Below are 45,354 nucleotides of genomic sequence, written 5' to 3' on the forward strand. Positions count from 1 at the left end.
AGCCCGCCTGCGTCCCGACGCTTCGGGAGTACTTACAGTTATGTGGGAGTCCCGATAGCTATCGGGAGTCGTCGCCTTTCTTTATGAAACTCCAACTTGAAAAAGTTGGAGTTTTTTTGTTTATAGGTACGACGTGTTCGCACTAAAGGGCTCGGTTCGTCGCCTCTGCCTGTCGGCAGACAGGTTTGCTTCGCCTATTCGGCTAAAGCCTCGGGTCTTTTTAAAAACCCTGTTTCTAACGAAACAGGGTTTTTTGTTTTATACCTGATTTCTATTACTATAAGTATTCAATAGCTAATCTACTTATCAGTATAATTAAACTTAATTCAATTTAATCAAAAAGCTAAATTAGTTTAATTATTGTTTTTGATTTGAATCTCTTAAAGTCGGAAGACTTTGTTTAGCATGGATTTATGTTTTGTAGTTAATTAAACTATTTGTATTCAATTAGTTCTAAAAGCTCCTTTTAAAAATGATTTTTTTAATGTTATCTTGAATCAAATTAATTATTTTTTAAATCCAATTGTTTTTCGTTGATTATTATTTGATACTTCACCATCCATTTTTGCTTTTATTTCAATATAACTATTTAGTTCAGAAAGAGAAATTGATGGTTTGTTTTTTTTGATAGTTTCTATTACTATTATTTTTGTAATTCTTATATTGTCTTTTAATGCTTTTCTTGAGGCTTCGTCACATAAAAATTTAATATCACTTGAAACGTAGTTTTCTGTTGCTTTAGCAAACTCGTCATAATTCATCCCTATTTCTGTCGGGCGTTTCTTTAGGTATAATTCAAACATTAATTTTCTAGCTTCAAAGTCTGGTGGGGGTAAATAAATATGTTTATCTAATCTTCCCGAACGTAATATTGCTGGATCAATAGCGTTTGGTCTGTTTGTTGCACCAACAATAAAAATACCATTTTCACCACAATTATTCATTTGAGCTAAAAATTCATTAACAGCACTTGTGTTCATGTGATTAACAGATGAATTATCTCTATTGGGGACAAGTGCGTCCAACTCATCAATAAAAATGATACTTGGTGCATTTTGTCTTGCTTCATCAAACAAGTTTTTGATATTTTCTTGTGATGCATTGACAAATTTACTTTGTATATCAGAAGGTTTTATTTGATAAAAATTAAAGCCAATTTCTTCTGCCATTTTCTCTGCAAAAAATGTTTTACCACAACCTGGAGGACCATATAGCAACATTCCATTTGGAATTGTTAAACCATATTCTGCATAGCGTTCTTTTTGATTTAAGGCATCAATTACATCTAATTGAATGGCGTTTTTCAATTCTTGCATTCCAGCTATAGCTGAAAAACCTTTCCCGTTTTTATTTTCTTTTGGTTGAATTTTAGTAGTTTTTTCTTCTGGAATTGAAAGTTCAACTTCTAATTCTTCGTTCAATGTTTGGATAAATTCTTTTACAGATTTAAAACGGTTTTCTACTTTTGGCTGTATTGCTTTGCGGATTATATTTTGTGTTTGCTCATCAATCTTGTCAGAAAATTTTAAAGTTTTTTTTCTTTCTTCTAAAATGACGTCTTCTAATTTTATTTTATCGGATTTGTATTTAGAAATTTCAATAAAATGAGGTGGTAATCCAGTTAGTAAATGATAATACAAGGCGCCAACAGAATAAATATCGCTTTGGAATGAGAAAACTTTATTAAAAGTTTCATTAGCGGTATAGAATAAATTTAAACCATCTTTTAAAAAATCTTTGTTGGTTTGTTGTAAAAACCGAGCATACCCAAAATCAATAATTTTCGGAATGGTAACCTTTCCTGATAAATCTAATATTACATTTTGGTTAGTAATGTCGTTGTGAATGATTTGTTTGTTGTGTAAATAATTTAACCCATTTAAAACGCTCAAAAGGATACTTTTTGCTTCATATAAGTTCAACGTGTTTTCTCGTTTCATTTTATCTGCTAAAGTTTCGCCGCTTACAAAATCCAATACCACATAAGCCAATTTTTGATTATCAATAATAATGTTTCCATTATCATTGTACTTTACTAAATTGGAATGTTTGATTTGCTTTAGTATTTCAATTTCTAAAACATCTCCACTTTCTGTAAACTGTGTACGATGTAATTTGGCGAAGTCAAATAGTTTTAAAATTTTCGTTTCTTTCGCTTCATTTTGTACACGATATGTTTCGGCATAGCTTCCTTTTTTTAGAAAAAAGCTAACCGAATATTTGTTGTCAATGGTTTGACCTTTTGATAAAATTGGGTTTGTATTACTCATAAGACTTTAATTCTTTGAACACATCATTAATTTCATTTTGTTTTAATTCTGTTTGTATGATTTCATAAATAGTTTTGAACTTTTCTGAAGTGATTTTTGAATCCGTTCCCAAATCAAAAAGTAAATCTTCGACTTGTTTAAGAGAATAGTTTTCTTTTTTTTCTATAGAGTAAATTTCAATTAATTCGTCAATGATTTTAAGCGTTTTTCTAAGATTGGTCAAAACTTCTTGTTTGCTATCCACGTCATTTTTATTATTTTCAAATTTTCTTTCCAACTCTGCTATTTCGGTTTCTGCCTTTTGAACTTTATCATTATTTATTCCATTGTCTTTCAAATCTTCAATGCTTCCTTTCGCCTTGCGAATTTCATTAGAAAGCCAATAGGTTTCGATTGAATGATTAACTGTAATAAATGTAGTTTCACAAGAATAATCCAAATATGGAAAATAGGCTACAACTGATATTCGTTGAGATAAATCAACTCTAATCGTTAAATCTACATCACTATTTTCGGGCAATAAGGCTGGTAAATCTGCACCACTAATTATAATATCATTAATGTGATTATTATAAATTGCTCGTGTTCCGTCTGCTCCGTGTTCGCCTTCATAAATTGAAATTTTAATAAAATCAGAATCCATTCCTAGGCGAAGTGGTTTATCTGTCTTTATGCCATTATAACTACCAACAGCTGGTAATGATTTATTTTTTTCAAGACCTGAAATAGTTCTGAAAACAATTTTGCCTGTTCTTTTATCTTGAAATTCCATACCGATATTGTATGAAAGTGTGGCACTTTTAGAAATTTTACCTTGTTCTATTTGAAATGCAGATGGTTCACATTCTAATTTATTTCCATTTCCATCATATAAATCTATTTCAAAAACACATTTTTTCTTTTCAATCAACACTACTTCAATTACTTCACCTACTTCATTGATTTCTATTTTTCCACTTGACCAAGCTCTGTCACATCTTGTGATTTCGGCAAATACTTTTTTAGGAATTGTTCCTTCTGTTTTATCTTTTAATATTTTAAGCGTTACAAATTCCTCTAATTCTACTGTCGCCTCTTCATAACCTATTTCGATTTGAATTTTCGATTTATCTCTTGTTTGCTCTTTTATTTCTTCCGAAATATCAATAGTAGAAGCATACAAAGCCGCACCTTTAACGATAGCATTTTCAGAATCAATAGTTGTGTCTGGTTTGCAAATTTGTTGTTCTAACATTTTTTGTAATAAAGGCGAATACGTTTCTTTACCAACTAATACAAGTTCGTTAATTGTATTGGGTTTTAAATTGTTACGTTCTAATAGTTTTTTGGAAATATCAATCGCTTTTTGGAAGACAGGCGACAATGCTCTTTCCATATCGCTTTGTGTAACTGTAATATCTAATTCAAATTCTTCACCATTGTCATCTTCTCCAGGTATATCTCCTAAATCAGAAAGTATGTTGTGCGTATCATTAAACGATAATTTAATTCTTGTTTCTTTTGCAAAATATCTTAAAGTCTCTCTATATTTTGATTTTCTATTGTAATCATTTAAAATATTATCTATTAAATAATTTTTCTGAATATATGGAATGATAATTTCATCAACAATGGCTAAATCTAAATTTTTACCTCCAAGATAATTATCGCTTTCTGTATCTGTAACTTTAAAAATGCCATCTTCTACTTTAAGCAAAGCAGCATCAAAAGTTCCACCACCAAAATCAAACACCAACCAGAAACCATCCTTTTTCTTGTTGTCCAAACCATAAGCCATTACAGCAGCAACAGGTTCTTGTATAATCTCAACTTGTTTTAATCCTGCTAAATTTGCAGATTTTCTTAAAGCCTCTATTTGATTAAGTTTATAAGTGTTTGGTATTGTAAAAACAGCTGCTTTAATATTTGTGCTTTTTTCAAAAGAAAGCAAAGATTTTATTACTTCTGCTAATAATTCTTCCGTTGAAAATGAACGATTTGCATTTGAACTGAAATATTTTTTATCCGTTCCTAAGGTTCGGGTAATTTCTATAAAACTATTTTGTGTAGTTTCAAATTGAGAAACTTCTTCCTGTCTATAAATAGAATAAGCCTTATCTCCCACAAAAATATTGCCTTTCTTGTTAATTGCTACACAAATCGGTATTTCATCTTTTAAAGTATCGGACTTTAATACGCAGATTTCTCCTGCCTCTATTTTTGTAATAGATGCAGAAGAAGTGCCTATATATATACCGTAATTAATTTTCATTTCTTAGTTTGAAAGAACTTACCATCAATCCAATCCCCACAATTACATCAACAATATTCCATAATTCTCTGCCCAAAGCGATTTTGAAAAAGGGTTGAAAAAGCAATGCTAAAACGCCGTAAACTATTGTTTCTGTTTGTTTTTCTTGTTGATTAGCTTGATAGGCAAGAAAGCCAAATCCAATCAAAGCGGCAAATCTCACGAATTGATAATAACTATAAGGCAAATCCAAAAGGCAACCAAATAGTAAAGTCGCTAAACTTATTTTGATGATTTTTTCCATATTTAATTATCCTACTAAAACAGTATCGTCTCCGCTTGGTCTTTCTGTATCTGGTAATAAATTTATTAAGTCAATAACAATCGGATGCAAATCTTCTGTAGTTGGATTTTCTCCGATTTGCTGTAACCCCTTATTTAGTAATTGTCTAGCTCTATGACTATCTTTCCAATGGTAAGAATCAAAATTTTGATTATGTCTTCGTACAAAATTTATCAGTTGGTATACCAATGTCATTTGAAAAAAGACAGAATGAATTTCTTCTACTAATGCTTTACCTAGTTTAATATCTTGAGTTTTTAAAACTTCCTCCAACTGGTTTCGTAACTGATTTACAACCTGTGTTGAACGGTCATTTCCTAAGTCTTTATTCGCTTTTTCTAATCTGTAAAATTCTTCTTTTAATTCTTCTTCTAATTTAGGCCATTCTGTAGTTTCGTTTAGTTCATCAATCGTTTTTAGTGTTTTTCTCAAATTAGTAAGAACTTCTTGTTTACCATCCACATCATTTTTACTATTGTCAAATTTTCTCTCTAATTCAGCGATGTCATTTTCTATTTTCTGAACTTTATCATTGTCTACTCCTTCATCTTTTAGTTCTTCAATACTTCCTTTTGCTTTGCGAATTTCATTAGAAAGCCATTTTGTTTCAATTGACTGAACGGTTCTCTCAACTGTTGCATCATATGAAAAATCTAAATAAGGAAAATAGGCGGTTACTCTTATTTGTTCTGATCTATCAATATTAACGGTTAAATCTACATCACTGTTTTCAGGTAATAAGGCAGGCAAATCAGCACCACTAATGATAATATCAGTAACGTGATTATTGTAAATTGCACGTGTTCCGTCTGCTTCGTGATCTCCTTCATATATTGGAATTTTTATAAAATCTGAATCCATTCCTGGACGAATTTGCTTTTGAGTTTTTAAACTGTTTCTTGTTCCAACAGCAGGAATTGATTTGTTTTTTTCAAGACCGTTTACAGTTTCAAAAACTATTTTCCCTGATTCTCGTTTCTTAATTTCAATTCCAATGTTGTAAGCTAATGTTGCATTTCCAATTTTCGAACCTTGAATAACAAAAAATTCTTTTGGCTCACTTTCTAAAATATTTCCTTTGTCGTCAAATAACAAAACTTCAAACCCATTGGTTTTGCCTTCTATTAATTGAGTTTCAATGACTTCTCCAATTTCGTTGATTTCTACTTTTCCGCTTGACCATGCTTTGTCGCTTCTGGTAATTTCAGCAAATACTTTTGATGGAATTGTACCTTCTGTTTTGTCTGTTAATATTTTAAGCGTTACAAACTCTTCTAATTCTACGGTTGATGCTTCGTGTCCGATTTCGAGTTGAATTTTCGATTTATCTCTTGTTTGTTCTTTTATTTCTTCCGAAATATCAATTGTAGAAGCATACAAAGCCGCACCTTTTGAAACAACCGTCATAGGATCAACACTTGTGTCAGGTTTGCAAATTTGTTTCTCCAACATCTTTCTAACTACTGGCGAAAAAGTAGGACCGCCAACTAAAATCAAGGAATCTAAAGACGATCCTTTTAAATTGTTACGCTCTAAAAGCTTTTTAGAAATATCAATTGCTTTTTGAAACACTGGCGACAAGGCTCTTTCCATATCGCTTTGCGTAACTGTAATATCTAATTCAAACTCTTCTCCGTTATCGTCCTCACCTGGTATATCTCCTAAATCTGATAAAATATTATGCGTATCATTAAACGATAATTTTATTTTGGTTTCCTCTGCATAAAACTTCATTGCATTACGCAAAATTTGTTTTTTGTTGTCGTCTTCTAAGATTGAATCTATAGCATAATTTTGTTCGATGTAAGGCATAATAATTTCATCAACAATGGCTAAATCTAAATTTTTACCACCTAAATAATTATCTCCTTCGGTGTCTTTAACAGTCATAATACCATCTTCAACTTTTAGTAATGCGGCATCAAAAGTTCCTCCACCAAAATCAAAAACCAACCAAAAACCGTCTTTCTTTTTACTATCTACACCATAAGCCATTGCCGCAGCTACTGGCTCTTGTAATAATTCTATATGATTAAACCCTGCTAATTTTGCAGCTTCTCGGGTGGCTTCTTTTTGATTGTTTCCAAAGGCTGCTGGAACGGTAATAACAACAGCATTAATATTTTCATCTTTAACAAATGACTTCAAAGTTTTTAGAACTTCTGCTGATAACTCTTCCGAACTTAGATCTTTACCCAAATTAGAACTAGAATATTTTTTATCCGTTCCCATTGTTCTTTTGAACTCGATATATGCGTTTGAAGATTTATCATCTCCTTTCATTGAAGATAATTTATCCCTTTTTAATCCGTTGTATGCACTATCGCCAACTTGTATTGCCTTTTTCTTGTTGATATAAACACAAGAAGGCATTGTGTCTTTTAATGTATCTGTTTTCTTTATTATTGCTTCACCATTTTCAATTCTTGAAATAGCGGAATTTGTAGTTCCTAAATCAATACCGTAATCAATTTTTGTTCTTGCCATAATTATTATTTTTTATTCTCCAACACTTACTTCAATTTGTGCAGATTGAATCATTTCGTTTTTATAATTAACTTGTGGTTTAATAATTCTTGTGATAATTTGTTTTCCCGTTTCTATTTCTTCACTTGAAATAAAACTTGGAGCTGCTTTCATTCCTTCGTTATAATCTTTGCCTAACATTTCTACCAATTCATAACCGTTTGAAGCGAAATTATCTTGTATCCTTTTTACAGATGCAGAAAGTTGTTTTAATCCTTTGGTACTAGCATCCATTTGTAGCAAATTTTTATGAATTCGAACTATTTCATCAGCCACTTTTAAAGCTAAAGAATGATCGATTTCAGTATTTGAACTTGTTGAAACTATAAGTTTTTCTTCTTGTTTCAGTTTCAATTGAGTGTCCAAAACTTCAACCAATTTGCTATCTAATTTGATACTCTCCTCTTCCAAAGTTTTTTTAGTGTTTCTAATTTGAGTTTCCACATCTGTTTTGCTTGTTGCAATACGTTTGCCTAACAACCAATATAAAACGCCACCTAAAAGCAAGGTTGCTAATGTTGCAATTATCCAATACAAACGGTTGTTAGTTACATCTTTATCTAACTTGGAAATACTGTTGGTTGCAGTAGTTTCTGTTTGCTGAATTTTTATTCCAAGTTGACTTGCTGTATTAGAAATTACAATGCTATCTTTTTTATTTTGGTTTTGTAAATTGGTAATGTTATTATTAATTGTTGAAAGTCTTGAATTTATTGTTCCTATTTCGGATTTTAGATTACTGTTCTCTGCATGAAGCGTTTTAACTTTTTCAGTCAAAGGTTTTAATTCATTTTCTATATCTACAATGGATTTATTTTGGGAGAATGCTCCCAAACAAGTAAATAGAACTATTGCTAATGTTATTTGTTTTTTCATTTAGTATTCTGCTTTTTTTATTTTGGATTTAATTTCTTTTATAGTTGACTGTTGTTTAATTAAGTGGGCTGTTTTTTCATCCTCTGATTTTTTTATAAGCGAATTAATTTGTTCTTGTTTTTCATTTATTTGCGACTCTCTATCTGACTGACTTCTTAAAAATTGCCATTGTTTAATTTTGTTCATCTGAGAATTTAAATTATCAAATTGAGTTTGGAAATATTTAAAATTCTTAATTTCATTTAATCTATCTTCAGCTTTTTTTAATTCTATTTCTAGTTTTTCAGAAGGTGTTAAATCAACAACAAAATCTTTACTATGAATCATGTACTCGTCTAAATACACTTCTATTCGGTGTTTGCCGATCTTGTACGTACATTTATCTGCATTACCCCAACCAGATATATTAATTGACTTTTTGTTTATAGTTATTTTTTGAATTTCTGAGCGAGAATAACCAACAGGAGAGGTTTCAGAGTTGCGTATTACACTTCCATCTGGACCAATATATTTAAAATATAAGGTAACAGATTTTTCTTCAATTACTTTTATATTCATGTTTAATCCAATATAGCGTATGAATTTGGTATATAATGGTTTATTATCAGTGTTTGTTACTTCTGAAGAAATTATTTTGAATGGTAACTTTGGGGGTAAAATTTTATATTTGTTAATAATTGTTGTTATTGTTGCATTTTTTAGAGAATTTTCTTTTAACCAATTAGCTAAATCTAAAAACTTCCTTTTTTGTTCGTCATTATTTGATTCTTTGATCTTCTTTAAATTATTGTCAGATAATAGATCAACGATCATTTCATTTACCTTCTGCCATTCTATTGAATTTTTTATACTTTCTTCAACAGCTCTACGATTAATAGTTTTACGACCACTTCTTATTTCATAATCCGATTGTTCTAATTGTTTAATTTGGTTTCTAATATCTCTCTCATTTTCTAAATAAAGATCTTTAATAGATTGTAAAACTGTTATTGCTTCTGAAAGCACTTGGTCTTTCATTTCTTGCAGCGTACTAATGTTTTCTTTTACCTTGTTTTTGGTTGCATCATTTACTGCTATGCTTTCGGCTAATTTTGCCAGTTTCATAGTTTCTTCAAGATAATTATTACTTTTTTCTTGCTCCTGACTTTCATTGAAATAGTCAACAGAACATTGTAATATTTCTTTCGCAATATTATCTGCTAACATTTTGTATTGTAGATTGGTGTTTCCTAAAATAGATTTTAAAAGTTTTAACTCGCTACTGGATTTATTGTATAAATCTGTTCCATAATTATATGCATTACTTTTGTCCTTTACACGTTTTTTAGTGCATTTTTCAATTTGAGTTTCAATTATATGAATAGGTTCTTCGGTAAACTTTTTTGAAAGGTATTTTTGTGTAGTTCCGTTGCATTTGCTGAACAATTTTATTGTTTCAGAAGTTGGATATTTGTTTTTGAATTGCGTTAATAATTCATCAACCAATATTTCAATTTGTTTGGTTTTATCAAAGGAAAACGTTTCATCCGCTACCGTTTGAACAAATTCTTGAAAACTTCCCGATTCTATCAGTTTTATTTTAGTTGAAATTCCTTTTTTAATTTTTTCTTTGGATTCTTCCAATAAATAAAGCGTTCCAATATTGTTGAAAGCTGAAAAATTTTTAGAGGTAACTTCTTTTTCGTCCGTTAATTTATCCCAAATTTCAATAGCTTTTTCTTTATTTCCAGTTACTAGATGTTGTATCGCTGTATTATCAATAGAATTCAAATTTGTAAACCAAAATAAAGAATTTATTACTTTATTCTGATTTTGTTCGATATCTGAAAACGATTTGTCAATGATACTATTTGTTCGTTGTATTGAATTAAAAAAAGGGAAGTCAAAATCAGAATCAATTTGCTTTCCTACATTAGTAAAAGCAGTTATTTTATTTTTCCTGCTTTGAATTTCTCTAGCAGTAGCATTAGAAAGTATGCCGATTATACGATATGGGTTTTCGTGTATTATTTTCATTTTCAACTTAAATTAATTGCTCTGATAGTATGTTAGCAAAATGCCTAATTCAATTTTAAAGTTTTCACTTGTGAATAATTACAAGCAAATATTTCAAATTAGATAGGAGGTATTTTTCTATCATTTTCTTTTTGATATATATTTCATTAGTAATGATTATGAATCATATAAAAACATGTTGTAGCGCAAGCACTTACAACTAGTTATACTAATTTGTATATTAATAAGTCTATAAGGGAAAACGATTTGGGGTCGATTGCAGTTATAGGGTTTTCAAATGTAGGAAAATTTGTTTGTAATCCAAATATATGTTTTGAAAAATAAATGGGTATCCTAGCCCCGATAGTAGTGGCATCCTTTTTTAGCAATCGTGACTTCGAGTTAGATCGAATTGTTCAATGCAAGACCTCTGTCAACGATTTCTAAAAAAGATAAAGCGGATAGCGGGACAAGTCTTGATTAGAAAGTGAAATTAGTGCTGCTAAAAAAATAATTGTATACGATATGTATAGTGGGAATCTTTCGTAACTTTAGTGTTTTACTATCCTATGTTATGAACTATACTACTATTGATCATCAAGAAATATTGCAACGCTATCGTCCTGTTGTGGCAACTACTCATAAAGGGATTCAAGGTCATGCTTTGTTAGTAGGAGGGAGTTATGGTAAGATGGGATCGGTTTGTTTGTCGTCTAAAGCTGCGATTAAATCGGGTTGTGGGTTAGTGACTACTTTTGTACCCCAATGTGGTTATGACATTGCACAAATTGCTATTCCTGAAGTCATGGTGCTGACGGATGTTCAAGTCCATTGTATTTCGGCAATTCATTTTGATATTGTACCTGATGCCATTGGAATTGGTCCTGGGTTAGGTCAAGATCCTAGTACGCAGCAAGGGTTGTATAACTTTTTGAAGTCGAATAGGATTCCGTTAGTTGTTGATGCAGACGCGTTGAATATTTTGTCTTTGTATCCAGATTGGTTGGCTTTATTGCCTCCCAAAACGATTATAACGCCTCATTGGAAAGAATTGGAACGTTTGATTGGCAGATGGGATTCTGAAGAGGAGCATTTGGAAAAAACAATGGCGTTTTCCAAACAACACCAACTGATCGTAGTGATGAAAGGGGCTCCCACTCGAATTATTGATGGCGATTTGGTTTACCAAAACACAACGGGCAATGCAGCTTTAGCCACGGCAGGTAGTGGTGATGTGTTGACGGGAATGATTACCAGTTTATTGGCTCAGTCGTATGAACCAATAAACGCGGCACTATTAGGGGTGTATCTTCACGGATTGACAGCTGATATAGCTTTGCCTGAAACAGGCTATCAATCGTTTATTGCTTCGGATATTATTTCGTATCTCGGAAAAGCCTTTTTAACTTTAGAATAATTTAGCCTAAAAACGCTTTTAATTCTTCGTAGGTTTTGATTTTGGTGCTTACTTTTTCCTTTCCTAACACACTTTCGATTTGTGTTGGGATAGGTAGTTTTACGTTCAACGCCGGTTCTACCACATCTAAAAACTTGATTGGATGTGCAGTTTCTAGGAATATCCCGATAGCATTAGGGTAATTTTCTAATTCTTTTTTCAATCCTAAGTAACCCACAGCTCCATGAGGTTCAGCAATATATCCATCGGTTTTGTAAATGGTTTTCATGGCTTCCAAAGTCGCTTCGTCTGAAAAAGTATAGGAAGAGAAATCCTTTTTGAATTGCTCTAAATCGTTTTGATACATTTCTTGGATTCGGATGAAATTACTAGGATTACCGACATCCATAGCGTTAGAAATGGTTGCTATAGAAGGTTTTGGATCGTAAATTCCATTTTCTAAAAATCTTGGAACGGTATCGTTTACATTCGTAGATGCTACAAAATGGGTTATTGGTAATCCCATTTTTTTGGCAATAATACCCGCACAAATATTTCCGAAATTACCACTTGGGCAAGAAAAAACTAAAGGTTTGTTTTGGCTTTTCAATGCTTTGTAAGCAAAAAAGAAGTATAACATTTGGGGTAACCAACGGGCAATATTAATCGAATTGGCAGAGGTTAAATTTTTATGTTTCAGACTGTCATCTAAAAATGCTTTTTTGACCATATCCTGACAATCGTCAAAAACACCATCAATTTCTAGTGCTTTGATATTTTGTCCCAAAGTAGTTAATTGTCTTTCTTGAATGTCGCTTACTTTTCCAGAAGGATATAAAATAACCACATCAACTCCGTCAACCCCAAGGAAACCACTAGCAACAGCTCCTCCGGTATCTCCCGAAGTAGCTACTAAAACCGTGTTTTTTGAGTTCTTGTCATTTCGATTGAAATACCCCAAACAACGAGACATGAAACGCGCTCCCACATCTTTGAACGCCATAGTGGGACCATGAAATAATTCTAGAGAATAAATTCCCTTTTCTACTTCGACCACAGGGAAATCAAAACACAAGGTTTCTTTGATAATTGCGCGAAGTTCAGTTTCTGGAATTTCATCTCCAACAAATTGTTGGATAGCTTGAAAAGCAATTTCTTCGTTGCTTGCATTTTCAATAGTATCAAAAAATTCGGTTGACAGTGGTGTAATATTTTCTGGAAAATACAATCCTCTATCGGATGCCAATCCTTGTATAACAGCTTCTTCAAAAGAAACTTTAGGTGCGTTATGGTTTAAACTGTAATATTTCATTGTGATGTATTGCTTAGGTAAGCAATTGGTTTTATTGTTGATTTAAAATTTTAACTCCTTCAGAATTCACTTTGGAAACGTGAATTTCGTATGGCAAATTAATAGCTTCATATACCGCACTCATCGCTTTAGCAATTTTTTCGGCGGTTTCCTTTCCTTTGCTTAACGCAAAAATAGAAGGGCCTGAACCTGATATGCCTGAACCTAAAGCGCCATTTTCTAAAGCGGCTTGTTTGATTAAATCAAATCCTGGGATTAGGACACTTCGTAAAGGTTCTACAATTTCATCGTGTAAGGAACGACCAATTAAGTCGTAATCTTTAGTATATAGTCCAGCGATTAAACCGCCCACGTTGCCCCATTGCATAATAGCGCTTTTTAAAGAAACCGTTTGTTTTAATACTGAACGAGCATCTGAAGTTTTTAGTTCGATTTGTGGATGTACCACAGTCGCATACAATTCAGATGGACTTTCTATTTTGATAATATCCAAAGGACTGTAGCTTCTTACCAAGGTAAAACCACCCAAAAGGGCAGGAGCTACATTATCAGCATGTGCATTGCCACAAGCTAGTTTTTCGCCTTGCATAGCAAACTGCACTAAATCTTTGGTTTGGTACGGATAGCCTAGTAACGCATTGATTCCAAAAACAGCTCCAGCCGAACTCGCAGCACTACTACCAATTCCGCTACCTGCTTTGATATTTTTATAAATCTCGATTTCAAAACCAAAGTCAGCTTTTACTGTTTCTAATAAAGCTAATCCAGCCACACCAGAAACATTGTTTTCGGTTTCTAGAGGTAAGTCGGCTCCAATAATTTTAGTAATTCGGATGCCTTTTTGAGCTGATTTTCGAATCACCATTTCATCTCCCACATTGTCAAGACAAAGTCCTAAAACGTCAAATCCACAAGAAAGGTTAGCGATGGTGGCTGGGCAAAATATTTTTATTTCATTCATAATTCATTGCGAGGCACGAAGCAATCTCATTTTATGTTTTACATTTTTTTGCCACGAAGGCACAAAGACACTAAGTTTTATACGTTTCCAATTCGGATGACATCAGCAAAAATTCCTGAAGCAGTTACTGCTGCACCCGCACCTGCACCTTTAATTAACAAAGGCTGATCTACATAACGATCAGTGTAAAATAATACGATATTATCTTTTCCTTCTAAATTGTAAAAAGGATGGTCTTTCGGAATGAATTGTAAACCAACGCTTGCTTTGCCATTTTCAAATTGAGCCACATATTTCAAACGCGATTCTTTGATTTTCGCGTCGTTGTACAATGCGTCAAAATGAGCTGCATGTTTTTGTAATGACGCAAAAAAGGCTTCATTCGATGTTGTTTCTAAACATTCTGCTGGCATAAACGATTCGTTAGCAATAGCTTCAATGTCCATTTGATAACCGCTTTCGCGAATTAAGATTAGTATTTTTCTAGCTACATCTATTCCGCTTAAATCAATTTTTGGATCAGGCTCGGTAAATCCTTGTACTCCCGCTTCTTTCACTACATCGTGAAACGAATTATTCTCATCAAAATTATTGAAGATAAAATTCAAACTTCCGGATAAAACGGCTTGAATCTTATTTACTTTATCACCCGAAGCAATAAGATTTTTTACGGTATCTATAATAGGTAATCCCGCTCCAACATTCGTTTCAAATAAGAAAGGCGCATTGTATTGACGCGATAGATTTTTTAAATTCTTGTAATTGTCATAAGCCGATGAACAAGCTATCTTATTACAAGTTACTACACCAACGCTTTGTTTTAAGTACTGTTCGTAGGTTTTTGAAACACTTTCGTTGGCAGTGATGTCAACAAATATGCTGTTTCGTAAATTCAATTCTTTTACTTTAGCGATGAATAACTCTTGGTTAGCCGTTTCTCCATTGTTTAAAACAGTTTGCCAATCTTTTAATGAAATACCATCTTCGTCAAAGTGCATTTTTCTAGAATTAGATAAGGCTACGACTCTTAAGTTGATTTTTAAGTTTTCTTTTAAGAACTTTTTCTGTTGGTGAATTTGTTCAATGAATTTCTCTCCAACATTTCCAACCCCCATTACAAACAAGTTCAATTGTTTGGTATTTTCTTCAAAGAAGTTTTCGTGTAATGTATTTAATGCTTTTTTAACGTCTCGCTCATTGATTACAGCAGAAATATTTCTTTCTGAAGCTCCTTGTGCAATAGCGCGAATGTTGACATTGTTTTTACCTAAAGTACTGAACATTCTTCCACTCAAACCTTGGTGGTTTTTCATGTTTTCGCCCACTAAGGCTATAATGCACAAGTTGTTCTCTACGATACAAGGATCAATTTTATTTTGAGCGATTTCAATTTCGAAAGCTTTGTTAATAGCTATTTCGGCCAACTCAGCATCTGAATTTAAAATCCCAATACAAATCGAATGTTCTGAAGAGGCTTGTGTAATAAAGATTACGTTGATGTTTTCATGCGAAAGAACTTCAAACAATCGTTTTGACGAACCTGAAACACCTACCATTCCTGGACCTTCTAATGTCAATAATGCAATATTGTCAATGTGACTAATTCCCTTTACAGGATTCGTTTGTGACACCACATCATTTGAAATATAAGTACCAACAGCTTCTGGTTCAAAAGTGTTTTTGATAAGAATAGGAATGTTTTTTCGTAATACCGGCTGAATTGTAGGCGGGTACAATACTTTGGCACCAAAATGCGATAACTCCATCGCTTCTTGGTACGAAATAGTAGCAATAGGTTGGGCTTGTTTTACAATTTTTGGATTGGCAGTAAACATACCGTTGACGTCAGTCCAAATTTCCAAATCAGTCGCATTCACAGCAGCTGCAATGATAGCTGCAGTATAATCAGAGCCACCACGACCTAATGTAGTTGGAATGTTATCAGTAGTAGACGCAATAAAACCAGGCATTACAACTACTTGATTTGAGTTAGAACCAAAAAAATCAGCTAACAATTGATTTGTACTTTCAAAGTTAACTACTGCTTTTCCAAAGTTCGCATTGGTTTTAATCAATTCACGGCTATCAGCATAACCACTATTTTTATCTTTTTGTTTTAACGCTTCGGCAATAATGTAGGACGACATTAATTCGCCAAAGCCTAAAATAGTATCTTCAGTTCGAGGAGAAAGTTCTCCCAACAAGAAACATCCGTCTAAAAGTGTTTCAAGATGATTTACAATTCTTTTTAAATGACTTAATAAACTACTTTGTTCGCTTACAGGAATCAATTCCTTTAGGGTGTCTAAATGTTTTTTTTCTATTTCGGCAACAATTTCTTTATAACTTTCGTCGTTTGAAGCTGCTTTTTGTGAAGCCAATTGTAGCAAGTCAGTTACTTTACTTAATGCAGAAACGACTACAACTAATTTTTCGTTTTTTGCTTTGTCTATAACTATATTTAGAACGCGTTTTATATTTTCTGCATTGGCTACTGAAGTGCCGCCAAATTTTAATACTTTCATTGTGTGTGTTTTATTTAAAAATGCCAATCTTTTCTATACATCCAAGAACGTTTCCTTTCAAGGAAAAGTAAAATATATTAGGATTATATGTAAAATGTATACCCCTAAGGGGTAGTAGTTGTTGTAGCAGTAATTGTAACAGAAAATGCAACCTCAGTTGAAGTTGTTATCGAAGATGGATATGTGTTTCTGTTGCTTTTCATTTGATTCTTCAAAAGTACATTTTTTTATAAAAAAGAAAACCTAAAATATGTTTTTTACGAATATTTTAAAAATGACCTCTTAATTTTATTGATATTCATTAATTTATAAAATATAGGTCGCTTTTATTGATTGGTTTTGTGGTTTTGAGCCTTATTTTTTGCTCAAGATGTATTGGTGTTTTCAATTTAAATATTCTATAAACCTATAAATTTAGTTCGATCTCCAGTTTTGTGTTGCTTGTTTTGTATTAATTGATGCGCTTCTTACGCTAATTGAATCGTGCAAATAACTCAAGGTTAATATGAAGAATGGAAAGGGATTGTATTATTATTTAAAGTTTATAAAAAAGTTATTTTTATTGTGTAATTTTAAGGTTAAACAGAATTGTTAACATTGGCTTAACATTAACATTAAATAATCAACTAATTTTGCAGTTCTAAAATCTAAATAAAATGTCACTAAACAGTATTTTTCAATTTCTAGTACCAAAAGACAAAAAGTTTTTTCCTCTATTTGAAGAAGCTTCGTCAAATTTAGTTCAATTGGCTTCTCATTTGCATGAGGCGGTTAATTTACCATTAAAAGAAAGAGAAGTTCTTTTTCAAAAAATAGATGAATTAGAACAAAAAGGCGAAGATATTACGCGTCAAACTAATTTAGAATTGAGTAGAAATTTCATTACTCCATTTGATAGAGAAGATATTCACTCTTTGATTACTTCAATTGATAATGTGGCTGGAAATCTTCAAGGTGCAGCAAGCAGAATGCGTTTGTATCACGTAGATAAAATTACAAAGTCAATCCGTAAATTAACAGAAATTAATTTAGAAGCTTGTCAGAATATCGAGTCGGCGGTTAAAGAATTAAAAGATTTAAAAAAGGTAAAAAATATAGCTACTGCTTGTTCTAAAATTAACAAATTAGAAAATAAATCAGATAGCGTATATAACAAAGCAGTTTTCGAAATTTTTGAAAACGAAACGGATGCAAAAAATATCATTAAATATAAAGAGGTATTGTCTGTTTTAGAGTCGGCTACTGATAAATGTAAAAGCGTAGCGAGTGTCTTAGAAGCTATTGCAGTAAAACACTCTTAATTTAATCAGTTTACTGAACACTTATGGACTTTACTTTACTTATAACTATTATAATTTTAGCTTTAATCTTTGATTATATCAATGGGTTTCACGATGCAGCCAATTCGATAGCTACGATTGTAGCCACTAAAGTTTTAACTCCTTTTCAGGCGGTACTTTGGGCGGCATTTTTTAACTTTTTAGCGTATTGGGTTTTTGGTTTTGGAGTTGCTGATACCGTTGCAAAAACGGCACACACCAGTAGCATTAACTTGATTGTAATATTAGCGGGAGTTATTGTGGCAATTATTTGGAATCTTTTTACTTGGTGGAAAGGAATACCTTCTTCCTCTTCGCACACTTTAATTGGGGGATTTGCAGGAGCTGCTATAGCGCACGGATTTTCAGGGGTTGTTCAAGATCCAGAGCATTATGGTTTAAAAATCGTGAGCTGGTTTAAAGCTGCAAAAGAAGGAGAGTTATTGCCTTCAGGGGTTTTAATCGTTATTCTATTTATTGTTTTTGCACCTTTATTAGGGATGATTATTTCTTATTTTATCTCTTTATGGTTGATGTATTCTTCTAAGAAAAATATTTACCCTAAAATACTTACTGTAACATTAATGGCTTTGGTTATTTGGTTTTTATCATCGGTTTTAGTGCCTTACGATAAAATTGAAAAACCTCGATTTGATAGTCCTTTTTGGAGCGTGATTACTGAACCTCATAATATTAAGTGGTTCTTGGTAGGATTTATTTTCTTCAGTCTAGCCATATTCAATTTGTTTTTTAGTTCTTTTTCGACAGCTAAGTCTGAAGCAGTATTAAAAAAGATGCAATTGTTGTCTTCTGCGGCTTTTAGTTTAGGACATGGTGGTAATGACTCTCAAAAAGTTATGGGTATTATTGCAGCAGCAGTTGCTGTGTATGTTAGAATGAATCCACACGCAGATTTATCCGCAGGATGGTTAGATTTAAATGTTGTTTTACCAGATGAAGAAAAAGGTATTTCTTCTCATATGCCAGGTTGGATTCCGTTAACGTGTTATACTGTTATTGCTTTAGGAACTTTAAGTGGTGGATGGAAGATCGTGAAAACTATGGGTTCTAAAATCACCAAAGTAAATGCATTTGAAGGAGTAGTAGCAGAATCTGCAGGTGCTATCACTTTATTTTTGACAGAACATTTTAAAATTCCAGTATCAACTACACATACCATTACAGGTTCGATTATTGGAGTAGGAGTAACTAAAAGAGTTTCTGCAGTTCGTTGGGGTGTGACTGTTAATTTATTATGGGCATGGGTTTTAACCATACCGGTTTCAGCTCTTCTAGCAGCAACTACCTATTATGTTCTAAATTTATTTTTATAAAAAATGATAATTTTAAAAAAAAGGCTGACCAATTGGTCAGCCTTTTTTTTATCGAATTGTTTTTTTGGATTTTTTCAATCTTCTATAATGGGTTTGACGAAGCGTTTCTTTTCCCGATATAGATATGATACTGATGTTTCCATCAATTTCAAGCATGGCTAATTTTACATCTTTATAAAATTCTACTCCATGTTCTCTCATCGCCTCTTTTAATTCTTCTGATGTAATATTTAATTTACTTAGTTTTTTAAAATCTAAATTACCGTCATGAATTAAAATTTCAGGTTTTTCGAGCATAAAATCACTAAACGGCTTGTAGGTATATAGTAATTTTTTTAAGATAAAATTGAATGCAAAAAGTACCGCTGCGGCTGTCAGTCCACCCCATAAACTAGTGTCACTACCCACCATTGCATTTTGAACAGAATTACTGATTAACAATATCAAAATAATGTCAGCAGTATTTAACTGAGATAATTCTTTTTTGCCAAAAATCCGTAATGCAATTATCATGAAAAAATAAACGGCAATGCTTCGGAGTACTATGTCTAAATAGGGGTTCATGCTAAATAAGTTTTGTAAATTAAAAACAGAATTAATGTCAAATGTAAACAATAAACCCGTTAAGTAGAATACATAACGGGTTTGTAATTAGTATATGAAAGAATGATTTATTGATTTGTCGGTTCTTCCGCTTTATGGACCTTAACCGTCAATTCTTGAGCACCTTCTTCAATATCCATAAAAATTTCATCACCAGATCCTATTTTAGAAGTAATAATTTCTTCAGCTAATGAATCTTCCACATATTTTTGGATAGCTCTTTTTAAAGGTCTAGCGCCAAATTGTTTGTCAAATCCTTTTTCAGCAATGAATGCTTTGGCTTTGTCAGATAAACTTAAGGTGTAGCCTAAATCAGCGATACGAGCATATAATTTTTTCAATTCAATTTCGATAATCAAATCAATATCGTGTTTTTCTAAAGCATTGAACACAATCACATCATCAATTCGGTTTAAGAATTCAGGTGCGAATGTTTTCTTTAATGCGTTTTCAATAATGCTTTTCGAATTATCGTCTACCTGAGCAGTTCTAGCTGCAGTTCCAAAACCAACACCTTGCCCAAAATCTTTTAATTGTCTTGCGCCAACATTTGACGTCATGATAATTATCGTGTTTTTGAAATCAATTTTACGACCTAAACTATCCGTTAAAAATCCGTCATCCAACACTTGAAGTAACATGTTGAATACATCAGGGTGTGCTTTTTCGATCTCATCTAATAAGACTACACAATACGGTTTTCTACGTACTTTTTCAGTTAATTGTCCACCTTCTTCATAACCTACATATCCCGGAGGTGCTCCAACTAATCTAGAAATGGCAAATTTTTCCATGTATTCGCTCATATCAATACGAACTAAAGCATCTTCAGAATCGAATAATTCTTTGGCAATTACTTTTGCTAACTGTGTTTTACCCACTCCTGTTTGTCCCAAGAAAATGAAAGAACCAATAGGTCGGTTAGGATCTTTTAACCCAGCACGATTTCTTTGGATAGAACGAGCGATTTTCATCACTGCTTCTTTTTGACCAATTACCTTTCCTTCAATAAGTTCAGGTAAGTTGGCTAATTTATTACTTTCAGTTTGAGCAATTCGGTTTACAGGAATTCCTGTCATCATGGAAACTACATCAGCTACATTGTCTTCTGTTACTTCGATGCGATTGTTTTTAGCTTCTTCTTCCCATTGTTCTTGAGCAATGGCTAAGTCTTTTTCAATTCGTTTTTCGTCATCGCGAAGTTTAGCAGCCTCTTCGTATTTTTGTTTTTTAACTACTTCGTTTTTCAAAACACGAACATCTTCTAATTGACGTTCTAAATCTAAAATTTGTTTTGGCACTTCGATATTCGTAATGTGAACTCTTGATCCTGCTTCATCTAAAGCGTCGATAGCTTTGTCTGGCAAGAATCGCTCCGACATATAACGATCAGTCAATTTAACACACGCTTCAATAGCTTCAGCGGTGTAGGTTACATTATGATGGTCTTCGTATTTGTTTTTGATGTTGTTCAAAATGGTAATTGTTTCAGGAACCGATGTTGGTTCTACAATTATTTTTTGAAAACGTCTTTCTAAGGCGCCGTCTTTTTCTATATATTGACGGTATTCGTCTAATGTGGTAGCGCCAATACATTGAATTTCCCCACGTGCCAAAGCGGGTTTGAACATATTAGAGGCGTCTAAAGAACCTGTTGCACCTCCTGCACCTACAATAGTGTGGATTTCGTCAATGAAAAGAATGATATCATCATTTTTTTCCAACTCATTCATGACCGCTTTCATACGTTCTTCAAACTGTCCGCGGTATTTCGTTCCGGCAACTAAGCTTGCTAAATCTAAGGTAACTACACGTTTGTTGAACAAAATACGAGATACTTTCTTTTGTATAATTCGCAAAGCCAAACCTTCGGCAATGGCAGATTTCCCCACACCAGGTTCACCAATTAAAAGCGGATTATTCTTTTTTCTACGGCTTAGGATTTGTGAAACACGTTCAATTTCTTTTTCGCGACCTACTACAGGGTCTAATTTTCCTTCTTCAGCCATTTCAGTTAAATCCCTTCCGAAATTATCTAAAACAGGTGTTTTTGACTTTTTATTCGATTTGTTGGTCGGATTGTTAAAAGTACTTTCTCTAAGGCTGTCATCTTGTCCTGAATCGTCATTGTACGACTCGTTTTTTGGCAAGTTTTCCATGAAATCATCTTCTGCTGGAGTCATATTTACATATTGTTCTTTAACTACATCATAGTCTATTTTCAACTTGTTGAGTAGTTTGGTTGTTGGATCATTTTCGTTTCGCAAAATGCATAATAGCAAATGTGCAGTACTGATAGAAGGGCTTTGAAAAACTTTGGCTTCTAAAAAAGTAGTTTTCAAAGCACGTTCTGCTTGACGGGTAAGGTGTAAGTTTTTCTTTTCTACATTTACTTCAATACTAGGATTAGCAGGGCTTAATATCTCTACTTTTCTGCGTAAGTGATCTAAATCTACAGATAAATTATTCAAAATTTGAATTGCTTTTCCGTTTCCATCTCTAAGAATTCCTAACATCAAATGCTCTGTCCCAATGAAATCATGACCTAATCGTAAAGCTTCTTCTTTGCTATACGTAATCACATCTTTTACTCTTGGTGAAAAATTATCATCCATAAATTTATTTTTGATATTGTAAATTTAGTTAATTGAGGATTCAAAAACAAATATCATACCCTTAACCACTATTGTCAGCTAATTGACAAAAAAAATCACAAAATAAAGGCAAAACAAAAGGGATTTTATTAACTAAAACACCCTAAAAAGTTGTTAATAAATCATTGAAATAAGTGGGTAAAAAAAGCTTTAAAAATTTCAAATATCCGTATATTGGCACGTTTTGAAACTAATATAATTTTTTAATATAATAACTTATGTCTGAAGGAGAAAAGTTAATTCCTATTAACATAGAAGATGAAATGAAATCAGCTTACATCGATTATTCGATGTCAGTAATTGTATCAAGAGCGCTTCCAGATGTTAGAGATGGTTTAAAACCTGTACATCGAAGAGTACTTTATGGAATGTATGATTTAGGAGTTTTTTCAAATAAAGCCCACAAGAAATCCGCTAGAATTGTAGGGGAGGTTTTAGGTAAGTACCACCCACACGGTGATACTTCTGTTTACGATGCAATGGTGCGTATGGCTCAGGAATGGAGTATGCGTTATTTGTTAGTAGACGGACAAGGTAACTTTGGTTCTGTCGATGGGGATAGTCCTGCAGCAATGCGTTATACAGAGGCTAGAATGCGTAAAATTTCGGAAGAAATTATGGCAGATATCGAGAAAGAAACTGTTGATTTTCAATTGAACTTTGACGATACTTTGTATGAGCCTAAAGTAATGCCAACACGTGTACCTACTTTGTTAATTAATGGTGCAACGGGTATTGCAGTAGGTATGGCAACTAATATGCCGCCTCACAACTTGACTGAAGTTATTAATGGAACAATTGCTTACATTGATAATAATGATATTGAAATCGACGAATTAATTACACACGTTAAAGCACCTGATTTCCCAACAGGAGGAATTATTTACGGATATGAAGGTGTACGTGAAGCTTTCAAAACAGGTCGTGGTAGAGTAGTTATTCGTGCTAAAGTTGGTTTTGAAGAAGTAGATGGTAGAGAATCTATCATTGTAACTGAAATTCCATACCAAGTGAATAAAGCAGATATGATCAAACGTACTGCAGACTTGGTTAACGAAAAGAAAATTGAGGGTATTGCGAATATTCGTGATGAATCGGATAGAAATGGTATGCGTATCGTTTATATTTTGAAACGCGATGCTACGCCAAATGTAGTTTTGAATACCTTATATAAGTATACGCAATTACAATCTTCATTTAGTGTTAACAATATTGCCTTGGTGAACGGTCGTCCAGAGACGTTGAATCTAAAAGATATGATTCATCATTTCGTAGAACACCGTCATGATGTTGTAATTCGTAGAACACAATTTGAATTAAGAAAAGCAGAAGAAAGAGCGCATATTTTAGAAGGATTAATTATTGCTTCTGATAATATTGACGAAGTAATTGCTTTGATCAAAGCTTCTAAGAATACGGATGAAGCTAAAGAAAAATTAATCGAAAGATTCAAATTGTCAGACATTCAAGCGCGTGCTATTGTTGAAATGCGTTTGCGTCAATTAACAGGATTAGAGCAAGATAAATTGCGTGCTGAGTACGAAGAAATCATGAAGTTAATTGAGCATTTAAGAGCTTTATTAGCCGACGTGAATTTGAGAATTGCCTTAATCAAAGAAGAATTAATGGAGATTAGAGATAAATACGGCGATGAGCGTCGTTCTCAAATCGAATATTCTGGTGGAGACGTAAGTATCGAAGATTTGATTGCTGATGAAAATGTAGTAATTACAATTTCTCATGCAGGGTATATTAAACGTACCAACTTGTCTGAATACAAAACTCAAAATAGAGGTGGAGTAGGACAGAAAAGTGCAGGAACTCGTGACCAAGATTTCTTAGAACACATGTTTGTGGCTACGAATCACCAGTACATGATGTTCTTTACCCAAAAAGGAAAATGTTTCTGGATGCGTGTGTACGAAATTCCAGAAGGTAGCAAAACGGCTAAAGGTAGAGCGTTACAAAACTTAATCAATATTGAGTCGGATGATAAAGTGAAAGCATTCATTTGTACACAAGACTTGAGAGACAAGGATTATGTAACTAGCCATAATTTAGTGATGGTTACCAAACAAGGACAGGTGAAGAAAACTTCTTTAGAGAAATATTCTAAACCTCGTGTGAATGGAGTTGCCGCTATTACAATTAAAGAAGGAGATGAATTATTGGCAGCTCAATTGACCAATGGTGAAAGTCAAATTATTTTAGCTGTAAAATCAGGTAAATTAGTTCGTTTTGAAGAAACTAAAACACGTCCAATGGGAAGAACTGCTTCTGGTGTTCGTGGAATTACGTTGAAAGACGATAAAGACGAAGTGATCGGAATGGTAACTGTAAACGATATGAGCAGTGAAATTTTGGTTGTTGCTGAAAACGGATACGGTAAACGTTCTAGTTTAGATGAGTACAGAATCACGAATCGTGGAGGAAAAGGAGTTAAAACACTTAATATTACAGAGAAAACAGGCCAATTAATCTCGATTAATGCAGTTACTGATAATGATGATTTGATGATTATCAACAAATCAGGATTGACTATCAGAATGGCAGTGGAAGACCTTCGTGTAATGGGACGTGCTACTCAAGGAGTTAAATTGATCAACATTAAAGGAAACGATTCTATTGCTGCAGTAACTAAAGTAATGAAAGATGATCCTGCTGAAGTAGAATTAGACGAAGATGGAAATCCTATTGAATCAGAAGTTATTGAAAGAGTAAAACCAGTTCTAGAAGTTTTAGAAGATGATGGTACTGCTGACGATGATGATGAGGAAGAAGATGAAATTGTAGACGAAGACGATGTTGATGATGCTGACGAAGACGATTCAGACGAATAATTAAAACTAATACATTAAATAAAAATAAAATTTAGAATACTATGAAAAGTAAATATGTACTACTTGCATCAGCATTATTGATATCAGTTGCCACTTTTGCTCAAAAAGACCAAATTAAAGCGGCTGAAAAAGCTTTAAAAGCGGGTAATGCTCAAGAAGCAATCACTATTTTACAAGGAGCAGAAGCGGCTTCGGCAACTGCGCCAGATACAGAAAAAGCCCAATTTTGTTTTGTAAAAGGGAATGCATTTTTGGCTTTAGCCAATAAAAATGAAGATACTGATAAAAATCTTTCGGCTGCTGCCAAAGCGTATCAGGATTTGTTAGCTATAGAGAAAGCTTCGGGAAAGGCAAAATACTCAGCTCAAGCAAGCACTTCAATTATTGATATTAAATACAAATTAATTAATGGTGCAATTGCTGATTCAAAAGCAGAGAAACATGCTGAAGGAGCAAGTAAATTATATGATGCGTATTTGTTAGACAAAAAAGACACAATCAATTTGTATTATGCTGCTTCTACTTATGTTAATGCAAAAGAATATGACAAAGCATATAATGCGTATGATGAGTTGAAAAAATTAAACTACTCTGGTAAAGGCGTAAATTATTTTGCAGTGAACAAAGTCAATGGCGAAGAGCAACTGTTTACTACTGCAAGAGAAAGAGACCAAATGGTAAAATTAGGTACTCATGAAAAACCAAGAACAGAGGAGATTCCTTCTAAAAGAGGTGAAATCTATAAAAATATGGCTTTGATTTTAGTTCAAAACGGAAAAGTAGCTGAAGCTAAAAAAGCTGTTGCAGAAGCTAGAGCGACTAATCCAGACGATAAATCGTTAATTTTGACTGAAGCGAATTTGTATTTAGATACTAAAGATTACGATACATACAAAAAATTAATCACTGAAGTGTTGGAGCATAATCCAAATGATGCTGACTTAGTTTTTAACTTAGGTGTAATCAGTTATAATGCTAAAAATTTAGTTGATGCTGAGAAGTATTACAAAAGAGCTATCGAAATCAAGCCAGATTACGTAAATGCGTATTTGAATTTAGCGATTCTTAAATTGGATGCCGATAAAAAATTATTTGAAGAAATTCAAAAATTAGGTAATTCTGAAAAAGACAACAAACGTTATGAAGTGCTTAAAAAACAAAGAGAAGTAGTGTTTACTTCTGCATTGCCTTACTTGGAAAAAGCGTCTGAATTAGATGGTACAAACGAAGAAGTGAAGGGCACTTTGCTAAGTGTGTACAGAGCATTAGAAATGACTGAAAAAGCAAAAGCATTGAAAGCTAAAATGAAAAAATAATTTCATTTTGTCAAACATAAAAAAGCCGAATTTTTTAATTCGGCTTTTTATTTATATCACTTTTTTGATTACTCGTAACTTGTGGGTGTGCTTTTGGGTTTCGGGATTAAAAATTCCCAAGTGGTCTAAGCGGTCAATTCGTACTTTTCCACTAGCATGGATGATGTAGTTGTTTTCCATGATAATACCAACATGTATAATGTTACCTTCTTCATTGTCAAAAAAGGCTAAATCACCTGGTTCACTTTCTTCGATAAAACTCAACGCTTCACCTTGTGTAGCTTGTTGCGAAGCATCTCTAAATAAATGGTAGCCATTTAATTTGTATACCATTTGGGTAAACCCAGAACAATCAATTCCGAAAGGGGTTTTTCCTCCCCAAAGGTAAGGTGCGTTCAAATATAGGAAAGCCGTATTGATTAGTTTGCTTTTATCTTGTATTCCGTTTGCTTTAGTGCCTTCAAATTCAAATTGAGCGGTATTGATATCACTATGGTTTAAAAAAGAAAGCGAAGCTCCCAATGGTATTGGTAGTAAAGTATTATTGGGTGCTGAAATATAATCGATCAAATCCCCATTTAAAACAATAGGTTCTTTAGAAAGGGTATTGTATGCCGTTTCTGAGATAATTTGGAATTGTTTAGAGTCTACCCAACCTTCATAATTGTCATAGTGCAATTGGATTCGGCGCCATTGATTTAGTTCTTCTAGCACTTTAAAATGCTCGCCAAACAAGACTTGAGAAACAATTTCGCTTCTGTCGCTTGGCTCCGCTCGAAGGGGGATTATGGCTAGGTTACAAATTCCAAACATCTAAGACTCTTTATAGTTTATGATTGTAAATCAATGTGTGATTTAGGCTCTTTCAATTAGTATTGCTGAAGCACCACCACCACCATTACAGATAGCAGCTGCTCCAATTTTTCCGTTATTTTGTTCTAATACATTCAATAAAGTAACGATAATCCTCGCCCCCGAACAGCCTAGTGGATGTCCTAAAGAAACGGCACCACCGTTTACATTAATTTTGTTCAAATCGATATTCAATATTTTAGCATTTGCCAAACCAACTACAGAAAACGCTTCGTTAAATTCAAAATAGTCCACATCTTCAATAGTAAGATGGGCTTTTTTTAAGGCCTTTGGAAGTGCTAGTGCAGGACTTGTGGTAAACCATTTAGGTTCTTGTGCTGCATCTGCATAGGAAAGAATATAAGCTAAGGGTTTTAGACCCAATTCTATGGCTTTTTCTTCACTCATCAATACTAAAGCAGCAGCGCCATCGTTGATAGTGGATGCATTGGCAGCAGTCACCGTTCCATCTTTTGTAAAAGCGGGATTTAAGCTGCTAATTCTATCCAACTTCACATTGGTGTACTCTTCGTCTTTTGAAACGATTACAGGCTCTCCTTTTCGCTGAGGCACTGCAACAGGAACAATTTCGTTGTCAAATTTCCCAGCTTTCCAAGATGTAGCGCTTCGTTCATACGATTGTATGGCAAATTGATCTTGTTCTTCTCTGGAGATTTTATATTCGTTAGCACAAAGGTCGGCACTAACTCCCATAGCGGTATTGTCATACGCATCGGTAAGTCCGTCTTTTTGCATTCCGTCCAATAGGGTAGTAGGGCCAAATTTAGTCCCCGCTCTGAGATGTGTATAATGAGGAATCAAACTCATGTTTTCCATTCCGCCCGCAACGACAATTTCGGCATCACCAGATTGAATGGCTTGAGCGCCAAACATCACTGATTTCATTCCTGAGGCACATACTTTGTTGACTGTAGTACAGGCAACCGAGTTTGGCAAACCTGCAAAAAGTGCGGCTTGTCTTGCAGGGGCTTGTCCCACACCGGCTTGCACTACATTCCCCATGAACACTTCGTCAACTAAGTTGGGGTTAAGCTGAATCTTATCTAATGCACCTTTGATAGCAATAGAGCCTAATTGTGGAGCAGGAGTAGTAGACAATCCTCCCATAAAACTTCCGATAGGAGTTCTAGCTGCTGCAACAATAACGATTCTTTTGTTCATGGTAGTGTGAATTAGTTGATGTAGCAAATTTAATCTTTTTTATGCAAATTCAAATTTTGATTTCAGTATTCTATTTAAGGTGTTTTTATTTGTGGCTAGTGGCTTGATTGTTAAGTGATTTAATAAAAATCTCAAAATAAAAGTAAAAAAAGGGATAAAATAGTTGTGATTAATACAATGATGTGCTACATTTGCCACCGCAAAATAGGACACGTTCTTTGAGCTTGGAGAGGTGCCAGAGTGGTAATGGAGCAGATTGCTAATCTGTCGACGAGCAATCGTCGCCAGGGTTCGAGTCCCTGTCTCTCCGCTTTTTATTTTGCTTTTTCGGGGTGTAGCGTAGCCCGGTTATCGCGCCTGCTTTGGGAGCAGGAGGCCGCAGGTTCGAATCCTGCCACCCCGACTACAACAATACTGGTCGCATAGCTCAGCTGGATAGAGCACCTGCCTTCTAAGCAGGCGGTCGAAGGTTCGAATCCTTCTGCGATCACATCATAAACCCACTGGAAACAGTGGGTTTTTTTGTTTGTAATTGGGTTAAAATTAGAAGTGTTTTTGCTTTAAATCGAGGGAGGGATGGCACCTTTTGGATTAAACAATTCCCAATCGTCCCAAATGTAATTAGAGGTATCAAAACTTGAGACCCAGTCAATAAAAAGTAAACGGAAGTTTTCTATTTCGGTTCGGATATGCTTTATGTATTTTTGATCTGTCAGATTTTCAAACATAGACAAACCTCCCACTTGAACATATAAGTTTAATGCATGATATCTTATAATTGCTGCATTTTGCATTTTTATACTATATAGTTTCCCTGCTTCAGCACCGGCAATTTTAGAAGGGAGTAGTACTGCATCTTCGTTCATAACCGCTTTAATATGGAACATCAATTCATTGTCATCAGGAAATGAAGCAGTTAAACTATCAACTAATTTTACTATTAGTATTGCTTTTTTATAAATAGGGAGTTGTTGGGTTTTATCGTAGTTGGGCATAGATAAGAAGTATAATTATTTCAAACTCGCTATTATCGCTCTAAAACTTTCCAAACCTGCTTCTATGTTTTCTATAATATCCGTTGCCAACACATCAGGGTCGGGTAAATTATCTAAATCGGCTAGGGATTTATCTTTTAACCAAGTGATGTCTAAACTTGTTTTGTCTCTTGCTATAATTTCATCATAACCAAACTTTCTCCAACGACCTTCTGGATTGTTTTCTGGGTTGTAAGTTTCCGTTCTCTTATGGCGATTTTCTGGATTGTATAAAGCAATGAAGTCTTTTAAATCCGATAATTTTAAAGGATTTTTCTTCAACGTATGGTGAATGTTAGTTCTGTAATCATAGACCCAAACCTCTTTTGTCCATGGTTCTTTGCTTGAGGGTTTTCCGTCAAAGAACAACACGTTTGCTTTTACCCCATTGGCATAGAAAATGCCTGTGGGTAAACGTAAAATAGTATGCAAATCGGTGGTTTCTAATAATTTTTTACGCACGGTTTCACCTACACCACCTTCAAACAAAACGTTATCGGGTAACACTACAGCGGCTTGACCTGTAGTTTTTAGCATGGTGCGAATGTGTTGCACAAAGTTTAATTGCTTGTTACTGGTAGTAACCCAAAAGTCTTGACGGTTATAAGTCAAATCTTCTTTTTCTTGTTCGCCTTCTGCATTGGTAAACGTCATGCTACTTTTTTTACCAAACGGTGGATTGGCTAATATATAATCATAACGAGTTCCTGAATCAGTAATTAAGGAATCATTTGGCGAAATAAAATTATCCGATTCAATATCGCCAATGTTGTGCAAGAACAAATTCATTAACGCCAAACGACGGGTACTGGCTACTATTTCATTACCGAAAAACGTTTCATATTTCAAAAACTTTGCTTCTTCTTTGTCTAATTGTCTGTTATCCACAATCCAATCATAAGCAGCTAAAAAGAAACCTCCTGTTCCACAAGCTGGATCCGCTATGGTTTTCATAGGTTCTGGACGCAAACATTCGACCATGGCTTTAATCAATGGTCTTGGGGTAAAGTATTGTCCTGCGCCACTCTTGGTATCTTCGGCGTTTTTTTCTAAGATTCCTTCATAGATGTCGCCTTTGTCTTTTACACCCATCAATATCCAGTTTTCGGCATTGATGAGTGCAATGAGTTTGTATAGCTTGGCAGGGTCTTGTATTTTGTTCTGACTCTTGACAAAGATTTGCCCTAAAATACCTTTTTCTTTAGCTAACTCACGCAACATAGTGTTGTAGTGACTTTCCAACTCACTACCACTTTTACTAATTAAGGTATCCCAGGCAAACTCGCTTGGAATAGGCATTTTTCTATTATGTGGTGGTTTGCTGTATTCATCTGCCATTTTTAAAAATAACAAATACGTCAGTTGCTCTAAGTAATCGCCATAGCCTACACCATCGTCTCTAAGGGTTTGACAAAAGGCCCATACTTTTGATACTATACTGGATGCGTTTGTGTTTTCTTTGCTCATTATATTATTTTGTTAAAAACGGAATAATAGATTCTTGAAAAATTTTAATTAAGGAGGAAAATTTATCATCGATACTCATTGTCTTATCGTTGACCAAAAATTTTGAAATTTTTTCTTTAAACTTGTCAGGAATTTTGTGTTGAACATATAATTTTTCATTATCATCAAACCCTAAAGTTTCAATTTTTTCATTAATATTTTGGAATAGATTATCAACTGTAACAAATGAATTTAACTCTAACAATTCTCTTTGTTCTAACCAACCCTTAGATTTTGCTATTTCCCAAACTTTTGGAGGATACATTTCTTCCAACTCAATTGGGAAATTATTTATTTTACTTTTAATATTAATTAGATGCGATGGAACTTTGTATTGAAGAGCTTTAACTTTTTGACTGCTAACTGAAACATTGAATTGTTTTTCATCTTTAAGTTTGTTAAATTCTGAAATTCCAGAAGTATCATTATCAAATACTCCAATAGCTCTATAAGTTGTAATTCCTGAAACCCATGCCCATGCCATTATTTGATTTTTAACTCCACTGCAACCAAGCCCATCCTTACTGATTTTAATATTATCTTCAATTTTAAAATGTTTTAATATTTCAGTGAAAATTCTAACTTCATCATCTCCCTCGACAAAAATCGTATTTTTATCAATATTTGATAATTCGTTTTTGTATTTAATTATGTCTTCCTGTAAATGTTCAATTTCTTTAACTTTTTCCTTAACGTAAGGTGCAATTAAAGGCATAATACCCATATCATTATCTAATTCATTGTAAGCTAACAACTCTTTTATTTCAGCTTCTTTATTTTTCTCTTTTATTACTTTAAATAAACTAACATTTTCATTATAATTGTCTTTTAAATTATAGAAGCCAGGAGAATGAGTGGTTATTAGAATCTGAATTTCTTTAGAATAATCTATAAAATCTTTTGCTAATTTAAATGCTGCTAACATTTCAAGATTATTTTCAGGTTCTTCATAACCCCAAATCATATTTATATTTGCAGAACCTTTAGTTTTGTTAATATTTAATTGTTCTGATATAAACTTTAAAATTATTGGTATGTATCGAGTTTTGATTCCATCACCTCTATTTGAAATTGAAATTTCAAACGCACCCTCTTCTGTTGAAAAATCTAAAGCTTTGAAAAGTGATTGTAAATTTGATGGTAATTTTATTTGACTTTTTATCTTCAAACGATTATCAATTTCTTGAATCATTTGAACTGTATTTGATTTAATTTTTGTTATAAAATCATCACCTGCATTCCTAAGTTCTTGTTCAATAGTTTCAGCTAAGGAATCATGAAGTTTAGCCAATAAAAACTCAAAATAATAAATATCTCTAATTGCAGGAATATAACTATACCGGATATTATCCAACCATGAATATAATTTCGATTTTTGAGGAAATTTGGAACCATCAATAAATTTTTTATCATTCAAATGAAGCCCATTTTTTCTCCAGACTTTTCTCCAAACTATATCTTTACTCTGCTTATAGTTGGTTGGAGCATGAAGAACAATTTCAACAATTATTTCTTCAGCTTTTTTATTTCTAATTGGAGAAAATTTTGAATAATCATTCTGAAATATTAATTCGCTACCGTAATCTGTTTCGTTGTTAAAAAATAAATTTAACGCTTTTAAAATATTTGATTTACCAACATCATTAAACCCTACTATTACAGATAAATTGCTTAACGAAATATCAGCTTTAACAATAGATCTAAAATTTCTTATTCTTATTTCTTTTATAATCATAATTATTTTATTTAAACCAACTCCCCACTAAAAGCCTTTACCAATATACTCTGACGCAATGCCTCGGCTTGTTGCAAGCTTTGCACAATACTTTCCTCCATTTTATCGGCAACACTCAAACGGCTTTCTAATTCTTCAACTATTTTATTTTGTTCTTCTAATGTTAGAGGTAATGGAATTTGATAATTTTCTATAAATTGCTTTGGAACCCTTCTTAATCCAACAGCACCTGTCATTTCATTAGCTGCTTCATTTCTAAATCTATCTTGAACTAAAAAGTAAAACATAAATTTATTATTCACCTTTTCATTTGTTCTAATAACATGAAATTCAGAAGAACCAAATCCAATTCCATTTTTTAATTTTTCAACAATTGCAATTTTTCCATTTTCCATGCACGGAGTTACTTTTGCAAATATTATATCATTATCAATAAAAGGAGTATAACTTCCTTTTAATACTTCGTGTAGTTTTTTAATATCTGATAGATGTATTTTATTTACGATTTCTTCTACCAATTTCATTGGTAAAAATTGCACTTTCATTTCTCTATCCAAATTTTCTCTATTTGGCAATTTTGGATTAATGCTTGAAACAGTATTTATTGCTGTAATTTCCCAACCTTTAGGCAAGTTACCCTCTTTTAAATTCTCATTGGTTAACTTCCCTTCAAAAGCCCATTTCAATACACTTTGGCGGTAGGTTTTGAGTTGCTGTTGTGCGGTTTTTAAATCTTCAATGCCTTTGTCTAACTCGCTAAAAAGTTCTTCTATTTTGGAGACAATGGCTTGTTGGGTTTCGAGTGGTGGTAATGGTATTTCTAACTTTTTTAAAATGGTTTGGCTAATGTTTGGTTGTGCTCCACCAATTCCTTGTTTTACTAAATCTTGTTTTTTGTGGAATAAGAAATTGTATATATATTTTGAATCAATTGAATCATTTTGATAAATACCGCAAACAGCTTGATTAGTTGCAGCATCAACTCCCAAAAAAGCTAATTTACCAATAGTAGCACCATATAAAGCAATTAACAAAGTTCCTTTTGGAAAAATCTTTGCACTTGAATTTTTTATAGCTTCTTCTGTAATTTTTTCTTCAGTATCATAAATAATACCTTTATTTAATTCACCTGATTTAACCCATGGAATTGTACCATTATAATAAGATTTATTGCCTCTTGAAGGTGTTCCTCCACTTGTGGTTTCACAGACCTCTCCAAGAGTTTTTATTTGCCAGTTTTTTGGTAATTTCTTTTCCATTGTTTAAGTCAAATAGTTGATAAGTTAGGCTTTTATTTTTCTCGAGTCAAATAACCGTCAAATAAGAAATTCTTTTGTCTTTAAGGCTTACTGCGTTTTTTTCTTTGATTTTCAAGGGTTTGTAAAATAAGCCAATACAAATAAAACAGGTAATTGTTAATAACTTTGAATTTCAGTCAAATAACAGTCAAATAAGAATTATGCCCAACGTGGTATGTATTTTGCATATTTTTTAGACTTGTTATCTTGGTCTTCTTCTTTTATATATTTTGCTTCAAAAGTTTCTTTGATAATCCTAGAAACCATTGCGGCATTCTCGGGTGCAATATTAAATCTTTCTCGCAGACTTTGGTTTGTCATTTTATCATTTGTAATATATTTTAATACGCAATGCTGGTAACAGGCTCTTATTCTATCTTTCTTGTCCATGTCAGAAAATTTTTGATAGGCATATAAAACGACTTTAGTATGTTTTTCCTGAATTTGCACTTCTAAAGGTGGTAGTTGAAACAATTCAATATTAAGAATCACTTTGTCTATGCCGCTTCCTTTTTCTTCGCACATTCTAAATCTTCGCATAATAGAAGCAAGGTCTTCATTTCGGGATTGGTATTCATCAATAAATCGATCAGGTGTTATTAGTGGGAGTCCTGGATTTGAAATTTCTATCCTATCTTCATATATTTCAATCATCGGTCCTGTTCCTGTTTCTGAAAAATCTTGGTGAATCAATGCGTTAGCAACCAGTTCTCTAATAGCAATTTCGGGGTACATTAAAACTGTTTCTCGTAATGCTTGACCAATTACTTCATTACTAGGTAAAATATCATTAATGTATTTTATTAAACCCTGAAAACCGGGAGCATAGCCTTTTGTGCCAAACTGATCTTTTATAGTTGTGATTTTATTTTTTCCTTGGTATTGAATAACTCTAACAGCTTTTCTTTTTAATTTATCAAAATCATTTAGGTTTTTTGCAAAAAGCAGAGCCCCTAAATTGGTAATGCTATAGGAGCCATTTTTGGATATGATAAATTTTTCGGAAATGAATTTTTCAATAACACTTTCTCTATTTGTCGGATAAGGTAAATCTAGTAAATCATAATAGGATTGTGTGTCTAGTAGTTTTACAATTTCATCACTAGTATCTACATCTAATGAAATTATTCTTTCAAAAACTTGACGGTTTGACTTCGTCCATATTTTTTTTTCTTTTGCAGGAAAATCTTTTAAAGTTCTTGTAATGCTTCCCACTCTAACATAGTCAACGTGATTAAAAGAGACAGGTTGTCCAACAGTTGCCTCAATTTTAAAGAGAGAGATTAATTTTTCTTGATAAATAATTTCGTAAATTAAAACTTCTATTCTTGGAGAAATTCTTTGTAATACCCAATGTTCCAACTCGTCATTGCCTACTTTTTTCATCGTTGGTCTAAAACTAGTTCCTTCAACTTGTAAAGTACTGTCAGAAATACCGTAAACCAAATAACCATAAGGTTCATTTTGCAAACAAGCCCCATTGCTAAGTGCGGATACATACTTACCAATATCATCTTCGGATTTGAAATTCATTTTGAATTCAACCCATTCACATTCTTTTGGTAATTTGAGAAGTCTATCTAATAGTTTATGTAATTCTTTTTCTTTCATTTATGCCGCTAACACCTCATTTAATTCATTAATAATACTATCCGTTTCTTCCCCAAACAACTGCCACATTTTACTCAACCCGCCTTCGGCATTAAAAGGGCTTAGATCAAAGTCGTCTTTGTCTATGCTAAAACTGTTGGCTACATAATCTTTCATCATGCGTAACCATTGCATTTGGGCTTCGGTAAAAGCATTGTGTTGTCCTGCGTTTTTCTTAAAAATCCATTCTTGAAAGTTTTTGTCTACTGTTTTATCATAAGCCGTTAACGTAGTATCAATACCCGCTACTTTGCGTATCAAACCCACCAAGGCAATCAACTCGTTTTTAGCCGAGCCATTGGTTTTTTCCAATTGCTCGTAGGCTTTCCAAACTGCTAAAGGCGCTAAAACAGGTTTCTCGGTTTTTAGCTTTTCGCACAAGTCTTTAATCATTTTGTACGTAAACGTGCGGTGGCGGTAATCTTGTGCGTAGAAAATTTGTAAGGCAGTAATCTCGTCTTTGTGGTTTACTATCCAATCTTTAAAATCTCCTATGAGTGCTGAGCTTGCCGAAGCATGGTCTTTTACCCAACCCATTTTGGTGATGGTGTCTATATTCACCACATCAATAATCTGGTCGTATTTTTTACGAATATCGATAATAAAATCACGTAAATCAGGGCTGTTAAATACGGCTACCGCTTCTTCAATCAATTGTTGTTGTTCGGTAGCAATAGCTTTTTCTATTTCTATGGGTGCAAAACCACGCATATTCCCTCTAACGGCAACTTCTATTTGCTCATTCGTGTCTGGGTCATGCGCTTGCAATAGTTTTTTTACTATCTCTTTAATGGTTAAGCCATTGGCTTTTTCGCTAAATGCCGTTTTGTCTTTGTCTTTTAATTGTTGGTCTAAACGAATCAATCTATTGGCGAGCGTAGTTAGCATGTCTTCGCTTGTATTTCCCATGGCAACACTTTGCAACACATCTTTCAAAGAAACCCCAGGCGCTTTTTCTAAAGGTCGGCTATCCGTTTTCTGAGATTGCTCTACACCAATAGCATCGATAATTACAAAATGGTCTTTGCTGTATTTGGCTGTGGGTGTACCTTTAGCTTTCAATTCTTCTACCGAGCAAGTACGTGTACCTCGTCCTTTCATTTGCTCATAATAAGAACGACTTTTTACATCGCGCATAAACAACAATACTTCCAGTGGGCGTATGTCGGTTCCTGTAGCAATCATATCTACCGTAACGGCAATACGTGGGTAATAATCGTTTCGAAACTGTTGCAAGACACTTTTTGGGTCTTCCTCGCTTCGGTACGTAATCTTTTTACAAAATTTATTTTCTTCGCCAAACTCCTCACGCACGATGTCAATAATGTCTTCGGCATGACTATCGGTTTTGGCAAAAATTAAGAGTTTAGGCACTTCAAAATTTCCTTGTGCGTCCATTCGGTCGGGAAACATCGCAGGTAAATTTTCTTTTGTAGCCCTTATAATCGTTCGAATCGTACTTGGATTCACCACGTCTTTATCCAATTGCTTACCGCTATATACTTCATCTTCGTCTAAGGCTTCCCAAAACTTTTTACGGGTAAGGCGTTCGCGTTTATCTACTTTTTCACCTAAGGTAATTACGCTTCCATTTTTGGTAATTTCAGTTTCAATCGTGAATACATTGTACGGTACTAAAACGCCATCAACAACCGCTTTTTCATAGCCATAATCACACACTAAGTTTTGGTTAAAATACCCAAACGTTCTGTTGTCAGGTGTTGCGGTTAAACCAATTTGAAATACATCAAAGTAATCCAACACTTGTTTCCAAAGGTTGTAAATACTGCGGTGGCATTCGTCAATCACTACAAAATCAAAAAACTCAATCGGCACTTTTTCGTTATAACCCACAGGAATAGGCTCTTTTGCCTGAAACGCCATTTCGTTAGGATTTTCTTCTTCAGCACTTTCATCCAATTCGGTTTCTTTCAAAATCGAATACATACGTTGAATCGTACTAATATATACTTGCGAATCGTTGGGAATAAACGAACTACTCAAACGAGTTACACCATACAATTCGGTAAACAAACGGTTATCATCATTGGCGGTAAAGGCACGAAATTCGCTTTCGGCTTGTTCACCTAAGTTTTTGGTATCTACTAAAAATAAAATGCGTTTCGCTTTGGCAAATTTCAACAAACGATAAATAAAGGTAATCGCTGTAAAGGTTTTTCCAGAACCTGTAGCCATTTGAATCAAGGCTTTTGGGCGTTGGTCTTTGAAGGATTTTTCTAAATTCGTTATTGCGGTTACTTGGCAATCACGCAAACCTTCTTCTGGCAAAGCAGGCAAATCGTGCAAACGACCTCGTAAGGTTTTATCTTGACTTAACCATTGCATAAAAGTTTCAGGACGATGAAATGTAAAAACATTTCTAGAACGAGGTTTTGGGTCTCTGTAATCTGTAAAACGAGTAACTTCACCTGTACTTTCATACACAAACGGTAAAGGATCATTATTCAATAAACGAAGTTTGGCATTGGCATATTGAGAAGATTGTTCTTCAACGGTAGTCAATCGCACGCCTTCTTCTTCGCGTTTGGCTTCAATAATACCAATAGGCTTTTTATCGACAAATAACACATAATCGGCGGGACCAATATCGGTTTGGTATTCTCTGATAGCAATTCCCAAGCCAGCCGCAAGATTGAATTTCTTCTTGTCTTGTATAATCCATCCACAAGCAACTAATTGCTTGTCAATGTTATCACGTGCTATTTGTTCGGGATTTTGGTTGAGCATGGGCAAATTGATTTGGTAAAATCAAATGTAGGATTAATATGCTACAATTCAAAATATAATAATTAACGAATTTTAAAAATAATTTATTTTCGTTAGCCATAGTTATAAAATGACCTTTATAAAGTATAAATATTAGGCAAATTTTGACGGTGAAACTAAAAAAAATATAACTGATTGAATTTTAATTTTTAGATTTTTTGTTTAAGAGTTATGTCCAAACTGAATTTTAGTAGTTGTTTTGAGGTTGATTTGGTCAATGGCTTTTAAGAAGCTTTATTTTATACCGAACCGATAATCTTCAAAAAATCAATAAGTTGTTTTGATTTTAAATTTATAGTGCCACATCATAAACCCACTGGAAACAGTGGGTTTTTTTGTTTTTTGTCAGGATTATATATTATGGTGTTTTTGTGTACTTGTTTACGCAAAAAAAACCAATATTAAATTATTAAGTACTGTATATATTAATTTTTCTTCTCTAATTGCTCTATAATCTTAGAGTAATTTTCTGCTTTTTTTATTTTAGTTTTGATTTTAATTGTAGTTTAATTCTTATAAAAAGAGTTCAGTTTTAGTTAAAAACAATTTTTTAGTTCCAAATCTTCAAAACCGAACTACTCTTTTTTAAAAAAAATAAATTTCTGTTGCGTGCAAAATACCTTTGCATTGTAAATGCAACCCCCAATAAAAACTATCAATTTTTTTTAAAAGAAATGATGCTCAAAAACAATGTAAAAGTATTCTTTTTTTTGGTTGCTACTACTATTATGCAAGCTCAAAAATTGCACCATCAAATGATTGCTTCTCAAGGGAGTAATGTCAAGTTGTCTAATGGGATGTTAGTCAACCAAAGTATTGGTCAACAAAGTTCGATTGGAAACTTCATTACTTCTAAAGGAATAGTGGGGCAGGGGTACATTCAAAGTATGCTTGTGTCGGCTAAAAAACCAACAATCGTTTCGGCTATATCGGCTGTGGCCTATCCTAATCCATTTGTGGATGAACTTCATTTTAAATTTTCTTCTCCCGTAGTTGAGGTAGTTAGAGCTGCTTTATATGACATTAGGGGGCGATTGATTTTTACTCAAGAAAAAGCACCTATTCAGGATGTACTTACCCTAACGGATTTGTATTTCCCTGAAGGCACTTATTTTATCAAACTGGAAACTAACAATTTTGTCTATTCTACTCAAATAATAAAAACAAGATGAGAAAAAACTACCTACTATTATTTGTATTCGTGTTTTGTACTGCTAGTTCGGATGCGCAAACTATTTATTTTTTAACAGGAAAAAACTATTCTACCTATGATTTGAAATATCAAGGGGAGTCTGCCAATACATCTATTAAAAAAGGGGAGGGAGATAGTTATGAGATAGGGGTATCGTTTCCTATTCCTGTTGCTCGTTTGCAATTTGATAATCCGTTGAATTATTCGGTAGGACTAACTTTAAATCAATACAATGCCGAGGCGGGGAATGAAAACAACTCCTATTCCTGGAAAACGGAATATATAGGAGTGCAAAATTCTATTATTTATTCTTTTATCAAATCCAATCATTTGGATTTAGCAGTAAAAGGGGCATTTAATTTGGGAACTATGTTGTATGGAAATCAAAAAATCAATAATTCTACTTATGATTTAAAATCGTATGATGAATTTACAGGACTTGTTTTTCGACCTAGTTTTGGACTACAAGCCAAATGTAATTTGTCTGAATACGGGTATTTAAGCTTAGGGTATGATTATTCTAAGAGTTTTAATTTATCTAATGAAACGTCCAAAAAGTTATACCTCAAAACACATCAAATACTGTTTGGGATACACTTTGAATTATATTAATATTTAGTACGCATGAAAAAATATATTATTTTATTTTTAGTATTTACATCTTCAGTTATATACGGACAAGAAGGAATAAGTTATCAAGCTGTTATTTATAATCCTAAGGCAGAAATGCTTCCGGGTTATAATGCTACTAACTTACCATTAGTAAATAAACCAATATGTCTTAGATTTTCTATAATTGATGCAGCTTCAGCAGTTGAATACCAAGAAACCATTACCACAACAACAGATGAGTTTGGGATGGTCAATTTGATTATTGGAACAGGAAATCCAACGGGTGGATATGCTACGCTTTTTGATGATATTGTTTGGGATAGTAGCACAAAAAAATTGCAAGTAGAATTAGATGATACCGCTAAATGTACTAACTTTTTAGAAATTAGTAATCAGCCATTTACTGCTGTTCCATTTGCTTATGCTGCAAAAAATGCAGAGAATGTCACTGGTATTATAGCTATAGCCAATGGTGGGACAGGGGCTACTACAGTGAACGGAGCTAGGACTAATCTAGGGTTAAACAATGTAGATAATACTTCTGATTTGAATAAACCGATTTCAAATGCCACGCAATCGGCTTTGAATACCAAGGAGAATACAGCTAATAAATCGGTAGATGTAAATCTAGGTTCGAGTAATACGTTGTTTCCAACTCAAAATGCGGTCAAAACTTATGTAGACTCCAAAAGTAATGCTAATGAGGCAGCATTGAATGCCGAAATTGCAAGAGCTACTTCAGCCGAAACCACATTAACAACTAATTTAGCTACTGAAACCACTAATAGAACGGTGGCTGTAGCTACTTTAACTTCAAATCTAGACGCAGAAAAAACTAGGGCTATAGCTGCTGAAGATGCATTGACAACTAATTTAGCTACCGAAACAGCCAATAGAATTTCAGCAGTAAATACAGTAACTTCAAATTTAGACACAGAAAAAACTAGAGCTATAGCTGCTGAAGATACATTGACAAATAATTTAGCTACCGAAACAGCCAATAGAATTTCAGCAGTAAATACAGTAACTTCAAATTTAGACACAGAAAAAACTAGAGCTATAGCTGCTGAAGATACATTGACTGCTAATTTAGCTACTGAAACTGCCGATAGAATTTCAGCAGTTAATACTTTAACCTCAAATTTAGATGCTGAAAAGGCTAGGGCTATTGCTGCAGAAGATACATTGACTGCTAATTTGGCAACCGAAGTGACTGATAGGATAGCTGCAATTGACTTAGTTACGGCTAATTTAAGTGCTGAAATTTCAAGAGCTACAGGTGCTGAAGATAATTTAAGAGCAAGTCTTACTTCAGAAGTAGCAAGAGCTACTGCAGCCGAAGCCACAAAAGAAAATACCGCTAATAAATCTTCAAATGTTAATTTAGGTTCGAGTAATACATTGTTTCCAACTCAAAATGCAGTCAAAACCTATGTAGATACTCAAATAACAGCTGCCACTCCAGATGCAAGTACATCAGTTAAAGGAAAAATTAAATTAGTAGGAGATTTAACAGGTACAGCTGATTTGCCTGTGGTTACAAATAGTGCTATTACATCGGCAAAAATTGCCAATGCGACTATTGTAAATGAAGATATCGCCAATGCCACTATCACTTCGTCTAAAATAGATGGAACTATAGCATTAGTTAATGGTGGAACGGGTTCAGATATGAGTAATTCTTCAGGATATGTTAAGCAAGCTACGGCAGGAGCTAATTTTAGCACAGTCTTTCCAATTCCTGCCAATGAGGTTTTTGGGGCTATTCGCTCTGTGAATGGAGTTTATCCTAATACAACCACTGGTAATGTTACGGTTCCATTTGGAGAAGTAACTACAGGTTTATTTGTAAATCGTCCTAGTATTGCAACTACAAGCAATGGGGACATTTTTGTAATTTCAGGAGAGACTGGATCGAATGCAAGTGACAATGGACGAACATTTATTAGTACAGGATCCAATGGAACTTGGAATGAAGTAACTTCTAATCAGGCCTCTACAGATGCTCGATATGTGCAATTAGCCGGAAGTACGATGTCGGGAAATTTAGCTTTCCCTACCGCTACGAAAGTAACAGTTGTAGATGCACCTACTGCAAGTAGTGATTTAACTAATAAAGCTTATGTAGATAATCAAATTGCAAATGGCGCTCCAAATGCAACTACAACTTTAATAGGTAAAATAAAATTAGCAGGTGATTTAGCAGGTCCAGGAACTACGGCTTCGGCTCCAATTATTTCAGACAATGCAATTACGACCGTTAAAATTGCAGATAGTAATGTGACAGAATCTAAATTAGTAGATAGTGCTGTGACCACAAATAAAATTGCAGATAATGCTATAGTGAGTTCGAAAATTGCGGATGCAACTATTATTACAAATGATATTGCAAACAATGCAATCACTACCGATAAAATTTTGGATGGGGAAGTACAAACAGCTGATATTAAAGACTCTAATGTAACTTCAGCCAAAATTTTAGACGCTACAATTGTTGTAGCTGATATAGCCGATGATGCTGTGGAAACTTCAAAAATTAAGAATTTGAATGTGACCAATGCCAAGTTGGAAGCAGACGCCATCACAACCGATAAAATCAAAAATGGTGAAGTACAAACCGCCGACATTAAGGATGCCAATGTCACTCCCGCTAAAATTGCTTCTGGAGGATTTAACAAAGTATTGGTAACTGATAATTCAGGAGTTGTAGCTTGGATTGATGGAAATTCTTTTGGAGCTGTAGCGGATATGACTACTATTGAAGGTGCAGGAACTACAACAAGTCCCTTTAAGGTAAAAGACTTGGGAATTGTTACCGCAAAAATTAATAATGCTGCTGTTACAACTTCAAAAATAGCTGATTTGAATGTTACTAATGCCAAATTAGAAGCTGATGCTATTACGACAGATAAAATCAAAGATGGTGAAGTACAAACAACCGACATTAAGGATGCTAATATAACCACAAACAAATTGGCTAACTTAAACGTAACGAATGCTAAATTAGAAGCTGATGCCATTACAACCGATAAAATCAAAGATGGCGAAGTTCAAACAGCTGATATCAAGGATGCTAATGTAACCACAAACAAATTGGCCAACTTAAACGTAACGAATGCTAAATTAGGAGCTGATGCCATTACAACCGATAAAATCAAGGATGGAGAAGTTCAAACCGATGATATTAAAGATGCGAATGTTACTACAGTAAAAATAGCTGATGCTAGTGTAACATCAATAAAAATTAACGACTCGGCAGTTACAACTTCAAAAATAGCAGACTTAAACGTAACGAATGCCAAATTAGAAGCTGATGCCATCACAACCGATAAAATCAAAGATGGTGAAGTACAAACTTCAGATATTGAAGATTCCAATGTAACAACTTCGAAAATTGCAGACTTCAATGTAACGACAGCTAAGATAGCCGATGCGAATGTAACAACTTCAAAAATTGCTAACTCTAATGTAACAACTTCAAAAATAGCTGACTTAAATGTGACTAATGCTAAGTTAGAGGAAGATGCTATTACAACCAATAAAATCAAAGATGGAGAAGTACAAACAGCTGACATCAAAGATGCGAATGTTATCACGTCTAAAATTGCGGATTCAAATGTAACTAATTCAAAAATAGCAAATTCAGCAATTACCACTAACAAAATAGCAGCAGGTTCAGATAACACTGTATTGGTTACAGATGCAACAGGTGCTGTTCAATGGTTAGATAAAAATTCATTTGGATCAGTGGCAGATATGTCGACGATTGAAGGTTTAGGAACAACTTCTAGTCCTTTTAAAGTTAAAGATCTAGGAATTGTAACAGCAAAAATTAATGATGCTGCTGTAACGACACTAAAAATTGCAGACTCCAATGTAACAACTGCTAAGATAGCCGATGCGAATGTAACGACTTCAAAAATTGCTAACTCAAATGTTACAACTTCGAAAATCGCTGACTTAAATGTGACTAATGCGAAGCTAGAATCAGATGCTATTACGACCGATAAAATCAAAGATGGAGAAGTTCAAACAGATGATATTAAAGATGCGAATGTTACTACGACTAAAATTGCAGACTCCAATGTAACAACAGCTAAGATAGCCGATGCGAACGTAACGACTTCAAAAATAGCTAACTCTAATGTTACAACTTCAAAAATCGCCGACTTAAATGTGACAAATGCGAAGTTAGAGGAAGATGCTATTACAACCAATAAAATTAAAGATGGCGAAGTACAAACAGCTGATATTAAAGATTCGAATGTAACTTCAGCCAAAATTTTAGACGCTACAATTGTTGTAGCTGATATAGCCGATGATGCTGTGGAAACTTCAAAAATTAAGAATTTGAATGTGACCAATGCCAAGTTGGAAGCAGATGCCATCACAACCGATAAAATCAAAAATGGTGAAGTACAAACCGCTGACATTAAGGATGCCAATGTGACTCCCGCTAAAATTGCTTCTGGCGGAATTAACAAAGTATTGGTAACTGATAATTCAGGAGTTGTAGCTTGGATAGACACTACCGCTTTTGGGGCAGTAGCAGATCAAAACTCCATTGAAGGTTTAGGAACAGATACAAATAAATTCAAAGTAAAAGATTTGGGTATCATTACAGCTAAGTTAGCTGATAACGCTGTAACGACTATTAAAATAGCGGATGCTAATGTAACTACAGCTAAGATTGCCGATTCGAATGTTACTACATCTAAAATAGCTGATTTGAATGTTACCAATGCTAAACTAGCAGCTGATGCAGTTACTACAGCTAAGATATTAGACGGAACAATTAACGTAGATGATTTAGCAAACAACGCTGTTGAGACGGCCAAAATCAAAGATTTGAACGTTACTACAAATAAACTAGCCGATGCCGCTGTAACCACTACAAAGATTGCATCAGGAGGAAATGGTAAAGTATTAGTAACTGATAATTCAGGAGTTGTAACTTGGATAGACACTACTGCTTTTGGGGCCGTAGCAGATCAAAACTCCATTGA

At 33.7% G+C, this 45,354-nt stretch carries 27 protein-coding genes and 3 tRNA genes; 11 read left to right on the forward strand and 19 right to left on the reverse strand.

Annotated elements, in window-relative coordinates; genetic code table 11:
- Positions 1-506: 506 nt before the first annotated feature.
- The 6 genes from RMR09_RS00005 to RMR09_RS00030 are packed head-to-tail and all read right to left on the reverse strand — an operon-like array spanning position 507 to position 10,261.
- A complete protein-coding gene (locus tag RMR09_RS00005) occupies positions 507-2,270 on the reverse strand; it encodes an AAA family ATPase (protein WP_310593785.1) in 1,764 nt (587 codons plus the stop codon).
- The gene (locus RMR09_RS00010) at positions 2,263-4,521 is read right to left on the reverse strand and encodes an Hsp70 family protein (protein WP_310593786.1); all 2,259 of its coding nucleotides are present in this window, start codon (positions 4,519-4,521) and stop codon (positions 2,263-2,265) included. Before RMR09_RS00010 ends, RMR09_RS00005 begins: the two co-directional genes overlap by 8 nt.
- Positions 4,511-4,804 (reverse strand): DUF6804 family protein, encoded by a 294-nt coding sequence (locus tag RMR09_RS00015; RefSeq protein WP_310593787.1) that lies wholly within the window; start codon positions 4,802-4,804, stop codon positions 4,511-4,513. Before RMR09_RS00015 ends, RMR09_RS00010 begins: the two co-directional genes overlap by 11 nt.
- Before the next feature lie 6 nt (positions 4,805-4,810).
- Entirely contained in the window at positions 4,811-7,330 is a 2,520-nt protein-coding gene (locus RMR09_RS00020; RefSeq protein WP_310593788.1) for an Hsp70 family protein, read from the reverse strand.
- Between the two features lie 12 nt (positions 7,331-7,342).
- Entirely contained in the window at positions 7,343-8,245 is a 903-nt protein-coding gene (locus RMR09_RS00025; protein ID WP_310593789.1) for a hypothetical protein, read from the reverse strand.
- Positions 8,246-10,261, reverse strand: coding sequence for a hypothetical protein (locus RMR09_RS00030; RefSeq protein ID WP_310593790.1), 2,016 nt, complete (start codon positions 10,259-10,261; stop codon positions 8,246-8,248). It abuts the gene before it with no gap.
- Between the two features lie 553 nt (positions 10,262-10,814).
- Here RMR09_RS00030 and RMR09_RS00035 point away from each other — a divergent pair.
- Positions 10,815-11,657: an NAD(P)H-hydrate dehydratase gene (locus RMR09_RS00035; RefSeq protein WP_310593791.1), complete on the forward strand. Its 843-nt coding sequence runs from the start codon at positions 10,815-10,817 to the stop codon at positions 11,655-11,657.
- 1 nt (position 11,658) lies between these two features.
- Here the strand turns inward: RMR09_RS00035 and thrC are convergent, their stop codons facing one another.
- The 3 genes from thrC to thrA form a co-directional block, all read right to left on the reverse strand.
- On the reverse strand, positions 11,659-12,948 hold the full coding sequence (gene thrC, locus RMR09_RS00040) for a threonine synthase (protein WP_310593792.1): 1,290 nt from the start codon (positions 12,946-12,948) through the stop codon (positions 11,659-11,661).
- 31 nt (positions 12,949-12,979) lie between these two features.
- Entirely contained in the window at positions 12,980-13,909 is a 930-nt protein-coding gene (locus RMR09_RS00045) for a homoserine kinase (protein WP_310593793.1), read from the reverse strand.
- 77 nt (positions 13,910-13,986) lie between these two features.
- Positions 13,987-16,434, reverse strand: coding sequence for a bifunctional aspartate kinase/homoserine dehydrogenase I (gene thrA / locus RMR09_RS00050; RefSeq protein ID WP_310593794.1), 2,448 nt, complete (start codon positions 16,432-16,434; stop codon positions 13,987-13,989).
- 656 nt (positions 16,435-17,090) lie between these two features.
- On the opposite strand from thrA, the gene RMR09_RS00055 reads away from it, so the two are divergent.
- Positions 17,091-17,735: a DUF47 family protein gene (locus RMR09_RS00055; RefSeq protein ID WP_310593795.1), complete on the forward strand. Its 645-nt coding sequence runs from the start codon at positions 17,091-17,093 to the stop codon at positions 17,733-17,735.
- A 23-nt stretch (positions 17,736-17,758) separates the two neighbouring features.
- Positions 17,759-19,087, forward strand: coding sequence for an inorganic phosphate transporter (locus RMR09_RS00060; protein ID WP_310593796.1), 1,329 nt, complete (start codon positions 17,759-17,761; stop codon positions 19,085-19,087).
- 48 nt (positions 19,088-19,135) lie between these two features.
- Here RMR09_RS00060 and RMR09_RS00065 read toward each other — a convergent pair whose 3' ends face one another.
- Together RMR09_RS00065 and RMR09_RS00070 are read right to left on the reverse strand one after the other, a co-directional pair.
- Positions 19,136-19,651, reverse strand: a complete 516-nt coding sequence (locus RMR09_RS00065; protein ID WP_310593797.1) for a YetF domain-containing protein — start codon at positions 19,649-19,651, stop codon at positions 19,136-19,138.
- A gap of 107 nt (positions 19,652-19,758) precedes the next feature.
- Positions 19,759-22,305: an ATP-dependent Clp protease ATP-binding subunit gene (locus RMR09_RS00070; protein WP_310593798.1), complete on the reverse strand. Its 2,547-nt coding sequence runs from the start codon at positions 22,303-22,305 to the stop codon at positions 19,759-19,761.
- Positions 22,306-22,562: 257 nt separating this feature from the next.
- On the opposite strand from RMR09_RS00070, the gene gyrA reads away from it, so the two are divergent.
- Together gyrA and RMR09_RS00080 are read left to right on the forward strand one after the other, a co-directional pair.
- Positions 22,563-25,184 (forward strand): DNA gyrase subunit A, encoded by a 2,622-nt coding sequence (gene gyrA / locus RMR09_RS00075; protein ID WP_310593799.1) that lies wholly within the window; start codon positions 22,563-22,565, stop codon positions 25,182-25,184.
- Between the two features lie 41 nt (positions 25,185-25,225).
- Positions 25,226-26,500 (forward strand): tetratricopeptide repeat protein, encoded by a 1,275-nt coding sequence (locus tag RMR09_RS00080; protein WP_310593800.1) that lies wholly within the window; start codon positions 25,226-25,228, stop codon positions 26,498-26,500.
- A gap of 51 nt (positions 26,501-26,551) precedes the next feature.
- Here RMR09_RS00080 and RMR09_RS00085 read toward each other — a convergent pair whose 3' ends face one another.
- Both RMR09_RS00085 and RMR09_RS00090 read right to left on the reverse strand, forming a co-directional pair.
- Positions 26,552-27,313 carry a C40 family peptidase gene (locus RMR09_RS00085; RefSeq protein WP_310593801.1) on the reverse strand — a complete coding sequence of 254 codons (762 nt, stop codon included), beginning with the start codon at positions 27,311-27,313 and terminating at the stop codon, positions 26,552-26,554.
- Between the two features lie 42 nt (positions 27,314-27,355).
- Positions 27,356-28,534, reverse strand: coding sequence for an acetyl-CoA C-acyltransferase (locus tag RMR09_RS00090; RefSeq protein ID WP_310593802.1), 1,179 nt, complete (start codon positions 28,532-28,534; stop codon positions 27,356-27,358).
- A 226-nt stretch (positions 28,535-28,760) separates the two neighbouring features.
- Between RMR09_RS00090 and RMR09_RS00095 the strand changes: the two genes are divergently transcribed.
- The 3 genes from RMR09_RS00095 to RMR09_RS00105 all read left to right on the forward strand — a co-directional run bounded on the left by RMR09_RS00095 (position 28,761) and on the right by RMR09_RS00105 (position 29,024).
- Positions 28,761-28,844 (forward strand) — tRNA-Ser (locus RMR09_RS00095).
- 18 nt (positions 28,845-28,862) lie between these two features.
- Positions 28,863-28,937: transfer RNA gene (locus RMR09_RS00100), tRNA-Pro, on the forward strand.
- 13 nt (positions 28,938-28,950) lie between these two features.
- A tRNA-Arg gene (locus RMR09_RS00105) sits at positions 28,951-29,024 on the forward strand.
- 70 nt (positions 29,025-29,094) lie between these two features.
- Here the strand turns inward: RMR09_RS00105 and RMR09_RS00110 are convergent.
- From RMR09_RS00110 to RMR09_RS00135, 6 genes are all read right to left on the reverse strand, one after another.
- The gene (locus RMR09_RS00110; protein ID WP_310593803.1) at positions 29,095-29,529 is read right to left on the reverse strand and encodes a hypothetical protein; all 435 of its coding nucleotides are present in this window, start codon (positions 29,527-29,529) and stop codon (positions 29,095-29,097) included.
- A 15-nt stretch (positions 29,530-29,544) separates the two neighbouring features.
- Entirely contained in the window at positions 29,545-31,035 is a 1,491-nt protein-coding gene (locus RMR09_RS00115) for a class I SAM-dependent DNA methyltransferase (protein WP_310593804.1), read from the reverse strand.
- Positions 31,036-31,039: 4 nt separating this feature from the next.
- Positions 31,040-32,809 (reverse strand): AAA family ATPase, encoded by a 1,770-nt coding sequence (locus RMR09_RS00120; RefSeq protein WP_310593805.1) that lies wholly within the window; start codon positions 32,807-32,809, stop codon positions 31,040-31,042.
- Positions 32,810-32,820: 11 nt separating this feature from the next.
- Positions 32,821-34,068 (reverse strand): restriction endonuclease subunit S, encoded by a 1,248-nt coding sequence (locus RMR09_RS00125; RefSeq protein WP_310593806.1) that lies wholly within the window; start codon positions 34,066-34,068, stop codon positions 32,821-32,823.
- A 198-nt stretch (positions 34,069-34,266) separates the two neighbouring features.
- Positions 34,267-35,718: an ATP-binding protein gene (locus tag RMR09_RS00130; protein ID WP_310593807.1), complete on the reverse strand. Its 1,452-nt coding sequence runs from the start codon at positions 35,716-35,718 to the stop codon at positions 34,267-34,269.
- Positions 35,719-38,505: a DEAD/DEAH box helicase family protein gene (locus tag RMR09_RS00135; RefSeq protein WP_310593808.1), complete on the reverse strand. Its 2,787-nt coding sequence runs from the start codon at positions 38,503-38,505 to the stop codon at positions 35,719-35,721. It lies immediately after the preceding gene.
- A gap of 713 nt (positions 38,506-39,218) precedes the next feature.
- Between RMR09_RS00135 and RMR09_RS00140 the strand changes: the two genes are divergently transcribed.
- The 3 genes from RMR09_RS00140 to RMR09_RS00150 all read left to right on the forward strand — a co-directional run.
- Positions 39,219-39,716, forward strand: coding sequence for a T9SS type A sorting domain-containing protein (locus RMR09_RS00140; RefSeq protein WP_310593809.1), 498 nt, complete (start codon positions 39,219-39,221; stop codon positions 39,714-39,716).
- On the forward strand, positions 39,713-40,348 hold the full coding sequence (locus RMR09_RS00145; RefSeq protein ID WP_310593810.1) for a hypothetical protein: 636 nt from the start codon (positions 39,713-39,715) through the stop codon (positions 40,346-40,348). The genes RMR09_RS00140 and RMR09_RS00145 overlap by 4 nt, the downstream gene beginning before the upstream one ends.
- A gap of 12 nt (positions 40,349-40,360) precedes the next feature.
- A partial coding sequence (locus RMR09_RS00150; protein WP_310593811.1) for a hypothetical protein occupies positions 40,361-45,354 on the forward strand: 4,994 nt, incomplete at its 3' end.

It is taken from the genome of Flavobacterium sp., from assembly GCF_031537875.1.
Lineage (GTDB): Bacteria > Bacteroidota > Bacteroidia > Flavobacteriales > Flavobacteriaceae > Flavobacterium.

What these genes read in the sequence shown, in the direction of transcription:
- RMR09_RS00065 (WP_310593797.1), bottom strand. Translation starts at nt 19,651, where the DNA reads ATGAACCCCTATTTAGACATAGTACTCCGAAGCATTGCCGTTTATTTT.
- RMR09_RS00120 (WP_310593805.1), bottom strand. Translation starts at nt 32,809, where the DNA reads ATGATTATAAAAGAAATAAGAATAAGAAATTTTAGATCTATTGTTAAA.
- RMR09_RS00070 (WP_310593798.1), bottom strand. Translation starts at nt 22,305, where the DNA reads ATGGATGATAATTTTTCACCAAGAGTAAAAGATGTGATTACGTATAGC.
- RMR09_RS00010 (WP_310593786.1), bottom strand. Translation starts at nt 4,521, where the DNA reads ATGAAAATTAATTACGGTATATATATAGGCACTTCTTCTGCATCTATT.
- RMR09_RS00045 (WP_310593793.1), bottom strand. Translation starts at nt 13,909, where the DNA reads ATGAATGAAATAAAAATATTTTGCCCAGCCACCATCGCTAACCTTTCT.
- thrA (WP_310593794.1), bottom strand. Translation starts at nt 16,434, where the DNA reads ATGAAAGTATTAAAATTTGGCGGCACTTCAGTAGCCAATGCAGAAAAT.
- RMR09_RS00035 (WP_310593791.1), top strand. Translation starts at nt 10,815, where the DNA reads ATGAACTATACTACTATTGATCATCAAGAAATATTGCAACGCTATCGT.
- gyrA (WP_310593799.1), top strand. Translation starts at nt 22,563, where the DNA reads ATGTCTGAAGGAGAAAAGTTAATTCCTATTAACATAGAAGATGAAATG.
- RMR09_RS00090 (WP_310593802.1), bottom strand. Translation starts at nt 28,534, where the DNA reads ATGAACAAAAGAATCGTTATTGTTGCAGCAGCTAGAACTCCTATCGGA.
- RMR09_RS00085 (WP_310593801.1), bottom strand. Translation starts at nt 27,313, where the DNA reads ATGTTTGGAATTTGTAACCTAGCCATAATCCCCCTTCGAGCGGAGCCA.
- RMR09_RS00025 (WP_310593789.1), bottom strand. Translation starts at nt 8,245, where the DNA reads ATGAAAAAACAAATAACATTAGCAATAGTTCTATTTACTTGTTTGGGA.
- RMR09_RS00080 (WP_310593800.1), top strand. Translation starts at nt 25,226, where the DNA reads ATGAAAAGTAAATATGTACTACTTGCATCAGCATTATTGATATCAGTT.
- RMR09_RS00110 (WP_310593803.1), bottom strand. Translation starts at nt 29,529, where the DNA reads ATGCCCAACTACGATAAAACCCAACAACTCCCTATTTATAAAAAAGCA.
- RMR09_RS00140 (WP_310593809.1), top strand. Translation starts at nt 39,219, where the DNA reads ATGATGCTCAAAAACAATGTAAAAGTATTCTTTTTTTTGGTTGCTACT.
- RMR09_RS00125 (WP_310593806.1), bottom strand. Translation starts at nt 34,068, where the DNA reads ATGGAAAAGAAATTACCAAAAAACTGGCAAATAAAAACTCTTGGAGAG.
- RMR09_RS00135 (WP_310593808.1), bottom strand. Translation starts at nt 38,505, where the DNA reads ATGCTCAACCAAAATCCCGAACAAATAGCACGTGATAACATTGACAAG.
- RMR09_RS00005 (WP_310593785.1), bottom strand. Translation starts at nt 2,270, where the DNA reads ATGAGTAATACAAACCCAATTTTATCAAAAGGTCAAACCATTGACAAC.
- RMR09_RS00020 (WP_310593788.1), bottom strand. Translation starts at nt 7,330, where the DNA reads ATGGCAAGAACAAAAATTGATTACGGTATTGATTTAGGAACTACAAAT.
- RMR09_RS00055 (WP_310593795.1), top strand. Translation starts at nt 17,091, where the DNA reads ATGTCACTAAACAGTATTTTTCAATTTCTAGTACCAAAAGACAAAAAG.
- RMR09_RS00060 (WP_310593796.1), top strand. Translation starts at nt 17,759, where the DNA reads ATGGACTTTACTTTACTTATAACTATTATAATTTTAGCTTTAATCTTT.
- RMR09_RS00130 (WP_310593807.1), bottom strand. Translation starts at nt 35,718, where the DNA reads ATGAAAGAAAAAGAATTACATAAACTATTAGATAGACTTCTCAAATTA.
- RMR09_RS00145 (WP_310593810.1), top strand. Translation starts at nt 39,713, where the DNA reads ATGAGAAAAAACTACCTACTATTATTTGTATTCGTGTTTTGTACTGCT.
- RMR09_RS00115 (WP_310593804.1), bottom strand. Translation starts at nt 31,035, where the DNA reads ATGAGCAAAGAAAACACAAACGCATCCAGTATAGTATCAAAAGTATGG.
- RMR09_RS00030 (WP_310593790.1), bottom strand. Translation starts at nt 10,261, where the DNA reads ATGAAAATAATACACGAAAACCCATATCGTATAATCGGCATACTTTCT.
- RMR09_RS00015 (WP_310593787.1), bottom strand. Translation starts at nt 4,804, where the DNA reads ATGGAAAAAATCATCAAAATAAGTTTAGCGACTTTACTATTTGGTTGC.
- thrC (WP_310593792.1), bottom strand. Translation starts at nt 12,948, where the DNA reads ATGAAATATTACAGTTTAAACCATAACGCACCTAAAGTTTCTTTTGAA.